The sequence below is a fragment of the Micromonospora yangpuensis genome (genome assembly GCF_900091615.1).
Taxonomy (GTDB): Bacteria; Actinomycetota; Actinomycetes; order Mycobacteriales; family Micromonosporaceae; genus Micromonospora; species Micromonospora yangpuensis.
Map to the genome: position 1 here is coordinate 2,399,172 of NZ_FMIA01000002.1, position 56,422 is coordinate 2,455,593.

General features: G+C 72.8%; 53 protein-coding genes and 1 riboswitch (2 of these 54 only partly in view). Of the genes, 27 read left to right on the forward strand and 26 right to left on the reverse strand.

The window, feature by feature from the left end; genetic code table 11:
- A protein-coding gene (locus tag GA0070617_RS10970) for a type II toxin-antitoxin system Phd/YefM family antitoxin (protein ID WP_091436117.1) crosses the window boundary here: on the forward strand, window positions 1-195 show its 3' portion. 90 nt of this gene lie to the left of the window's left edge; 195 of the gene's 285 nt are visible here — the last part of the coding sequence; the start codon falls outside the window, past its left edge; the stop codon is at window positions 193-195.
- Window positions 195-500: a type II toxin-antitoxin system RelE family toxin gene (locus GA0070617_RS10975; protein WP_091436119.1), complete on the forward strand. Its 306-nt coding sequence runs from the start codon at window positions 195-197 to the stop codon at window positions 498-500. Before GA0070617_RS10970 ends, GA0070617_RS10975 begins: the two co-directional genes overlap by 1 nt.
- Here the strand turns inward: GA0070617_RS10975 and GA0070617_RS10980 are convergent.
- Window positions 488-808: a hypothetical protein gene (locus tag GA0070617_RS10980; RefSeq protein WP_175440495.1), complete on the reverse strand. Its 321-nt coding sequence runs from the start codon at window positions 806-808 to the stop codon at window positions 488-490. The two genes, GA0070617_RS10975 and GA0070617_RS10980, sit on opposite strands and share 13 nt — an antisense overlap.
- 593 nt (window positions 809-1,401) lie before the next feature.
- On the opposite strand from GA0070617_RS10980, the gene GA0070617_RS10990 reads away from it, so the two are divergent.
- Window positions 1,402-1,629 carry a GntR family transcriptional regulator gene (locus GA0070617_RS10990; RefSeq protein ID WP_091436124.1) on the forward strand — a complete coding sequence of 76 codons (228 nt, stop codon included), beginning with the start codon at window positions 1,402-1,404 and terminating at the stop codon, window positions 1,627-1,629.
- A gap of 139 nt (window positions 1,630-1,768) precedes the next feature.
- Window positions 1,769-1,972 (forward strand): winged helix-turn-helix domain-containing protein, encoded by a 204-nt coding sequence (locus GA0070617_RS10995; RefSeq protein WP_091446230.1) that lies wholly within the window; start codon window positions 1,769-1,771, stop codon window positions 1,970-1,972.
- A 7-nt stretch (window positions 1,973-1,979) separates the two neighbouring features.
- Here the strand turns inward: GA0070617_RS10995 and GA0070617_RS11000 are convergent, their stop codons facing one another.
- Window positions 1,980-2,615 carry an alpha-ketoglutarate-dependent dioxygenase AlkB gene (locus GA0070617_RS11000; protein WP_091436127.1) on the reverse strand — a complete coding sequence of 212 codons (636 nt, stop codon included), beginning with the start codon at window positions 2,613-2,615 and terminating at the stop codon, window positions 1,980-1,982.
- Window positions 2,616-2,632: 17 nt separating this feature from the next.
- A complete protein-coding gene (locus tag GA0070617_RS11005) occupies window positions 2,633-3,331 on the reverse strand; it encodes an HAD family hydrolase (protein WP_091436129.1) in 699 nt (232 codons plus the stop codon).
- An 88-nt stretch (window positions 3,332-3,419) separates the two neighbouring features.
- Between GA0070617_RS11005 and GA0070617_RS11010 the strand changes: the two genes are divergently transcribed.
- The gene (locus GA0070617_RS11010) at window positions 3,420-4,118 is read left to right on the forward strand and encodes an alpha/beta fold hydrolase (RefSeq protein ID WP_217628785.1); all 699 of its coding nucleotides are present in this window, start codon (window positions 3,420-3,422) and stop codon (window positions 4,116-4,118) included.
- Here the strand turns inward: GA0070617_RS11010 and GA0070617_RS11015 are convergent.
- The 10 genes from GA0070617_RS11015 to GA0070617_RS11060 all read right to left on the reverse strand — a co-directional run bounded on the left by GA0070617_RS11015 (window position 4,102) and on the right by GA0070617_RS11060 (window position 15,141).
- Window positions 4,102-5,166 (reverse strand): PseG/SpsG family protein, encoded by a 1,065-nt coding sequence (locus GA0070617_RS11015; protein ID WP_091446233.1) that lies wholly within the window; start codon window positions 5,164-5,166, stop codon window positions 4,102-4,104. The two genes, GA0070617_RS11010 and GA0070617_RS11015, sit on opposite strands and share 17 nt — an antisense overlap.
- Before the next feature lie 59 nt (window positions 5,167-5,225).
- Window positions 5,226-5,957 carry a cytidylyltransferase domain-containing protein gene (locus tag GA0070617_RS11020; RefSeq protein ID WP_091436133.1) on the reverse strand — a complete coding sequence of 244 codons (732 nt, stop codon included), beginning with the start codon at window positions 5,955-5,957 and terminating at the stop codon, window positions 5,226-5,228.
- A complete protein-coding gene (locus tag GA0070617_RS11025; RefSeq protein ID WP_175440758.1) occupies window positions 5,954-7,738 on the reverse strand; it encodes a class I SAM-dependent methyltransferase in 1,785 nt (594 codons plus the stop codon). Before GA0070617_RS11025 ends, GA0070617_RS11020 begins: the two co-directional genes overlap by 4 nt.
- A gap of 34 nt (window positions 7,739-7,772) precedes the next feature.
- The gene (locus GA0070617_RS11030; RefSeq protein ID WP_091436138.1) at window positions 7,773-8,615 is read right to left on the reverse strand and encodes a hypothetical protein; all 843 of its coding nucleotides are present in this window, start codon (window positions 8,613-8,615) and stop codon (window positions 7,773-7,775) included.
- An 11-nt stretch (window positions 8,616-8,626) separates the two neighbouring features.
- Entirely contained in the window at window positions 8,627-9,793 is a 1,167-nt protein-coding gene (locus tag GA0070617_RS11035) for a DegT/DnrJ/EryC1/StrS family aminotransferase (protein WP_091436141.1), read from the reverse strand.
- A complete protein-coding gene (pseB, locus tag GA0070617_RS11040; RefSeq protein ID WP_091436144.1) occupies window positions 9,790-10,773 on the reverse strand; it encodes a UDP-N-acetylglucosamine 4,6-dehydratase (inverting) in 984 nt (327 codons plus the stop codon). The genes GA0070617_RS11035 and pseB overlap by 4 nt, the downstream gene beginning before the upstream one ends.
- Before the next feature lie 145 nt (window positions 10,774-10,918).
- On the reverse strand, window positions 10,919-11,965 hold the full coding sequence (gene pseI / locus GA0070617_RS11045) for a pseudaminic acid synthase (RefSeq protein ID WP_091436146.1): 1,047 nt from the start codon (window positions 11,963-11,965) through the stop codon (window positions 10,919-10,921).
- Window positions 11,962-12,465 (reverse strand): GNAT family N-acetyltransferase, encoded by a 504-nt coding sequence (locus GA0070617_RS11050; protein WP_091436149.1) that lies wholly within the window; start codon window positions 12,463-12,465, stop codon window positions 11,962-11,964. The genes pseI and GA0070617_RS11050 overlap by 4 nt, the downstream gene beginning before the upstream one ends.
- Entirely contained in the window at window positions 12,462-13,721 is a 1,260-nt protein-coding gene (locus GA0070617_RS11055) for a glycosyltransferase family 2 protein (RefSeq protein WP_091446235.1), read from the reverse strand. The genes GA0070617_RS11050 and GA0070617_RS11055 overlap by 4 nt, the downstream gene beginning before the upstream one ends.
- A gap of 94 nt (window positions 13,722-13,815) precedes the next feature.
- Window positions 13,816-15,141: a polysaccharide pyruvyl transferase family protein gene (locus GA0070617_RS11060; RefSeq protein ID WP_091436152.1), complete on the reverse strand. Its 1,326-nt coding sequence runs from the start codon at window positions 15,139-15,141 to the stop codon at window positions 13,816-13,818.
- Between the two features lie 296 nt (window positions 15,142-15,437).
- Here GA0070617_RS11060 and GA0070617_RS11065 point away from each other — a divergent pair, with 296 nt between their 5' ends.
- Entirely contained in the window at window positions 15,438-16,640 is a 1,203-nt protein-coding gene (locus tag GA0070617_RS11065) for an acyltransferase family protein (RefSeq protein WP_091436154.1), read from the forward strand.
- 288 nt (window positions 16,641-16,928) lie between these two features.
- Window positions 16,929-17,073: riboswitch (cyclic di-AMP (ydaO/yuaA leader) on the forward strand.
- A 9-nt stretch (window positions 17,074-17,082) separates the two neighbouring features.
- Complete coding sequence (locus GA0070617_RS11070) at window positions 17,083-18,009, forward strand: C39 family peptidase (protein ID WP_091436156.1); 927 nt, start codon at window positions 17,083-17,085, stop codon at window positions 18,007-18,009.
- A 139-nt stretch (window positions 18,010-18,148) separates the two neighbouring features.
- Here GA0070617_RS11070 and GA0070617_RS11075 read toward each other — a convergent pair whose 3' ends face one another.
- The 4 genes from GA0070617_RS11075 to GA0070617_RS11090 form a co-directional block, all read right to left on the reverse strand.
- Window positions 18,149-19,855 (reverse strand): CDP-glycerol glycerophosphotransferase family protein, encoded by a 1,707-nt coding sequence (locus GA0070617_RS11075; RefSeq protein ID WP_091436158.1) that lies wholly within the window; start codon window positions 19,853-19,855, stop codon window positions 18,149-18,151.
- 42 nt (window positions 19,856-19,897) lie between these two features.
- Window positions 19,898-21,400, reverse strand: a complete 1,503-nt coding sequence (locus GA0070617_RS11080) for a bifunctional cytidylyltransferase/SDR family oxidoreductase (RefSeq protein ID WP_091436160.1) — start codon at window positions 21,398-21,400, stop codon at window positions 19,898-19,900.
- Between the two features lie 139 nt (window positions 21,401-21,539).
- The gene (locus GA0070617_RS11085) at window positions 21,540-22,358 is read right to left on the reverse strand and encodes an ABC transporter ATP-binding protein (RefSeq protein ID WP_091436162.1); all 819 of its coding nucleotides are present in this window, start codon (window positions 22,356-22,358) and stop codon (window positions 21,540-21,542) included.
- Window positions 22,351-23,247, reverse strand: coding sequence for an ABC transporter permease (locus GA0070617_RS11090; RefSeq protein WP_091436164.1), 897 nt, complete (start codon window positions 23,245-23,247; stop codon window positions 22,351-22,353). The genes GA0070617_RS11085 and GA0070617_RS11090 overlap by 8 nt, the downstream gene beginning before the upstream one ends.
- Window positions 23,248-23,500: 253 nt before the next feature.
- Here GA0070617_RS11090 and GA0070617_RS11095 point away from each other — a divergent pair, with 253 nt between their 5' ends.
- Window positions 23,501-24,097 (forward strand): TetR/AcrR family transcriptional regulator, encoded by a 597-nt coding sequence (locus GA0070617_RS11095; protein ID WP_091436167.1) that lies wholly within the window; start codon window positions 23,501-23,503, stop codon window positions 24,095-24,097.
- A gap of 37 nt (window positions 24,098-24,134) precedes the next feature.
- On the opposite strand, the gene lhgO is transcribed toward GA0070617_RS11095, so the two are convergent.
- Window positions 24,135-25,331, reverse strand: a complete 1,197-nt coding sequence (lhgO, locus tag GA0070617_RS11100; RefSeq protein ID WP_091436169.1) for an L-2-hydroxyglutarate oxidase — start codon at window positions 25,329-25,331, stop codon at window positions 24,135-24,137.
- A gap of 134 nt (window positions 25,332-25,465) precedes the next feature.
- On the opposite strand from lhgO, the gene GA0070617_RS11105 reads away from it, so the two are divergent.
- The 9 genes from GA0070617_RS11105 to GA0070617_RS11145 all read left to right on the forward strand — a co-directional run bounded on the left by GA0070617_RS11105 (window position 25,466) and on the right by GA0070617_RS11145 (window position 34,097).
- On the forward strand, window positions 25,466-26,605 hold the full coding sequence (locus GA0070617_RS11105) for a DegT/DnrJ/EryC1/StrS family aminotransferase (RefSeq protein ID WP_091436172.1): 1,140 nt from the start codon (window positions 25,466-25,468) through the stop codon (window positions 26,603-26,605).
- A 26-nt stretch (window positions 26,606-26,631) separates the two neighbouring features.
- Complete coding sequence (locus tag GA0070617_RS11110) at window positions 26,632-27,564, forward strand: NAD-dependent epimerase/dehydratase family protein (RefSeq protein WP_091436175.1); 933 nt, start codon at window positions 26,632-26,634, stop codon at window positions 27,562-27,564.
- Complete coding sequence (locus GA0070617_RS11115) at window positions 27,561-28,022, forward strand: acyltransferase (protein WP_229688312.1); 462 nt, start codon at window positions 27,561-27,563, stop codon at window positions 28,020-28,022. The genes GA0070617_RS11110 and GA0070617_RS11115 overlap by 4 nt, the downstream gene beginning before the upstream one ends.
- 19 nt (window positions 28,023-28,041) lie before the next feature.
- Entirely contained in the window at window positions 28,042-29,229 is a 1,188-nt protein-coding gene (locus GA0070617_RS11120; protein WP_091436177.1) for a glycosyltransferase family 4 protein, read from the forward strand.
- Window positions 29,230-29,377: 148 nt separating this feature from the next.
- A complete protein-coding gene (locus GA0070617_RS11125) occupies window positions 29,378-29,617 on the forward strand; it encodes an acyl carrier protein (RefSeq protein WP_091436180.1) in 240 nt (79 codons plus the stop codon).
- Window positions 29,610-30,365 carry an SDR family NAD(P)-dependent oxidoreductase gene (locus GA0070617_RS11130; RefSeq protein WP_091436183.1) on the forward strand — a complete coding sequence of 252 codons (756 nt, stop codon included), beginning with the start codon at window positions 29,610-29,612 and terminating at the stop codon, window positions 30,363-30,365. The genes GA0070617_RS11125 and GA0070617_RS11130 overlap by 8 nt, the downstream gene beginning before the upstream one ends.
- A complete protein-coding gene (locus tag GA0070617_RS11135) occupies window positions 30,362-31,783 on the forward strand; it encodes an AMP-binding protein (RefSeq protein WP_091436185.1) in 1,422 nt (473 codons plus the stop codon). Before GA0070617_RS11130 ends, GA0070617_RS11135 begins: the two co-directional genes overlap by 4 nt.
- Window positions 31,780-32,826 (forward strand): LuxE/PaaK family acyltransferase, encoded by a 1,047-nt coding sequence (locus GA0070617_RS11140; protein WP_091436188.1) that lies wholly within the window; start codon window positions 31,780-31,782, stop codon window positions 32,824-32,826. The genes GA0070617_RS11135 and GA0070617_RS11140 overlap by 4 nt, the downstream gene beginning before the upstream one ends.
- Window positions 32,823-34,097, forward strand: coding sequence for an acyl-CoA reductase (locus GA0070617_RS11145; protein WP_091436190.1), 1,275 nt, complete (start codon window positions 32,823-32,825; stop codon window positions 34,095-34,097). The genes GA0070617_RS11140 and GA0070617_RS11145 overlap by 4 nt, the downstream gene beginning before the upstream one ends.
- A 60-nt stretch (window positions 34,098-34,157) precedes the next feature.
- Here the strand turns inward: GA0070617_RS11145 and GA0070617_RS11150 are convergent, their stop codons facing one another.
- Window positions 34,158-35,222, reverse strand: coding sequence for a lysylphosphatidylglycerol synthase transmembrane domain-containing protein (locus tag GA0070617_RS11150; protein WP_091436192.1), 1,065 nt, complete (start codon window positions 35,220-35,222; stop codon window positions 34,158-34,160).
- 202 nt (window positions 35,223-35,424) lie between these two features.
- Between GA0070617_RS11150 and GA0070617_RS11155 the strand changes: the two genes are divergently transcribed.
- The 4 genes from GA0070617_RS11155 to GA0070617_RS11170 all read left to right on the forward strand — a co-directional run bounded on the left by GA0070617_RS11155 (window position 35,425) and on the right by GA0070617_RS11170 (window position 41,693).
- Entirely contained in the window at window positions 35,425-36,525 is a 1,101-nt protein-coding gene (locus GA0070617_RS11155; protein WP_091436194.1) for a DegT/DnrJ/EryC1/StrS family aminotransferase, read from the forward strand.
- On the forward strand, window positions 36,522-37,493 hold the full coding sequence (locus GA0070617_RS11160; RefSeq protein WP_091436196.1) for a Gfo/Idh/MocA family protein: 972 nt from the start codon (window positions 36,522-36,524) through the stop codon (window positions 37,491-37,493). The genes GA0070617_RS11155 and GA0070617_RS11160 overlap by 4 nt, the downstream gene beginning before the upstream one ends.
- 58 nt (window positions 37,494-37,551) lie before the next feature.
- Entirely contained in the window at window positions 37,552-39,714 is a 2,163-nt protein-coding gene (locus tag GA0070617_RS30505) for a DUF6077 domain-containing protein (RefSeq protein ID WP_175440496.1), read from the forward strand.
- A gap of 215 nt (window positions 39,715-39,929) precedes the next feature.
- Entirely contained in the window at window positions 39,930-41,693 is a 1,764-nt protein-coding gene (locus tag GA0070617_RS11170; RefSeq protein ID WP_091436200.1) for a CDP-glycerol glycerophosphotransferase family protein, read from the forward strand.
- A gap of 108 nt (window positions 41,694-41,801) precedes the next feature.
- On the opposite strand, the gene GA0070617_RS11175 is transcribed toward GA0070617_RS11170, so the two are convergent.
- A complete protein-coding gene (locus tag GA0070617_RS11175) occupies window positions 41,802-42,344 on the reverse strand; it encodes an acyltransferase (RefSeq protein ID WP_091436203.1) in 543 nt (180 codons plus the stop codon).
- Window positions 42,345-42,555: 211 nt separating this feature from the next.
- Here GA0070617_RS11175 and GA0070617_RS11180 point away from each other — a divergent pair, with 211 nt between their 5' ends.
- Window positions 42,556-43,212 (forward strand): response regulator transcription factor, encoded by a 657-nt coding sequence (locus GA0070617_RS11180; protein ID WP_091436205.1) that lies wholly within the window; start codon window positions 42,556-42,558, stop codon window positions 43,210-43,212.
- A 9-nt stretch (window positions 43,213-43,221) separates the two neighbouring features.
- Window positions 43,222-44,592, forward strand: coding sequence for a sensor histidine kinase (locus GA0070617_RS11185; RefSeq protein ID WP_091436208.1), 1,371 nt, complete (start codon window positions 43,222-43,224; stop codon window positions 44,590-44,592).
- 29 nt (window positions 44,593-44,621) lie between these two features.
- On the opposite strand, the gene GA0070617_RS11190 is transcribed toward GA0070617_RS11185, so the two are convergent.
- The 4 genes from GA0070617_RS11190 to yaaA all read right to left on the reverse strand — a co-directional run bounded on the left by GA0070617_RS11190 (window position 44,622) and on the right by yaaA (window position 47,925).
- Entirely contained in the window at window positions 44,622-45,254 is a 633-nt protein-coding gene (locus GA0070617_RS11190; RefSeq protein WP_091436210.1) for an NAD(P)-dependent oxidoreductase, read from the reverse strand.
- A gap of 28 nt (window positions 45,255-45,282) precedes the next feature.
- The gene (locus tag GA0070617_RS11195) at window positions 45,283-46,233 is read right to left on the reverse strand and encodes a TAXI family TRAP transporter solute-binding subunit (protein ID WP_268239681.1); all 951 of its coding nucleotides are present in this window, start codon (window positions 46,231-46,233) and stop codon (window positions 45,283-45,285) included.
- Between the two features lie 60 nt (window positions 46,234-46,293).
- Window positions 46,294-47,010, reverse strand: a complete 717-nt coding sequence (locus GA0070617_RS11200) for a hypothetical protein (protein WP_229688311.1) — start codon at window positions 47,008-47,010, stop codon at window positions 46,294-46,296.
- A gap of 117 nt (window positions 47,011-47,127) precedes the next feature.
- The gene (yaaA, locus tag GA0070617_RS11205) at window positions 47,128-47,925 is read right to left on the reverse strand and encodes a peroxide stress protein YaaA (protein ID WP_091436213.1); all 798 of its coding nucleotides are present in this window, start codon (window positions 47,923-47,925) and stop codon (window positions 47,128-47,130) included.
- Window positions 47,926-47,988: 63 nt separating this feature from the next.
- Here yaaA and GA0070617_RS11210 point away from each other — a divergent pair, with 63 nt between their 5' ends.
- The 3 genes from GA0070617_RS11210 (at window position 47,989) to GA0070617_RS11220 (ending at window position 51,796) form a co-directional block, all read left to right on the forward strand.
- Window positions 47,989-49,035, forward strand: coding sequence for an App1 family protein phosphatidate phosphatase (locus GA0070617_RS11210; protein WP_091436215.1), 1,047 nt, complete (start codon window positions 47,989-47,991; stop codon window positions 49,033-49,035).
- 119 nt (window positions 49,036-49,154) lie between these two features.
- A complete protein-coding gene (locus GA0070617_RS11215) occupies window positions 49,155-50,981 on the forward strand; it encodes an asparagine synthetase B family protein (RefSeq protein WP_091436218.1) in 1,827 nt (608 codons plus the stop codon).
- A 161-nt stretch (window positions 50,982-51,142) separates the two neighbouring features.
- The gene (locus GA0070617_RS11220) at window positions 51,143-51,796 is read left to right on the forward strand and encodes a hypothetical protein (RefSeq protein WP_091436220.1); all 654 of its coding nucleotides are present in this window, start codon (window positions 51,143-51,145) and stop codon (window positions 51,794-51,796) included.
- A 30-nt stretch (window positions 51,797-51,826) separates the two neighbouring features.
- On the opposite strand, the gene glgB is transcribed toward GA0070617_RS11220, so the two are convergent.
- Together glgB and GA0070617_RS11230 are read right to left on the reverse strand one after the other, a co-directional pair.
- On the reverse strand, window positions 51,827-53,929 hold the full coding sequence (glgB, locus tag GA0070617_RS11225) for a 1,4-alpha-glucan branching protein GlgB (RefSeq protein ID WP_091436223.1): 2,103 nt from the start codon (window positions 53,927-53,929) through the stop codon (window positions 51,827-51,829).
- Window positions 53,917-56,100, reverse strand: coding sequence for an alpha-1,4-glucan--maltose-1-phosphate maltosyltransferase (locus GA0070617_RS11230; RefSeq protein ID WP_229688310.1), 2,184 nt, complete (start codon window positions 56,098-56,100; stop codon window positions 53,917-53,919). The genes glgB and GA0070617_RS11230 overlap by 13 nt, the downstream gene beginning before the upstream one ends.
- An 85-nt stretch (window positions 56,101-56,185) precedes the next feature.
- Between GA0070617_RS11230 and GA0070617_RS11235 the strand changes: the two genes are divergently transcribed.
- A protein-coding gene (locus GA0070617_RS11235; protein WP_091436225.1) for a type II toxin-antitoxin system VapC family toxin crosses the window boundary here: on the forward strand, window positions 56,186-56,422 show its 5' portion. It continues 219 nt past the right edge of the window; 237 of the gene's 456 nt are visible here — the first part of the coding sequence; the start codon lies at window positions 56,186-56,188; its stop codon lies off the right edge, out of view.

A 56,422-nucleotide genomic window follows, 5' to 3' on the forward strand; every position in this document is an offset into this window, starting at 1 on the left:
CGGAACGGTCGCGCCGACGTCATGCTGATCTCGGTGGCCGAGTACGAGTCGATGCGGGAAACGCTGGATCTCCTCTCCGATAGTCAGGCCCTCGCGGACCTGCGGCAGTCGCAGGAGGATTTCGCGGCCGGCGACACGTTCTCGGCCGACGAGGTCCGCGCCGAACTGGAGCGGCGTCGCAGCCGGGCGGCCTGATGTCGGCGGAGGGCAGGTGGCCCGACGAAGGCGCCAACGAGCCCTACGTGGTGCTCTTTTCCCGGCAGGCGCGCCGCAACCTGCACGAAGATCTGCCATTGGAGGTGGCACTGGCCGCGACGGAGACGATCCAGCACGCGATCGCAGTCAACCCACACCGGGTTGGCAGGCCGCTCGACGAGCCCTTCGATGGTTTCCATTCCGCGCGTCGCGGCACGTACCGGATCATCTACCGGATCAACCAGGCCAAGCGGGTCGTGGAGATCCACTCCATCCGTCATCGGCGGGACGCCTACCGCCCGTAGACGGCGTCTCGATATGACCTGCTGGTGCTGGTGCTGGTGCTGGTGCTGGTGCTGGTGCTGGTGCTGGTGCTGGTGCTGGCGCTGGTACTCATGAGCCGTAGCCCTGCCCATTGCACGAAGATCTCCCGTTTCCGGGTGGCGTCGCCATCCTGGTCCAACTCGTACCCTTCGAGCCAGACCCAGCCGTGGTAGGTGACGAGGTCTTCCCGCACGCGGATCAGCCGGAGCATGATCGGCGCGGCGACGAACTGGACGCTTGCCGCCCTGTTGAGGTGCAGGACGTCCCCGGCCCTGATCGTCAGGGTCACGACCCGAACCGCCGCCAGGCCGCGATGCGGGCGCGGGCTGCCGCGACCCTCGGGCACCAGCCGCCGAGACGGCAGGCGGCGCACCGGTGGTGCCGGTGCTCATCGAGTACGCCCCAGGCGGCCCGGATGAGTGTCGGTAGCCGGCGGTTGACCATCACGCCGGCCAGTTCTCGCGGCTGATCGGGATGGGGCGACGCCCTTCGCAGGGCAGATCCCGCCCGCAGCGGCAGGTGACCCGCTTCAGGATGTGGTTCCACCCGGGAGTGTGTGTCCGCGCCAGACTCAGCGCCACCGCGGCCAGATACTCGTCGTAACTGATCCGTCGAGACACGTACGGCCCCCACTTCGGATGGTCGATCGTTTCGCGCGCCTGCCTCCGGCGGGCATCCATCGGCACCCGCGCGAAGCGGGGTTGAGGTCCGGGCGAGGCGATTCGGGGGATCTCGGATCGCCTCGCCCGGTAGGGCGCACCGTCGCCGAACGGAGAGCGCCACTGCCATCACGCTAAGTCTCATTGAGACCAAAGTCAACGAAGAGGTTGAAGCGGGTGAGGAGGCGTGGTCGAATCGGCTAGCCGAACGGAGACACCACCCATGACCATCCCGATGGGCTATCGAAAGATCGCCGCCGACCTGCACGCCCGAATCCAGCAGGGGGAGTACCCGCCGGAGACCCGACTGCCGACGTACGCGGAGTTGGCCCAGCTCTATTCCGCCAGCGTCTCCACGGTGCAACGCGCGGTGATGCTGCTCCAGGCCCAGGGCGTCATCGTCGGTGTGCAGGGTGCCGGCCTCTATGTCGCGCCGACTCCGCCCGCCTGAACCGTGCGGCGGACACCCCTCTGCCGTCGGCTTCGTGCTGACCGGACGGTGCCGGGGGTGATCAGCTTGATCTGCTCTGCTCGGTCCATCACGCATCGTGGTAGTGGAGGTGAACTCGTCTGTGCCTATCTACTCGTCGATGTACGAACGTATCGCCGATGAGCTGACGGAGCAGATCAGGTCCGGAGAGTTCCCGCCTGGCGGCAAGCTGCCCAGCAGGGCCGAACTCTGTGCGGAGTACGAGGTCTCCGACTTCGTCGCCGATCGGGTGTTCCTGACGTTGCGAATGCGCGGCCTGACCGAGACGGTCCCCGGTCGAGGCGTGTACGTCCGACAGGCTTGAGCCGTGCTCAGGCGACCCCGGTCGGGCGGAACTGGACGCTGACCCGGGGGCCGACCGGGCGGGTGGTCTTCGGGACGGCGTGCTCCCAGGTGCGTTGGCAGGAGCCGCCCATCACCACCAGGTCACCGTGGCCGAGGGGGAAGCGCAGGGTGTCCCCGCCGCCTGCGCGGGGCCGCAGCAGCAGGGGTCGGGGTGAGCCGAAGGAGACGATGGCGACCATGGTGTCGACGTGCGCGGAGCGGCCCAGGGTGTCGCCGTGCCAGGCGACGCTGTCCCGCCCGTCCCGGTAGAGGCACAACCCGGCGGTGACGAACGGCTCGCCCAGCTCCGGCGCGTAGTGCGCGCTCAGCGCCTGCCGGGCGGCGGTCAGCGTCGGGTGCGGCAGCGGCCGGCCGGCGGCGTACCAGCAGAGCAGGCGCGGCACGTCGACCTCGGTGTCGTACATGGTGCGGCGTTCGGCCCGCCAGGGCACCCGGTCGAGCAGGGTGCCGAACACCTCGTCGGAGCCGTGCACCCAGCCGGGCAGGTGGTCGACCCAGGCGCCCCGGCTCAGCGGGTGTCGACGCAGCCCGGTCAGCGGGCCCAGCGACGGCCCGTCGGTGGCGAGGTCGAGCATCGACGGCTGGTACGCGGCCCCGGACATGCACCCACCCTACCTGCCTATTCGTACGCCTGTGCTATCTCCCGGTGTGGTCGGCGAGCGGGCCGGGCAGCCGCGTTGTGTCCCGCCACCAGGGCCGGGAGTTCGTCCAGCGAGTCGATGCGGAACAGGCACTCCCCGGACACCGCCGGGAGGTCGAGGATGTGACCCCACGGACCACGCCTGATCAGGCACGTCTTCATGCCGGCGGCGCTGGCCGGGCGGGCATCGTTGTCGGGCCGGTCGCCGACGTACAGGATCGAGGACGCCTCGCCGCCGCCGGCCCGGACGACCCGTTCGAAGAAGGCCGGTGCCGGCTTCGCCACGCCCCAACCGTGCGACGTGCCGATGACGTCCACGGGCAGGTCGAGGGCGCGGAGGCTCGCCTCGGCATGGGCTGGCTGGTTGCCGGCCAGACCCACCCGCAGGCCCTGGTCCCGCAGGGCGGTCAGGCACGCCCGCGCGTCCGGGTACAGATCCTCCTCGCCGAACGTCTCCGGCTTGCCGGCGGCTGCTCGGCGCTCGTTCTCGACCGCGAGATCGAAGCCGGGCCGGAAGACCCGGAACACCTCCTGGTAGTCCAACCCCCGGGCGATCACCGCACCGAAGACCGCGGAGAAGGTGTGCCGGGGCACGCCGAGCCAGTCCGCCCAGTCCGCGAACTCGCGGGACTCGTCGAGGATGGTGCCGCCCACATCAAAGAAGACCGCGTCGATCACGTGTCTGCCTCCGTCCCGTTCGTACCCGGGGACGACGCTAGACCGTTGGCGGTCAGCCGTGGGGGCGGTGACCTGACACGATCGGCCGGTGACCGATCCCGTGCTCGTCCTCCTGCACAGCCCGCTCGTCGGACCACTCACCTGGCAGCCCGTCGCCGCCTGCCTGCGGCGCGCCGGGCACACCGTGCTGACCCCGGACCTGACCCCGGCGGCGACCGGTACGCCCCCGCACCAGCCGGCCGTCGCCGAGGCGGTGGCCGGGAGTCTGGTCGACCTGGGTGGTGACGCCCCGGTCGTACTCGTGGGGCACAGCGGGGCCGGACCGCTGCTGCCCGGCGTGGCCCGGGCCGTGCCGCGAGAGGCGCATGCCCTGCTCTACGTGGATTCGGCGTTGCCCTGTCCGGGTCAGAGCTGGTGGGAGAACGCGCCACCGCCGCTCGTCGAGCAGCTCCGGGGGCTGGTCACCGACGGTAAGCTGCCGCCCTGGCACGAGTGGTTCCCGCCGGAGGCCGTCACCGAGCTGCTGCCCGACCCGCGACTACGGGCGGACTTCGTCCGGGAGCTTCCGCGCCTGCCCTACACCTACCTCACCGAACGGACCGTGCCCCAGGAGTGGACCGGGCGGGCCGGCTACCTGCTGCTCAGCGAGGGCTACCGGCCGGACGCCCGGGTGGCGCTGCGTGCGGGCCTGCCGGTGGTGGAACGCAGCGCGCACCACCTGGCCATGCTCACCGCGCCGCAGCTGGTCAGCGACGCCCTGGCAGACCTGCTCACCGAGACGCGCTGAGGCCGGGACGTACGGTGTCCGGCCCGGTGGTGACCAGGGCGAGCACCGCGTCGGCGACCCGGGCCCGGCCCTGTCCGTCCACGGTCGACCAGGCGCGGGCGGCCAGCTCGGCGCGCCGCTGCGGGGAGGTGAGCAGGGCGCGCAGGGTGCCGACCGCGTCCGCCCGCGCGGCCTCGCCGGCCGGACCGGCGGCGGCCAACGCCGGTAGCTCACCCAGGCCGGCCACGATGCCCTCGGCGACCACCCGGTGGTACGACTCGCGCTGGTTGTCCACCACGCAGACCAGTCCGGCGGGCGTACCCAGGCAGCACAGCTCCCAGGTGGCGGTGCCGGCGGCGCTGACCACCAGGTCAGCGACGGTGATCATGGTCGGTAGCTCGTCGGTGGGGCCGACCGCTCGCAGCGTCTGGCCCGGACCGGGGGCCAGTGCGGCCAGTTCCCCGGCGACGTCGGGCCGGCCGACGACCACGGTCAGCTCCATCGGGCACCCGGTGGCCAGCAGCAGCCGGGTCAGCACCGGCGCGGCCCCGAAGGCGTCGGTGCCACCGAAGAAGGCGAGCACCCGCGGCCGGTCGGCGGGCACCGCCGCTCGCGGTGCCGCCGGGCGGGCGGCCCGCACCGTGTCACGCAGCAGCGGGTACGCCGTGCCGGCGAGCAGCCGGCCGGGCAGCGGCGGGTCGTACGCCGCGCCGAGGTTCTGGTCCAGGTAGAGGTCGGCGTCCTGGCCCCGGGTGTCCCCGTCCACGATGGCCAGGGTCACCACGCCGGCCGCCCGTAGCGCCCCCGAGGAGGCCGGGTCCAGCTCGTACGAGTCGAGCACCATGACGTCCAGCCGGTGCCGGGCGGCCACCGCCACCAGTTCGGCGGGGTGCTGCGGGCCGGGATGCCGCGCGATGCCCCGGTCGGCGAGCTGGCGGGCCGCCCAGTCGAGGCCCTCGACGGTGCCGAAGAACTCCACCGTGTGGCCTCGGGCCAGGAACTCCTCGGCCAGGGCGAGACACCGGACCAGGTGCCCGACCCCGCGTACCGGGCCGGCGTCGCAGCGCATGCCGACCCGGACGGGCCGGACCACCGGCGGATCGGCGGGGAACTGCCCGCGTACCGTGTTCAGGACTCCTCCAACCGCTTCTGCCGGACATCCGCGTTGAGCGATCGTAGCGCCGGTTGCCCGGTGAGCCAGTCGGCGAGCTTGGCCAACGGGACGCTGACGTCGCCGAAGTGGTCGACCACCGCCCGGACCAGCGCCCAGTCCTGCTCGGTGTCGAGGGTCAGCCGCAGGTCGGAGCGGTCCGGGGTGAGCGTCAGGCCGAGCACCCGGAACAGCTCCGGATGGGTGTACGCGTACGAGGTGACGTGCACCCGGTGGTGGTCGGTGGCGAGCCGGTCCAGGGTGCGCAGCACGTCCGCACGGATGATCTCCACGTCCAGCCCCCGGGGCAGGGTACGGGCGATCGAGGTGCTGACGTAGTCCAGGCCCGGCACCGCCTGGTAGACCCGGGCGACCAGGGTGACGATCTCCGGGTCGAGCAGCGGGCAGTCGGCGGTGAAGCGCATCACCGCGTCACCGGGGTACCGGTCCACCGCGCCCACGAACCGACCGAGCACGTCGTCGACGGACCCCCGGTGACACGGTACGGCCAGCCGCCGGCACTCCTCGACGACCGCGTCGTCGACCCCGTCGGTGCTGGTGGCGACGACCAGTTCGGCAAGCACGCCGCTGTCCCGGGCGGCCCGGACCACCCGGCCCAGCACGCTGCGGCCGGCCAGCGGACGCAGCACCTTGCCCGGCAACCGGGACGAACCCATCCGGGCCTGCACCACGCCGACGATCCGGTTCACTGTTGCTCCCCACCGTGCTGTTGGCGGCGTACCGCCGTGCGGACCTGTCGTTTCGCCGCCCCGGCCCCCCGGCGGGCCAGCCGCAGCGGGGTGATCGCGAGCTTGCCCATCCGGTAGCCGAGGGTGCCGCTGAGCAGGTCGAGCTTGGTCTCGGCCCGGCGCAGCGCCCGTTCCCGGTGGGTGAGCAGCTGCTCGGTCCACGCCAGCCGGGCGGTCAGCCGGGTCAACTCGGCACGCTGACGCAGCCACGCCTCGCGCAGCTGCTGGACGCTCTCCCGGCCGGTCGGCGGGGCCGTCGGTGTCACCGCCCGCAGGGCCGCCGCGAGGTCGGCGCGGGCGGTGTCGTCGAGCCCACGGCGGGCCGCGACGACTGCCGCCTCCACCTCGACGGCGATGGCCACGATGGCCCGGTCCAGGTCCCGGCCGGTCAGCCCACCGAGGACCACGGTCAACCCGACGACGTCCAGGGTGGACGGCCACGGGTGGGCGTACCCGCCGGTGAGCAGGTCGGCGGCGAACCGCCACAGGGCCCGGGCCAGCACCACCTCGGTCGCCAGCGGGTCGATCGCCTGCCAGCCCGGGTCGAGTACCGCGTGGTCGCCGGCGGCACCGACCACCACGTTGTCCAGGCCGGACACCGCCACCGCCCCGGTCAACCGGTCGTCGACGCCCTGCCCGGCCAGCCACCGCGCATAGGCCGTGAGCAGTCGCCGCAGGGCGCCCAGGTCCCGGCGCAGTACGGCGTCGAGCAGCACGGTGCGCAGCAACCGCCCCTCGGGGACCCGGCCGGTCGACGTACCCGGGTCCCGGTACGCCACCTCCCGGCTGGCGAACGGCGGTGCCGGTTCGGCGGCCGGGTTCGGCGTCGGTGCGGCGAGCGCCCGCCAGCGCCAGCCGTCTGCGCCGTCGTACACCTCGGTCACCCCGCTACCTGGCGGCCCGGCGCACAACAGGGCGACCGGCAGGGTGATCCGGTCCGGCGCGGCGGCGACCACCGCTCCGGCCGCACCGGTGACGGGCCGGTGGGCGAGGACCAGCCAGCCGGGGGCGAGTGCGGCGGCGAGGCCGGTGTGCAGCGCGTCCACCGCCAACCGTGCCGGATCCTGCAACACCGGCCGCTCCCCAACCGCGCAGGCGTCGTGCAGGACCGCGTCGAACAGGCCGGAGCCGCGCTGCTCGGCCAGCGGGCCGGTGGCCAGCAACGCCGTCGCCGACCGCCACCGGGGGTAGGCGGCGAAGCTGCCCCACGGGTGCAGCCCGGCGGCGGTGAGCCGGTCGGTCAGCTGGTCCAGGTCGGCCGGCCGGTCGGGGGCCAGGATGCCCTCCACCGCCCAGTCGGCGTCGTCCCGGCCGGCGTACCAGGGGACCGGGTCGACCAGCCGGCCCAGGCCGAACGGGTTCTCCGCGCCCAGCAGCAGGAGACCACCGGGGCGCAGCGCCGTCACCAGGCGCTCCAGCAGCGCGGTCCAGCCCAGCGGTCGGTCCTGGGCCGACTCGATCGCGGCCAGCCCGGCGGCGGCCACCACCACGTCGTACGCGCCGTCGATCCCGGTCGCGCCACCGACGAGCGTGCGGGCCGCGCGGGCGGCGACCGCGGTCCCGTCGGGTTCGCCGCGCAGCAGGCAGGTGACCTCGGCGTGGGCCAGCCGGTCCAGCAGCGCCGGATCGTGCGGGCCGGCCAGCAGCACCCGGGCCCCGACCGGCACCAGCCGGGCGAGCAGCGCGAGCAGCGGCTCACCCCCGGCGGCCCGGCCGGTGGCCAGGTCCGACCAGGCAGGCATCTCACCCCCGGGCAGCTCGACCGCGGGTACGGTCTCAGCGCTCACCGGTCACCTCCCGGCCACGCGACCAGCCGAGCAGTTCGCGCAGTTCGGCGGGGGAGCACCGGTGGTCGGTGCCCAGTTCCTCGCGGGCGATCCCGGCGGCCAGCCCCGGATCGATCCTGGCGCCGTGCAGCTGCGGCCACTGCCGGCGGATCCGTGCGGTGCCACCGAAGGTGGGATCGTCGTCGGCCAGGGTCATCGGGTCGCCGTAGACCGCCGGCTCGCAGCCGGCCGCGATGCCGTAGAAGATCGCGCTGGTCAGCCGGTTGGAGGCGACCCGCCGGTGCCGCCGCAGCTCGGTGAGCTGCCGGTCCAGGAAGTCCGGGTCGGTGTCGCGCCACCAGTGCCCCCGGTAGCCGTGGCAGACCACCCGGAAACCGGCCTCCTCGTAGTGCCGCCGGATGCGGGTCGTGCGGTACTCCTGCCAGTACAGGCAGACGGTCACCGGGCCCGGTTCAGTGGCCCGGATCTCGGCGATCAGCCGCCGGTGGTCGCCGTGCACCCGCTGGCCCTCCCAACCGTGGAACGGGTACCAGATGGTGCCCTCGCGCCGCTCGGCCGGCGGGTCGTCGGGGCGCATCGCCAACAGGTAGGCGAAGGGCGCGCCGATCACCACCACGTTGCGTCGCCCCAGCGACCAGGCCCGCCGCCGGGTCGGCTCGGACCAGAGCAGGCTCGGCGTGCCGGCGACGTACGGGTGGCCGGGGGCGAGCCCGTCGCCGACGTTCCAGCCGTGCTGGACGTACCCGTCGATCCTGGGCGGGTGGCCCGCGCCCAGCCCGCAGTAGCGGGCCAGCACGTGGGCGTGGCCGTAGAAGTGGTTGGCGTGGTGCATCGCTCTCCGTCTCAGGCGAGGACGGTCCGGGCCCGGGGCCGGCCGACGTCCAGCGCCGCGCCGAGGGCGTCGACGACGCGGTCCTGGTCGGCGTCGGTCAGACCGGGGTACAGCGGCAGGGAGAGCTGCTCGGTGTAGAACGACTCGGCCACCGGGCAGGATCCGCGCCGGTACCCGAGGTCGGCGAAGACCGGGTGCCAGTGCGCCGGCAGGTAGTTCACCTGCACCCCGATTCCGGCGGCGCGCATCCGGTCGTACACCTGGCGACGGCGACCGTCGAGGACCCGGATCGGGTAGAGGTGCCAGGCCGGTTCCGCCCAGGCCCGGCGACCGGGGGTCCGGACCCCGGGCAGGTCGGCCAGGGCCTCGTCGTAGCGGGCGACCAGCCGGGCCCGGGCGGCGAGGAAGTCGCCGAGGCGGCGCAGCTGGCTGCGGCCCAGCGCGCAGAGCACGTCCGGCAGCCGGTAGTTCAGCCCGAACTCGGGCACCTCCTGGTGCCAGCCGCCCTCGTCGGGCCAGCGCAGCTCGTCGGGGTCGCGGACCAGGCCGTGGCTGCGGAACCGGCGGGCCCGCTCCAGCAACGCCGGGTCGGTCGCGGCGACCGCGCCGCCCTCGGCGGTGGTCAGGTTCTTGGTCGGGAAGAACGAGAAGGTGGTCAGGTCGGCGAGCGACCCGACCGGCCGGCCCCGGTAGGTCGCGCCGATCGAGTGCGCCGCGTCGGCCAGCAGCAGGGTGCCGGTGCCGGCCAGGGTGGCGCGCAGCGCGTCGTAGTCGGCCGGGTGACCGGCGTAGTCCACCGCCGACACCACTCGGGTCCGGCCGGTCACCGCCGCCGACACCGCCGCCGGGTCCAGGGTGTACGTCTCGGGTTCGACGTCGGCGAAGACGACAGTCGCGCCGAGGGCGACCGCGGTGCTGGCGGTGGCCACGAAGGTCATCGGCGCGACGACCACCTCGTCACCGGGGCCGATGCCGGCCGCCGCGTAGGCGGTGTGCAGGGCGGCGGTGCCGTTGGAGACCACCGCGCAGCCGGCCCCGCCGGTCCAGCCGGCCAGGTCGGTCTCGAAGGCGACCACCTGCGGGCCGGTGGTCAGCCAGTCGCTGCGCACGGCCGCGGCCACCGCCGCCACGTCGTCCTCGGTCACCGACTGCCGGCCGTACGGCAGCAGCCCGGTCATCCGGTCACGCCGAGCATGTCGCGCAGCTGCTCGACGCTGAGCCACTGGTCGTTGCTGTCGGACTGGTACGCGAAGCCGTCGCCCACCTGCTGGCAGTCCTGCGGCGGCTGGTAGCCCCAGGTGGCGATGGTGGGCTGGACGATGAACCGGTCGGAAGCGCGCAGTGTCCGACGGCTGTCGTCCGGGGCGATCATCTCCTCGTGCAGCTTCTCGCCGGGCCGGATGCCGATCTCGTGGGTGGTGGCGTCCGGGGCGACCGCCTCGACCAGGTCCAGGATCCGCATGCTGGGGATGCGGGGCACGAACAGCTCGCCGCCCTGCATCTGGTCGAAGGAGTCGAACACGAACCGCACCGCCTGGTCGAGGGTGATCCAGAAGCGGGTCATCCGCTTGTCGGTGATCGGCAGCGGTTTGCCCTCGGCGGCGAGCCGGCGGAACAGCGGCACCACCGAGCCCCGGCTGCCGACCACGTTGCCGTAGCGGACCACGGCGAACCGGGTCGGGTGCTGGGCGGCGTAGTGGTTGGCCGAGACGAAGAGCTTGTCGCCGACCAGCTTGGTCGCGCCGTACAGGTTGATCGGGCTGGACGCCTTGTCGGTGGAGAGCGCGATGACCTTCCGCACGCCGGCCTCGATCGCCGCGTCGACCACGTGCTGCGAGCCGGTGATGTTGGTGGCGATGAACTCCGAGGGGTTGTACTCGGCGGTGTCCACCTGCTTGAGCGCGGCGGCGTGCACCACGTGGTCCACTCCGTGCATCGCCCGGGCCAGCCGGTACCGGTCCCGGACGTCGCCGATGAACCAGCGCAGCCGGGGGTCGTCGCCGAGCTGCTGACGCAGCTCGTACTGCTTGAGTTCGTCCCGGGAGAAGACCACCACCCGGGCCGGGTCGCACTCGGCCAGCAGATGCCGCAGGAAGGTCTTCCCGAACGACCCCGTACCCCCGGTGACCAGGATCGACGACCCATTCAACTCACTCAACTCCGCTCCCCAAGGTCGTTACTGTCGGCGGGCCGTGCGGCCCGCGCAAGGACTCGGCGGGCCGCCAGGCCCGCGCAGGTAATCGGGCGGGCCGCCAGGCCCGCGCAGGTGGTCGGGCGGGCGGCGCGGCCCGCGCGGTGACGGCTCAGATCAGGTCCCAGCTCAGCGGGGTGCCGCGGGCGGCGTCCCGGGTGAAGACGCGGCCCAGCACCCGGTCCAGCTCGACCGGGGGCAGGCCGCCGGCCGGCCGGATCGACCGGACGTTGTCCCGGGTCACCGGCGTACCGGTGGCGACGTCGGCCACGACGTAGAGCGAGCGGCGGAACCGCAGCCCCTCCCGCTCGGTGGGGGTGGGGCCGACGACGGTGTCACCGAGCGCCGCCCAGGCCCGCTCGGACTCCACCCGCAGTGCGGCCAGCTCGGCCGGCTCCAGCGAGAAGTCGGCGTCCACCCCGCCGTCGCCGCGGCGCAGCGTCACGTGCTTCTCGATCAGGCAGGCGCCCAACGCCACCGCCGCCACCGGCACGCCGATGCCGGGCGTGTGGTCGGACAACCCGACAGGTACGCCGAACGCGTCGGCCAGCACCGGCAGCCGCCGCAGGTTGCTGTCGCGCGGCGGGGCCGGGTACGCGGCGGTGCAGGCCAGCAGCACGATGCCGGCGGCCCCGCCGTCCCGGGCGGTACGCACCGCGGCGTCGATCTCGGCCAGGGTGGCCATCCCGGTGGAGATGACCATCGGCTTGCCGGTGCTGGCGACCAGCCGGATCAGCGGCAGGTCGACCAGCTCCGACGAAGCGATCTTGTATGCCGGGGTGTCCAGTCGCTCCAGCAGCGCCACCGCCGTCGCGTCGAACGGCGAGGAGAAGACCGTCAGGCCGTGCCGGCGGGCCCGTTCGAAGATCGGCTCGTGCCACTCGTACGGGGTGTGGGCCCGCTCGAAGAGCCGGTAGAGGTGCTCACCACCCCACAGGTCGTGGCCGCGGGAGATCCGGAACCCGGGCGCGTCGACGTCGATGGTGAGGGTGTCCGGCCGGTACGTCTGGAGTTTCAACGCGTGCGCCCCGGTGGCGGCCACCGCGTCCACGATCTCCAGGGCCCGGTCCAGGCTGCCGTTGTGGTTGCCGGACATCTCCGCGACCACCAACGGGCGCTCCCCGGCACCGACCACGTGCGGACCGATCTTGACTGTCATGGCTCTCTGCTCAATTCCGTCCACACCACCTGGTGCGGCACTCCGTCGACGTCCCGCTGGTAGCGGCGGACACTGTGGAACCCGAAGCGCCGGTGCAGGGCCAGCACCGGCTTGTTGTCGGCGAGCGTCTCGCCGCCCAGGCTCCGGGCGCCGAGTTCTCCGAAGGCGTACGCGATCGCCGCCTCCTGCATCGACATCCAGGCCCGTAGCAGCTCCCGCCGCGCGTCCAGGCCGTCGATGTCCAGGTAGAAGCCCCAGACCAGGGCGCGGTGCGCCGAGGTCAGCCCGCTGAAGGTCACCACCGCGCTGTCGGCCTCCCGGTGCCGGTGGACCAGCACCCGCCGGTCCGGGTCGGTGCGGGTCCGCGCCCACCAGGCGGCGTGTTCGGCGGGGGTGATCTCGTGCCGGGTCAGGCTGACCGCGCGGACCTGCGGATGGTTGCGCCAGCGCAGGATCCGCGCCAGGTCGTCGTCGGTGGCCGGGCGCAGCGAACCGGTCATCGCCGCCTCGCCAGCACCTTCGACCCGTCGGCCGCCACCGCACCCTGGCTCGCCGCACCCTGGGCCGTGCCGCCCGGGGCCGTGCCGCCCTGGGCCGTGCCGTCCTGGGTGGTGCCGTCCGGGGCCGTGCCGCCCTGGGTGGTGCCGTCGGCGGTCGGCCCGTCCGGGTCCGTGTCACCCGGGGTCGTGCCGCTCGGGGTGGGCCCGTCGGCGGTGGCCTCGGCGGGGCGGGTGGCGCGCAGCCGGCCGGCCATCCGGTGGGCCCGCCGCAGCGCCACGTACGCCAGGTAGCTGTCCCGGCCGACCAGGCGGTGCTTGAGCCCTGGCACCCCCTCCGGCTGCGGGTAGCCCTCGGCGGGCAGGTACCGGCGGTAGTGCTCGGCGACCCGGCGGAAGAAGTCCCGGCGCAGGTGCGGGTGGAGCCGGTCGTCGTTGCCCACCACCACCAGGTAGTGGCTGATCATCAGGGCGAACAGGTCGGCGCGCAGCCGGGGGTCGACGCCGTGCCGGTCCACCCAGTCGAAGAGCCGTTCGTACTGCGCGAAGGCGTCGAAGTGCCGGTCGCTGCGGGTGGAGGTGATCGCACCGAGGCGGCCCTGCCGGTACCGGTAGCAGACCTGGTCCAGCACCGAGATCCGGCGTGCGCCGATCAGCAGCGGGTGACTGAACGGGATGTCCTCGTACCAGCCGGGGTGGAAGCGCAGCCCCAGCTCGTCCAGGAAACCCCGCCGGACGACCTTGTTCCACGCGGTGTGCTGCAACCGCAGCAGCTCGGGACGCTCGGTCAGGGTCACCGGGCCGGGCACCCCACGCAGCAGGTGACTGCTGGCGTCGACCTCCAGCCGGCCGTTGTCGTGCACCCGCAGGTGGTCCAGGAGCAGCACGTCGGGCCGGTCGCGGCGCAGCCGCCGCAGCACCGTGGCGACGGTGCCGGGTGGCAGCCAGTCGTCGCTGTCGACGAACCAGACGTACTCGCCGGTGGCCTGGTCCAGGCCGGCGTTGCGGGCCGGGCCGAGCCCGACGTTGCGGGCCAGCCGGACCACCCGCACCTGCGGGCGGCCGGCGGCGTACGAGTGGAGCATCTCGCCGCACCGGTCCGGGGAGGCGTCGTCGACGGCGACCACCTCGACCGCCGCGGACTCCTCGGCGGTCAGCCCGCCGAGGATCGACTCCAGGCACTGGTACAGGTACGCCTCGACGCCGTACACGGGCACGACGAAGCTCAACAGGGGGGTTCGCGTCGGATCGGTGACCACGCCCGCCACCTTCGACGGCGTGGGTGGCCGGCCCCGGAACCCCGCGTGTACGGGTGACGGGCGGTTACTTAACAGCCCGTCACCCTCCGGTGAACTATCGGTTGAGGATCTGCTTCACCCGGCCGCCGACGGCCTGCCGGACCCGGGTCCGCAGCCGCTGCCCCTGCAACTCCTCCAGGCTCGCGCGCAGCTCGGCGTTCTGCTCCCGCAGCCAGTCCACCCGGGTGATCCACTGCTCGGCCGGGGTGGACACCTGCGGCTGCACCGGCGGCGGGAAGACGGTCTGGCGGACCTGCTCGTCGAAGCGGGCCGCGCTGTCGCCGTCGGCGAAGGAGTTGCCCAGGTCGTGCTTGTTGAGGAAGGACAGCATCGTGGCGTACCGGGCCTTGTGCCCGTTGTTCAGCGCCGTGTAGTCCGCCTCGTCGTAGAGCTGCGCGGCGTCGACGTCACCGGAGACGTCGGTCATCTCCCGGTACGGGATGTCGAAGTAGCGGGCCAGCTCCAGGGTGCGCGAGTCGTGCGCGAAGAGGTAGCCGGGGGTGCCGGCGATCAGCGCGGTGATGGTGCCGTGGATCCGGGTGCCGAAGTTGAAGTCGAAGTCGGACAGGTGGTCCATCCACGTCCACGGGTCGACGAACATCCGGATCTTGTCCTCGGTGAACAGCGGGTGCGAGGTGTGGATCGGGATGTTGCTCTTCTTGCCCCGGTCCTCCGGCGCGTCGCCGAAGAGCAGCACGCCGAGGGTCTTGACGTCCTGCGGGATGTAGCAGAGGTTCGGGTACTTCTTGTGGTGCGCGCTGATCACCTTGGCCATCGACTTGACGTACGGCGAGACGGTCAGCGCGATCTTGTCGTTCGGGCCCAGGTACGGCTTCTTCTTCTCCACCCGCAGGTTGTCGCCGTGCAGGAACATCGACGGGCAGCCGATCACCTCGACCGCCGAGAAGCCAAGCGTCCGCAGGTAGCTCTCGGTGATCTCACCGCGTACCCCGATGGTGTGCGACCGGTCGAGCACGGCGGAGACGAAGTCCTTGACCGTGTCGTCGATCGGGCGCAGGTACTCCCGGTCGCCCTTGAGGTTGGTCTGCGCGCCGACCCCGAGCACCACCACCGGGATCTTCAGCTTGCGGATCAACCGGGTCATCCCGGCCAGCCGGTGGGCGAAGCTGCGGCGGAAGGCGTTGGCCAGCGGCACCACGAAGACGTCGTACGACTCGTTGATGATGTCGGCCTCGCGGGCGTCGGCCCGGAAACCGGTGGAGGTGATCTCCGCCGTCGCGGTCCGCAGCAGCTTGTGTGCCGAGTGGCTGAAGACCAGGTTGCCGGTGTTGTCGCCGATCCAGTTCCGTTCGAAGGTCTCCTCCGGGGAGTAGATGTCGAACGGCCCCTTCTTGGCTCGGAGCAGAATCCGCTGGTGCATCGCTGGTCCCTCTCGTCGTTCCCGCGCCTGCGGTCATCCGGTAGACGCCGCAGGCGAAGCGGTGCGGCCCCGTCGTACTTCCGCCCCTTCGGCGAACCGAATCGTCAACTCTCTGGAGACCGGAATTTTAGGGCATCGGTCCGCTGCGGACCCAGGTGCCCACCGTGATCATGATCGTCGGATGTGCCGGAACCGGGCATCCCGGGCCCGGGTAAGGTGCCCCGCGGCGGTCGATGCCCGGCCGCCGGAAGAGGAGACGTGGTGCTGGTGGTCCCGAGCATGCCCGGCGTAGCGGCATGACCAGCGTCGCGGCGACCGGTACGCCGTCGGCCCTGTCCCGCCTGCCCTCGCTGACCGGCCTGCGCTGGATCGCGGCCCTGCTGGTCTTCGGATTCCACGCGGCCACCATGCGGGTCGTCGCCGAGCCGGGACACCAGGCCGTGCTGGAGCGGATCTTCACGCTCGGCCTCTCCGGCGTGCAGTTCTTCTTCATCCTCAGCGGTTTCGTGCTGGTCTGGTCGGCCCGGCCGGAGGACACCCGGCGGGCGTTCTGGCGTCGCCGGGCGGCGAAGATCTATCCCAACCACATCCTGATGTGGGCGGTGGCCCTGCTGGTCGGCCTCTGGTTCGCCGACCCGGTCAGCCTCCGGGCCGCGCTGAGCAACCTGGTGCTGATCCAGGCCTGGGACCCGACCCCCGGCATCTTCTACAGCATCAACACGGTCAGCTGGTCGCTCGCCTGCGAGATGTTCTTCTACCTCTGCCTGCCCTTCGCGCTGCCGTGGATCCGGCGGGCCCGCCCCGGGGCGCTCTGGGCAGTGGTGGTCGCCGTGCCGCTGCTGATCGTGGCGCTCTGGCCGGCCCAGCTGCTGGTCGCCGAGGAGAACCGCTGGTGGTTCACCCAGGTCTTCCCGATCACCCGGTCGCTGGAGTTCTGGATGGGCGTCGCCGCGGCCGAGCTGATGCGGCGGGGCAGCTGGCGTGGTCCCCGGCTCACCGTGGCCACGATCGTCTTCGTCGCGACCTGGGTGGTCGCCGGCCAGTGGATCCGGGCCGAGCTCTGGGCCGGGCTGCTGTCGGTGGCGTACATCCTGGTGATCACCGCCGCCGCAGACGCCGACGTGCACCGGCGGCCCTCGCCGTGGCGGTCCCGGCCGCTGGTCTGGCTCGGCGAGGTCTCGTTCGCCTTCTACCTGGTGCACGTCCTGGTGATGGTCACCGTGCTGCGGCTCACCGGCCACTACGGTGTCGGGCTGCCCGGCTGGTGGGGGCCGTTCGCGGTGGTCGCCTTCCTGCTGGTCAACCTGGGGCTGGCCGCGATGCTGCACCGCTGGGTGGAGAACCCGATGATGCGGCTGTTCGGCCCACCCCGCCGGGCCGCGTCCGCCGGTGACCGCGGGCTGGGGCCGGTGCCCGCCGGTGCCCGCCGGTCGGAGTCGGTGCCCGCCGGTGACGGTCGGCCCGGATCGGCACCCGCCGGCACCGGTCGGACCGACTGACGCCAAAATTCCCGTGACCCCGGTCACAGGGGTCTCGGATTCGGGCACCCGACACATCCGGGCCGAATGCTGCCGGGTTTTTCCCGACGATGCTCACCGGTCGTCCGGTTGTCGACCACCGGTGCCGTCACAAACGCTCGTCCCATTGAGTCACGTCAGCGGGTTAATGGGTTGTCGGGTACTTCGCTGATCAAGGTTTCCGCAGGTGAAGTGGGGTTGGCAGGAGAAATGTCGGCCAGTAGTGTCGCTGCGGTCCGGCGCGGTTCCCGTTCGCACAAGCGCGACCGCCGCGTCGACCCGCTCAATCGTCGTACGACGAACCGGGGACCCACAGCACCACTGGGGTGAATCCGCGCAGCCACGGCTCGCGGTAGGGCGAATTCTTCCCGCCCGAATCCGTCAGCTAACCCGGTAGGCGGCACCGGAAGGAGTTCCATTCCCCGTGCCTCACCCCCTCAAACGGCAGTTCCGTCGACTCGCTGTGGACCGTTCGTACCAGGTCGTCGCCGCCTCGGCCGCGACCCTCGTGGTGGCCTCGGGCACCGGTCTGCTGATCGCCACCGGTGACCGGCCGGAGCCCGACCGGCAGCAGCCCAGCGCGGTGGCCGAGGTGGCGCCGCAGGCCGGCGAGATCGCCGCCCGCAGTGAACTGCGGGTGCCGGCGAGCGTGGCCCCCTCGCTGACCACCGCCGCCCCGTCGCCGACCGCCACCGCGTCCCCGTCGGCCGCGTCACCCTCGGCCGCATCGCCCTCGGCCGCATCGCCCTCGGCCGCGCCGTCGCGGGCCGCCAAGCCGGTCGCCGCCGCCAGCTCCGCCGCGCCGGACCCCGACCTGACCCGCCCGGCCGCGCCCAAGCCGCCGGCGTCGAAGGTCCTCGACCACGTCTACCAGGCGCAGACCACGTACTTCTACTGCGGCCCGGCCGCGGTGCGCAACGCGCTCAACGCCGCCGGGATCGAGCGCAGCCAGGACACCCTGGCCGGGATGCTCGGCACCACCGAGTTCGGCACCAACTCCGCCGCCGACACCACCCGGGTGCTCAACCAACTGGTCGACGGGGCGCCCTACCGGACCCGGATGATCCCCGGCGGGGCCGCCACCGCGGCCCAGACCGACCGGCTCGTCGACGACGTGGTCACCGCGATCGCCGCCGGCCGCAGCCCGGTGGTGAACATCGCCGGCACCGCCACCGACGTCGCCGGTGGCTGGCACTCCTTCCCCGGCGGGCACTACGTCGCGGTGGTCGGCTACCGCGACAACGGCCGGACCGTCCGGATCTCCGACTCGGCGGACCCGGGCAACGCGCTCTACTGGATGTCCACCTCCGCGCTTGCCGACTGGATCGCCACCCGCGGCTACTCCGCCTGACCGGGCTGCCCGCTCCTCGCCCGGCCCAGCCCCGCACACCGGGGCCGGCCCGGAGACCAACGACGCCGGTCCCCCCGTCACGGGGGGACCGGCGTCGGTCGTCGTACCGGGCGGGGTGGGTCTCCGCCGGTAGGGGGCCTCAGCCGGTGGGGGAGAGGCGTACGCCCCCGCCGGCCTGCGACGGCGTGGCCCGGGGCTCCGGCGGGCTCCAGCCCGGCTCCAGGTGCCGCCGGGCGGCGGCCAGGAACACCTCGGCGTACGTCTCGGCCGGGAAGTCACCGAGGTAGTGCGCCCGGGTGGCCCACCGGGCCGACGCCGCCGGATCGGTCTCCAGCAACCGGGTGAGCACCTCCTCGACGTCGGCCAGGTCCCGCCGCAGCAGGTAGCCGGAGGCGGCCAGCGGGAACCGCTCGACGAACCGGTCGTCGCCCAGCATGTCGGTGACCGCGTACGGCTTGCCCGAGTAGAGGTAGTCGGAGATGACCCCGGAGACGTCGGAGATCAACGCGTCGGAACGGTTGACGCACTCGGTCAGGGTCAGCTCCCGGCTGGCCGCGCCGAAGACGTGCTGCCGGCCGGTGCGGGACCGGTCCGCGGCGAGCAGCTCGGTCACCCGGGCCAACTGCCGGGCCGAGGTCGGGTTCTGCGTGGTGTACGGGTGCGCCCGCAGGATCACGGTGGCACCCCGGGCCAGCAGGGCCCGGATCAGCCCCTCGGCCACCGGCAGCGAGCAGTAGTTGGCGTCGGCGTGGTGCCCCGTCCAGGTGGGGGTGTAGAGGACGGTCGGGTTGGCCGATGCGGTGACCGGCTCCCGCCGGACCTGGATCGCCTCCACCTGCGGGCGGCCGACCACCTCGAACTTTTCGGCCGGGATGGCCACCCCGGCGCGGGCGTACCGCTCGATGGCCGCCGGCCCGGCGACGAAGATCCGGTCGAAGATCCCCGACACCGGGTTGGCACTCGGCGCCTTGTCGCTGTCGCCGTGGTGCAGCTGGATGTGGGTCAGCTGGGTGAACCGTACGCAGTGGCTGTTCTTCGCGCCGTGGTTGACGTAGAAGGCCGCCCGCAGGCTCGGCACCAGCACCTCGTCCAGCGCCTTGAGCGTCGGGCAGAACACCACCGGGGCGCTGGTGGCCGCCGACACCGAGCCGAGGAACTCCGGCTCCCGCAGCACCACCAGGAACGGGCGGCCGAGTCGTTCCAGGTACGGCAGCCACATGGTGACCTGGTACTCCGAGCCGGGCGGGGCGGAGAAGTAGAGCAGGAACTCCGGCTGGTGCCGGCGCAGCGCCCGCCCCACCGGGGTGCCCGCCTGTGGACGCAGCCGGCCCCGGGCCAGGCCCAGGGCCACCGTACCGGCGGCGGCACCGACGGCGAGGGTGGCCAGCAGGGCCACCACCGCCGGCAGCACCAGCAGGGCGGCCAGGGCCACCACCGCGAGCAGCGCCAGCACGGCGTTGCCCAGCTGGGCGGCGATGGTCGCCGACCACTGCCGGACCGGTAGGTTGGCCGCCCGCAGCTCCAGCAGGCCGGCCTCGCGCAGCGGCCCGGCGAACAGGATCAGCCCCAGCACTGCCAGCGCGGTGACCGCCAGCACCGGATCGAAGCCGGCGTCGAGCCGGCGGGCGTAGCCGACCAGGACGCCCGCCGCCACCAGGGTCGTCTCGGGCAGCACGTCGGCGGCGGGCCGGACCCGGCGCTCCCACGCGGCGGCGGCCAGCGCCGCCACGGCCAGCGCCAGCCCCCAGCCGGTGGCCCCGGTGAGGGCGACGACGCCGAAGGCGAGCAGGGCCAGGCCGGTGGTCAGGCACCTGGCGATCAGCTTCCTGACCAGGTCACCACGCATGTCACTCCGCTTTCCGGTCGCGCTCGGGGGGTGGGCGCCGGTTCAGCCGGTCACCACGGCGGAGGGCCGGGTGGCCTGACTCGGCACGGTCGCCGCCGCCGGGGCCTCGCCGGGTGCCCGCCGGACGTCGATGACCTGCCCGGTCAGCTCGGAGATCAGCACGTCCAGCGAGGCCTGGGCGACGGTCTCGGCGGCCAGCAGGGTGTGCTCCGGCTCCTCGCCGAAGGCCCGGGTCCGCATCGGGGTGGCGGTGCGCTCCGGGTTGATGCAGTTGACCCGGACGCCCAGCTCGGCCCACTCGTCGGCGAGCGCCTGGGTCAGGTTGACCAGGGCGGCCTTGGTGGAGGAGTAGAGCGCGTACTGGGAGCGGCCCCGGGTGTAGGAGCTGGACGTGTAGAGCAGCAGCTGACCCTTGGTCTGCTGCAGGTAGGGCAGCGACTGCCGGGCGATGGTGACCGGCCCGACGAAGTTGACCTGCAGGACCCGGTCCATGGTCGCCTCGTCCATGTCGACCAGGGCGCCCTTCTCCAGGATGCCCGCGGTGACCACGACGTGGTCGATGCGCCCGGTGGCCTCGAACGCGGTCTTCAACGCCGCCTCGACGTCGGTGGCCTGCTCCACGTGGGTGCCGGTGCCGGAGCGGCTGAACGGGAACACCTGGGCGCCGTAGCGGCGGGCCAGCTCGGTCAGCTCGTGGCCGATGCCGTAGCTGCCGCCGAAGACCACGATCGTCCGCCCGGCCAGCTCCTCGGAGTAGCTGCGCGGGTCGGTCAGCCGGGGCACCTGGGCGGCGGCGAGCTGGAACAGCTTGTCCGCCAGGTGCACGTCCACCGGGTGGGTGACCTTGATGTTCTCGTCCGAGCCGTCGATCACCTTGATCGGGGTGCCGGGCAGGTAGCGCAGCACCACGCCGCAGTCGTCGGTGGCGGCGAAGTGCGGGTCGTCGGCGGCCAGCCGGTACGCCTCGCGGATGGTCTGCGAGCGGAACGCCTGCGGGGTCTGCCCCCGGCGCAGCCGGGAGCGCACCGGGATGTCGGTGATGCACTCGTTCTCGTCGACCTGGATGATCGTGTCGGCCGAGGGGATCGCCACGTCGACCGCGGCGTAGGTCCAGAGCGCGTTGACGCACTCCCGGACGATCCGGCCGCTGACCAGGGGGCGTACCGCGTCGTGGAAGAGGATGTTGACGTCACCCTCGCCGACCGCGTCCAGCGCGATGCGGGTGGTGTCGTTGCGGGTCTCGCCACCCTCGATCACCTTGCTGACCTTGCGCAGGCCGGCCTTGTCGACGATCGCCTGGGCCTGCGGGACGTGCCCGCTGGCCATCAGCACGATCACCTCGTCGATCTCCGGCGCGCCCTCGAAGACGGCCAGGGTGTGCTCGATGATCGGCTTGCCGGCGATCTTCAGCAGCTGCTTGGGGATGCCCAGGCCGAGCCGGGTCCCGGTGCCACCGGCCAGGACCACCGCCACTGTCCGCGTGGGGCGCCATCCGGTGGCGGCCTCCGGTGCGGCGTCCGGGCCAGTGGTGTGGTCCTGCGTCATTGCAAATCCTCACTTCCAGGGGAGAACAGTGGGGGCACCGCAGGCGGCGACCCGATGAACCTTAACGCGGCCACCGCGTCGCCGGCTCCGGCGACGCGGTGGGACGACATCGCCCGAACACCGCACGGACGACGGAACTCTACTTGCCGTTCACGTACGCCTCATAGGCCTTGATGACCTCGTCGGTCGGGCCGTCCATCTGCAGCACGCCCGATTCCAGCCAGATGGTGCGCTCGCAGGTGTCGCGGACCGAGGAGAGCTGGTGGCTGACCAGGAAGACCGTGCCGGCCCCCTCGCGCAGCTCCCGGACCCGCTGCTCGCTGCGCTTGCGGAACCCCTTGTCCCCGGTGGCCAGTGCCTCGTCGATCAGCAGCACGTCGTGCTTCTTGGCCGCCGCGATGGAGAACTTCAGCCGGGCGGCCATGCCCGAGGAGTACGTCCGCATCGGCAGCGAGGCGAAGTCGCCGCGCTGGTTGATCCCGGAGAACTCGATGATCTCCGGGGTGAGGCGCTCGACGTCGGCCGGGGACATCCCCATCGCCAGGCAGCCCAGCACCACGTTGCGCTCGCCGGGCAGGTCGTTCATCAGGGCCGCGTTGACCCCGAGCAGCGAGGGCTGCCCCTGGGTGTAGATCGCACCCCGGTCGACCGGCAGCAGCCCGGCGATCGCCCGCAGCAGCGTCGACTTGCCGGAGCCGTTGCTGCCGATCAGGCCGATCGCCTCGCCCTGGTACGCGGTGAAGGTGACCCCCTTGACCGCGTGCACCTCGCGGACCTGCGGCGCGGAGGTGCGCGACACGATCCGCTTCAGCGCGGCGACCGGGCTGGTGCCCCCACCGGCGCCCTTGTGGATGCGGTAGATGACGTGCGCCTCGTCCACCACCACGGTCGGAACCCGGTCCTGGATCCGGGGCAGGGTGACGGTCACGTCGTTGGACGTCTCGATCTGATCAACCACGGCCGTACTCCTGTTCGCCGCGCCAGAAGTAGATGAAGCCACCGATGCCCATCAGCACCGCCCAGCCCACCGCGACCAACCAGAGCTGGGTCGGCGAGGAGTTGAGCAGGGGCGCCGACTCCAGCAGGGACATCCGGGCCAACTCGATGTAGACAAGCGCCGGGTTCAGCTCGACCAGCCGGGCCGCCCAGCCGGGCAGGCTCTGCTCGAAGAGGGTGACGCTGTAGAGCACCCCGGAGCCGTACATCCAGGTGCGCAGCACGAAGGGCATGACCTGCTTGAGGTCGGCGACCTTCGCCCCGGCGCGGGCCACCGCCATGGTCAGGCCGGCGTTGAAGACCGCCTGCAACAGCACGGTGGGGATCAGCAGCAGCCACTGCCAGGTCAACGGCTCGCCGGTGACCAGGACGATCCCGGCCAGCACCACCAGCGCGCCCATCAACTGCTGGAACTGGGTGAGCATGGCGGCCAGCGGCAGGCAGGCCCGGGGGAAGTGCAGGGCCCGGATCAGCCCGAGGTTGCTGGTGATCGACTGGGTGCCGTTCTGCACCGTGGTCTGGGTGAAGTTGAAGATGAACAACCCGGTGGTCAGGTACGCGATGAAGTTCGGCACCCGGTTCTGTTCGAGCACGATGCCGAAGATCAGGTAGTAGACCGCCGCGTTGGTGAGCGGGGTGAGCACCTGCCAGAGCTGCCCCAGCTTGGCGTTGCTGAACGAGGACACCAGCTTGGCGTTGGCGTACGCGGTGATGAAGTGCCGGTAGGACCAGAGCCGGCGGCTGTACACGGCCAGCGGCGGCCGTTCGCCGGCGACCCGCAGCCCGTGCCGGGCGGCCAGTTGCGCCTGGGTCAGGCCGGCGTCTGGGTCGGCCAGCGCGGTGTTGGCCATTGGTGGGGCGCTCCGATCTTTTGTGCCGACGGGGTGCGCGTGACGACGGGGTGCGCGTGACGGAGTCGGCGTGACCGGTACGTGCGGCGTCGCCCCTTCGCTGCGTGGACGGTAGTCGAATTTACGTCGGGACGCAACCGTACCGTCGTTGCGCTACATTGGGTGGCGTGACAGGTGAGAAGAGCAGACGGTGACCAGGCCGGAGGAGGCGCAGGTGACGACCGGTAAGCGCCGCACGCCGGCGGGCGCGGCGGTGCTGCGCGACGACATCACCGCGGCCATCCGGCGCGCGTTGACGCAGGAGTTGGCCGCGGTCGGCTACGGCCGGCTCTCGATCGAGGCGGTGGCCCGCCGGGCCGGGGTCAGCAAGACCGCCATCTACCGCCGGTGGAGTTCCAAGCTGGAGCTGGTCCTGGAGATCGTCTCGGCGTCGGCCGGGCGCAAACTGCCGACCCTGGACACCGGCAGCCTCCGGGGCGACCTCCAGCTGCTCTTCGCCGCCGTGGTGCACGCCCTGCGGCATCCGCTGGCCGCCCAGATCATCCCGGACCTGCTCGCCGAGGCCGCCCGCAACCCGCAGATCGACCAGACCCTGCAGCAGGTCCTGCGGGCCCGGCAGCAGGAGATCGGCGGACGCCTGGTCGAGCGGGCGGTACGCCGCGGCGAGCTGCCCCCGCAGACCGATCCGGACGCGGCGGTGGACCTGATCGCCGGCCCGCTCTACTGGCGGCTGGCCATCGCCCGCACCCCGCTGACCGAGGCGTACCTGGAGACCCTGGTCGAGACGGTGGCCACCGGCCTCGGCGCGCGGCGGGCGCTGCCCCGCCAGGGCGGCACCGGCACCGACTGACCGCCCACGTCCGATCCGCACCGGTGCCGCCGCCGGCCTAGCGGGCCGGGGCAACTGGCAGCCGGGAGACGATGTGCCGGGCGATCTCCAGCGAGCTGGTCGCCGCGGGCGAGGGCGCGTTGAGCACGTGCACCTGCCGCCCGGTCTCGACGATCAGGAAGTCGTCCACCAGCGTGCCGTCCGGGCGGATCGCCTGGGCGCGTACCCCGGCGCCGGCCCGGACGATGTCCGCCCCGGTCAACTCGGGTACCAGCCGGGCCAGACTCGCCGCGAAGCGCCGACGCGACAGCGACCGGGCCACCTCGGTCAGGCCGTACCGGTAGTGCTTGCGGCCCAGCGCCCACAACCCCCGGTAGGACACCTCGTCGAGGACGTCACGCGGACTGATCCGTCCCCAGGAGTACCCCTCCCGGGAGGTGGCCAGCACCGCGTTCGGTCCGGCGTGCACGCTGCCGTCGATCATCTTCGTCAGGTGCACGCCGAGGAACGGGAACTGCGGGTCCGGCACCGGGTAGATCAGCCCCCGGACCAGCTCCCGCCGACCCGGGGTCAGCTCGTAGTACTCGCCCCGGAACGGCACGATCCGCACCGGGGTGGGCACCCCGGCCAGCCGGGAGATCCGGTCGGCGTGCAGGCCGGCGCAGTTGATCAGCACGTCGGCGGGCACCTCGCCCCGGGTGGTCTGCACCACCACCCGGTCGCCCCGGTCGACCACCCCGGTCACCTCGGTGCCGGTGCGCAGGTCCGCCCCGCCGGCGGCGAGCAGCTCGGCGAGCTTGCGGCAGACCGCGCCGAAGTCGACGATGCCGGTCGAGGTCACGTGCAGCGCGGCGACGGCGGCCACGTGCGGCTCGTACTCCCTCGCCTCGGCCGCGTCGATCAGGCGGACCGGCAGGCCGTTGGCCAGCGCCCGCTGGTGCAGCGCGTGCAGGCGGGGCAGCTCGGCCTCGGCGGTGGCCACGATCAACTTGCCGCAGATGTCGTACGACAGGTCGTGCGCGGCGCAGAACTCCACCATCGAGGCGCTGCCCGCCCGGCACAGGGTGGCCTTCAGGCTGCCCGGCGGGTAGTAGACCCCGGCGTGGATCACCCCGGAGTTGTGCCCGGTCTGGTGGGCGGCCCAGCCGGGCTCCTTCTCCAGCACGGTGACCTGGTCGCCGGGCCGGTCGGTGAGCAGCCGGTGCGCCACGGCGAGGCCGACGATCCCGCCGCCGACGACCACGTACCTCGTCATCACTGAACCCCCTGCGCGCCGGCGCCGTCGTCGGCGCCGCGAGCGATGGTAGCCAATCGACCCGGCGTGCCCGATTCGCGCCCGAGCCCCGGGATTGGCCTACACTGCTGCGGGTCCATCTTCACGGGAGTCACATGTCTGACGTCATCGCCCTCGGTCAGCCCACGGTCGGCGAGGCCGAACTCGCCGCCATCGCCGAGGTCTTCGCCTCCGGTTGGCTGGCGGGCGCCGGGCCGACCTGCCGCCGGTTCGAGGAGCGCTTCGCCACCGTGGCCGGCACCGGGCACGCCCTGGCCACCGCCAACTGCGGCTCCGCCCTGCACCTGGCGTTGCTGACCCTCGGGGTGGAGGCCGGCGAAGAGGTCATCGTCGGCGACTACACCTTCCCGGCCACCGGACACTCGGTGCTCTGGGCCGGTGGCAAGCCGGTCTTCGCCGACGTGCGGCCGGACACCTGGACGGTCGACCCGGCGGCGGTCGAGGCGGCGGTGACCCCCCGGACCGTCGGCATCATCGCGGTCGACGCGTTCGGCCAGCCGGCCGACTACGACGAGTTGCGGGCCATCGCCGACCGGCACGGGCTTTTCCTGGTCGAGGACGCCGCCTGCGCCGCCGGGGCCAGCTACCGGGGCCGGCCGGCCGGCAGCCTGGCCGACGTGGCCACGTTCAGCTTCCACGGCCGCAAGGGCATCACCGCCGGTGAGGGCGGGGCGTACGTCACCGACCGGGACGACCTGGCCGCGCACGCCCGCAAGCTGCACACCTACGGGGTCGAGGGGGCGCTCACCCGGGCCGAGCTGTCCCACCTGCCGATCCCGAGCTTCACCGAGCTGGGCTACAACTACCGGCTCTCCGACATCTCCGCCGCGATCATGCTGGCCCAGCTCGACCGGCTGCCGGACCTGCTGGCCGCCAAGCGGCGCACTGCGGCCCGCTACGGTGAGCTGCTCAAGGACCATGAGCTGATCACCACGCCGTACCAGGCGCCCGACCGCGAGCACCCCTGGCAGTCGTACGTGGTCACCCTGGACCCGGCGGTGGACCGGGGCGCGGTGGCGCTGGCGCTGCGTCAACGGGGCGTACAGTGCACCTTCGGCACCTACGCCTCCCACCTGCAGCCGCTGTACGGCCAGAGCGCGCCCTGCCCGGTCTCGGCGGACCTGTTCGCCCGGCACCTGGCCATCCCGATGCACGCCAACCTCACCGACGCACAGGTCGAGACCGTCGCGGCGACCCTGGTGGACGTCGTCGACGCCACCGCCGCCGGTCGTTGATCCCCCCAGGAAGGACACTGTCCGACATGTCGAAGCAGACCGTCTTCATCACCGGCGGCGCGGGCTTCATCGGCCTGCACGTGGTGCCGATGCTGTTGGAGAAGGGCTACCGGGTCCGGATCTTCGACAACATGTTCCGCGGCGACCGGGACAAGGTCGCCGAGCTGGTGGCCACCGGTGACGTGGAGCTGATCGACCAGGACGTCCGCTACGGCGGCGCGGTGCACGCGGCGATGAAGGGCTGCGAGTACGTGATCCACCTCGCCGCGGTGTCGATCAACAAGAGCCAGGCCGACCCGTACGAGTCGGTCGACATCAACATCGTCGGCAACCACAACGTCTTCGCCGCCGCCGCCGACCACGGCGTCAAGCGGGTGGTCTACGCCTCGTCCGCCTCGGTCTACGGCGACCCGCAGAAGCTGCCGATGCACGAGGACGACCGGCTCGACCCGCTCACCCCGTACTGCATCGCCAAGCGGGCCGGCGAGGACCTGCTCGGCTTCTACCAGCGCAGCAAGGGGCTGAACTGGATCGCGCTGCGGTTCTTCAACGTCTACGGCCCCGGCCAGAAGCCGACCGCCTACTACACCTCGGTGATCAACCACTTCGTCAAGCGGTTGAAGACCGGCCAGCCGCCGGTGATCGACGGCAAGGGCGAGCAGTCGATGGACTTCATCCACGTGCACGACATCGCCCGCTCGGTGGTGGCCGCGCTGGAGGCCGAGCAGGGCAACGTGCCGGTCAACATCGGCACCGGGTTGGACACCTCGGTCGCCAGCCTCGCCGAGATCCTGATCAAGGCGGTCGGGGTGGACGTCGAGCCGCAGTTCAACCCGCGTGAGGTGCTGGTCAGCCGGCGGGCGGCGGACATCACCCGGGCCCGCGAGGTGCTCGGCTGGGAGCCGACCATCGCCGTCGAGGACGGCATGACCGACCTGATCAAGACCGAGGTCGTGTGACCCGGGAATCCACCGTCGGCGGTCCGCCAACCGGCGGGCTGCCGGCGAACCCGTACAATCCCCTGGCCTGGATCATCGGGGAGCCGGTGATCGGCGCCGGGACGTGGATCGGCGCGTTCACCGTCATCGACGGCTCCGGTGGGCTCACCATCGGCGCCGGCTGTGACATCAGTTGCGGCGCGCAGATCTACACCCACTCCACGGCCCGGCGGTGTGTCTCCGGCCGGGCGTACCCCTCGGTCGACCGGGCGCCGGTGTCGATCGGCGACCGCGTCTTCATCGGCGCGAACGCCACCGTGATGATGGGCGTCACCGTGGGTGACGGTGCGGTCGTCGGCGCCGGGGCCGTGGTCACCCGGGACGTGCCGGCGGGCGCGGTCGTGGCCGGGGTGCCGGCCCGGGTCGTCTCCACCGTCGAGACCGACGGCGGCGACGTCCGGTTCGTACCCGTGTCGTAGAGCTAGGAGTACCCCTCCCGTGCGTATCGCAGTGGTCAACAACTTCTTCCCGCCACGCGCGGGGGGAAGCTCACACCTGTCCGAGTCGTTGGCCCGGGGCTACGCCGCCGCCGGGCACGAGGTGCTGGTGCTCACCGCCGCCTACCAGGACGCACCGGCGGTCGAGGAACGCGACGGCCTGCGGATCGTCCGGTTGCCGGCGTTCATGTTGCCGCAGACCCGGCTGGCGGTGAGTTTCGACATCTCGTTCACCACCCGGCCGAGTGTGCTGCGTCGGGTCCGTCGGCTGCTCGACGACTTCCGGCCCGACGTCATCCACCAGCACGGTCAGTTCTTCGACCTGACCTGGGTGACCTCGCTCTACGCCCGCAAGCGCGGGGTGCCGGTCCTGCTGTCGGTGCACACCCGGTTGGAGAATCCGGCGGCCCGCTACGCGAAGGTGTTCCGGGGGCTGGACGCCACCATGGTCAAGCCGTTCATGTGGCGCTCCCGGCCCCGGGTGGTGGTGATGGACGTGCTCATGCAGGAGTACATCGAGTCCCGTTACCGGGGCGCGTACGCCGGGCTGGCGCCGATCCCGGTCGGGGTCGACCCGGACTGGGTGCTCGGTGGCAACGGTCAGCGGGTCCGGGACCGGCACGACCTGGGTGCCTCGCCGGTGATCCTCTCGGTGGGGCACGTGATCCCGCTGCGCGACCGGGTCGCCCTGGTGGAGGCCCTACCCGAGGTGCTCGCCGCCGTCCCCGACGCCAAGCTGTTGATCTGCGGACAGGTCTACTACGACGTGTTCGCGCAGCGGGCCCGCGCCCTCGGGGTGGAGCACGCCGTCATCGCCGCCGGCAAGGTAGCCAAGAGCGAGATTCCCGACTACCTGGCCGCGGCCACCGTCGAGTCCCACGAGCAGGGCATCGGCCTGGGCACGGCCACCCTGGAGGCGATGGCCGCCGGGGTACCGGTGGTGGCACCGGCCCGGCCGGACAACTTCCCCGGTGTCGAGCTGGTCGACGGCGAGAACGTGCTGCTCTGCCCACCCGGTGACGGCCACGGGCTGGCGGCCCGGCTGGTCCGCGCGCTCACCGATCCCGCCCTGGCCAAGCAGGTGGGCGTCAACGGTCAGGCGCTCATCCGGGCCCACTTCAGCCTGGAGCGGGTGCTCCAGCGGCACCTCGCGGTGCTCACCGAGATGGCGGCGGCCCGAGTGCGCTGACCCTCCGACGACTCCCGATGGCCCCGGTTCCCACCGGGGCCATCGTCGTCTCCGGCTGCTCGTTCGCCGTTCACCCCCCGGACAGTCGCGCGCCGTAGCGTGGCCCGGCGATCCAGCTGAGCCGACGAGCAACGGAGAAGCCCTCACCATGACCCGCACCGACCGGCTGCGTGCCGTCTTCGTCGACGCCCTCGAACTGCCGGAGGGCACCGACGTCGAGAACCTCAAGTACCGCGACATCGAGCAGTGGGACTCCCTCGGGCACATGACCCTGGTCGCCGCGATCGAGGACGAGTTCGGTGTCCAGTTGGAGACCGACCAGGTCATCGACCTGAGCAGCTTCAAGGTCGCGCTGGACCTGCTGCGGGGTCTCGGCGTCGATGAGTGAGCTGGCCGGCCGGGTCGCGTTGGTGACCGGCGGCACCCGGGGGATCGGGCTGGCCACCGCCCGGGCGTTGGCCGAGGCGGGCGCGACGGTGGTGCTCACCGGCCGCGACGCCGCCCGCGCCGAGGCGGTCGCCAAGGAGTTCGGCGGCCACGGTCTCGGCCTCGACGTCGGCGACTTCGACGCCGTCGGCGCGGTGGTCCGGCAGGTCACCGCCGACCACGGTGGCCTGGACGTGCTGGTCGCCAACGCCGGGATCATGGAGAACGGGCTGCTCGGCATGCTGCGCGCCGACGCGGTCCGGCGCACCCTGGAGGTCAACGTCGCCGGTACGGTCGCCGCCGTCCAGGCCGCCGGCCGCGCGATGGCCCGAAAACGGCAGGCGGCCGACGGTACGCCCCGCCGGGGCGGTGCCATCGTGGTGCTGGCCTCGGTGGTCGGCACCCACGGCGCGGCCGGCCAGTCGGTCTACGCCGCGTCCAAGGCGGCCCTGGTCGCGTTGGCCCGCTCGGCGGCCAAGGAGCTGGGACCCCGGGGCATCCGGGTCAACGCGGTGGCCCCCGGCGTGATCCGTACCGACCTCACCGCGTCCCTGCCGGCCGAGGTGCTCGACGGGCAGGCCGCCGCCGCGGCGCTGGGCCGGCTGGGCGAGCCCGCCGAGGTCGCCGAGGTGATCCGCTTCCTGGTCGGCGACGGGGCCCGGTACGTCACCGGCCAGGTGCTCGGGGTCGACGGCGGGCTGGTGCCATGAGGCTGGTCGCCGCGTCGGCCCGGCTGATCGACGCCGCCTCCGGCGCCACCCTCGGCGGCGACGAGCTGGCCGACCGGTTGGCCGGGGTGGCCGCCGCCTACGCCGCGTTGCCGCCCGGGGTGGTCTTCGCCCGCAGCGGCCTCACCGTCGACTCGGTGCTGCGCTACGCCGGCGCGGTCGACGCCGCCCGCCCGGTCGCCCTGCTCGACCCGGCGCTGGACCCGGCCGTGTTTGCCGACTTCGTCGTCCGCTTCGAGCCGGTCGCGGTGGTCGGGCTGGCCGAGGGGGGCGCCGGTGCCGGGACCGGGGAGCGCCCCAAGGGGTACCGGGAGGTCACCGACGCGGTGCTCGGCCCGATCTGGGTACGCGAGAGCGCCCCGGTCACCGGCTGCCATCCCGATCTCGCCGTCCTGCTGGCCACCTCCGGCTCGACCGGGGACCCGAAGTTCGTCCGGCTCTCCCGGACCGCCGTGCTGGCCAACGCCGCCGCCATCGGCACGGCGCTCGACCTGGGCCCGGACGAGATCGCACCGACCAACCTGCCGCTGTACTACAGCTTCGGCCTGTCGGTGCTCAACAGTCACCTGGCCGCCGGCGCGGCCGTGCTGGTGGTCGACGGCGGGGTGCTGGCCCGGGAGTTCTGGCAGGCCGTGGCGACGCACGGGGCGACCTCGCTGGCCGGGGTGCCCTACCACTACGAGATGCTGCACCGGATCCGGTGGAGTCCGGTGACGTACCCGTCGGTGCGGACCCTGACCCAGGCCGGCGGCCGGCTGCGCGACGAGCTGGTCCTGGCCTTCCACGAGCGGATCACCGCCACCGGCGGGCGGTTCCACGTGATGTGGGGCTGCACCGAGGCGGCACCCCGGATGAGCACCCTGCCGGCCGACGCGCTGCCCGCCCGGGTCGGCTCGGTCGGCCCCGCCCTGGCCGGCGGCTCGTTCACCGTGCGCACCGCCGACGGCACCGAGACGACCACTCCCGGCGTGGACGGCGAGCTGGTCTACCGTGGACCGAACGTCATGCTGGGCTACGCCGAACACGCCGCCGACCTGGCTCGGGGCGACGAGAACGGCGGGGTGCTGCGCACCGGTGACCTCGGGCACCTCGACGCCGACGGCTTCGTCTGGCTGCGGGGCCGGCTGGCCCGGTTCGGCAAGGTCTTCGGCGTCCGGGTCAACCTGCACGACATCGAGGAGCTGGTCGCCGACCGCGGGCCGCTGGTCGCGGTCTCCGGCCCGGACCGGGTGGTGCTCTTCGTCGAGGGCATCGACGCCGACGGGGCCCGGAGCATCGCCGGACGGCTGGCCGAGCGGCTGCGGACGCACCGCAGCGGGTTCGACGTCCGTGCCGTCGACCACCTGCCCCAGCTGCCCAACGGCAAGATCGACTATCGAGCGCTGGAGGCGCGGGTATGACGCTGTTCACCCTGCCGCAGGCCGACCGGGAGGCGCGGCTGCTCCCGGAGCTGGTCGAGCTCACCGAGCACCACCGCGCCCACAGCCCGGAGTACGCCCGGCTGCTGGCCGCCCTGGGACACCCGCCGGGCCGACGCTACGACCGGGTCGCCGACCTACCCTGGCTGCCGGTCCGGCTGTTCAAGCACCACCTGCTCAAGAGCATTCCCGACGACGAGGTGTTCAAGGTGCTCACCTCCTCGGGCACCAGTGGCGAGGTCAGCCGGATCCACCTCGACAAGGACGCCGCGTCGGTGCAGCAGCGGATGCTCAGCGCCACCATGCGGACCGTGATCGGGGCGCAGCGACTGCCGATGCTGCTGGTCGACACCCGGGCGCTCTTCGCCAACCGGCGCTCCTTCTCCGCCCGGGGCGCGGGAGTGCTGGGCATGATGAACTTCGGCCGTCAGCACACCTTCGTCCTCGACGAGCAGGACCAGCCGGACCTGGCCGCGGTCCGGGCCTTCCTCGACAGGCACGGCGACCAACCGTTCCTGATCTTCGGTTTCACCTTCATGACCTGGCTCTACCTCTACGAACTGGCCAAGGAACACCGGCTCGACCTGAGCAACGGCATCCTGATCCACAGTGGTGGCTGGAAGAAGCTGGCCGACCGGGCGGTCGACAACGCCGAGTTCCGCCGTCGGTTCACCGCCGACACCGGGCTGAGCCGGATCCACAACTTCTACGGCATGGTCGAGCAGATCGGGTTGACCTTCCTGGAGGGCCCGGACGGCGGCGGACTCTACTGCCCGGACTTCTCCGACGTCATCGTCCGGGACCCGCAGACCTGGCAGGAGGTGCCGGTCGGCACCCCCGGCGTGGTGCAGGTGATCAGCACCCTGCCCCGGTCGTACCCGGGTCACCTGCTGCTCACCGAGGACCGGGCGGTGGTGCACGGCGTCGACGACGGGGTGTGGCCGGGCAAGCGGTTCGAGATCCTGGGCCGGCTGCCGCGCGCCGAGGCCCGCGGTTGCAGCGACACCTTCGCGGCGGCGGCATGAGCACGGTGACCGGCGGCAGCCGGGAGGCCGTGGTCGAGCCGGCGGTGACCGGACGATTCCCGGCCGGCGGCCGGACCACCGTCGCCGACCTGCTGACCGGGCTACGGGCGACGCCTGTCGACGGGCCGCTGACCGTCGGCGACGAGCGGGTGGTCGAGTTCCTGGTGGCCTTCGCCCGCCGGCTGCTGCGGCCGGCGGTGGCCCGCCGGCACCCGGAACTGGCCTCCCTCGGCTTCTTCCTGCGCCGGGGCGAGATCGGCCGGGCGCTCACCGCCGTCGGCGACGAGCCCGGTCGACTGCGGTTCCCGCGCGGACTGGTCTTCCACGTGCCGCCGGCCAACGTCGACACCATCTTCGTCTACTCGTGGGCGCTGGCGGCGCTGGCCGGCAACGCCAACGTGGTACGGATCTCCTCCCGGTCGGCCGGCGCGGCAGACGCCGTCCTGGACGCGCTGAACGACACCCTGACCGAGGCGCACCCGGCGCTGCGGCAGACCCAGCGGATGGTGACCTACGGGCGGGACGACGCCGTGACCGCCGCCCTGTCGGCCGCCGCGGACCTGCGGGTGATCTGGGGTGGCGACCGCTCGGTCACCGAGATCCGCCGGCACCCGCTCGCCCCGCACGCCCGGGACGTCACCTTCCCGGACCGGTCGTCGTTCAGCGTGATCAGCGTCGCCGGCTGGCTGGCCGCCACCGAGGCCGACCGCGACGGCGCGGCGTTGGGCCTGTACAACGACGCGTACTGGTTCGACCAGGCCGCCTGTGCCTCGCCCCGGGCGGTCTACTGGGTAGGCGACCCGGCCGACAGCGACACCGCCCGGGCCGACCTGCTCACCCGGCTGCGCAGGGTGCTGGACGCCCGACGCCCGGAGATCGACGCCGCGATGGCGGTGGAGAAACGGGTGGCCACCTACGGGTTGGCGATCACCGGCGCCGCGACCGGTGTCCGGTTCCACGGCAACGACCTGGCCACGGTGGAGCTCGCCGACCCCGGTGACCTGCCGCGCCGCTGGCTCGGCGTCGGCACCTTCCCGCAGGCCCGGGTCGACGCGCTGGCCGACCTCGCCCCGGTGGTGGTCCGGCGGGACCAGACCGTCACCCACTTCGGCTTCGACGCGGCGGAGTTGACCGCCTTCGCCCGTACCGTCGCCGGCCGGGGGATCGACCGGCTGGTGCCCATCGGTGCCGCGTTGACCTTCGCCGCGACCTGGGACGGCTACGACCTGATGCGGGAGTTCACCAGGCTCACCACGCTCACCACCGGCTGAGCGGTCGCCCGGTACCGGCGTCGCCGCCGGGTGGGTCTGCGGTGCCGGCGGGCGGCCGGGTCAGGCGTTCGTGGTCGGCGAGGTGGCGACCACGTCGGGCGTGCTGCCGCGCAGTTGCCGCAGCCCGGAGAGGGCGGCGATGCCGGCGGCGAGCACGTCGGCGATGGTGAAGATCAGCCGGGAGGCCAGGGCGATGCCCATCGCCGCGCCCACCCCGCCGTGGTCGAGCAGGAACGGGGCCAGGGCGGCGACCAGCACCGCTTCCCGGACGCCGAGCCCGGAGGGGGAGAGGAAGGCGAACATGCCGACCGTCATCGCGATCGCGAACGCGCCCACCGACCGCAGCAGCCCCTCGAAGCCCGGCGCGGCCTGCGCGTTGGCCAGCAGCCAGAGGTGCACCCCGAACAGGCTGTAGCCCAGCGCGCTCCAGCCGATCACCCGGAGCACCCCCGGCCAGGTCAACCGGTGGGTCAGCGGTGGCCGGCGGAGCAGTCGCAGGGCGAGCTGCACCAGCGCGGTCAGCACCCGGGGCACCGCACAGAGCAGGGCGATCGGGAAGAGCACCGCCACGATCCAGAGCGCCACCCGCACCGAGTCGGCGTACGTCGAGTCGGAGCCGACCGCCTCCCGCAGCGACGGCAGCCCCACCACGCCGAGGCCGAGCGCGGCGGTCACCCCGAGCCCGAGCGCGATCAGCGAGGCCAGGAACGCCCGGGGCCGGGGCAGCCCGGCGCGTCGGCTCAGCTCGATCTGCAACACGTACGCCCAGACGCTGCCCGGGATGTACTTGCCGAGCTGACCCACCAGGCAGATCCGCAGGGCCGCGCCGACGGAGACCCGGTGCTCCAGATCGGCCACCGCGGCCCGCCAGGCCATCGTGTTGGCCACCATGCCGAGCAGCGCGGCGAGCACCGACAGCGTCACCGACGACCAGGCCAGGCCGAGCCAGGTGGCCCGGACCTGGGGCCACTGGTCGACGACGCTCCAGGTCATCCCCGCCACGATGGCGACGATCACCACCACCCGTACGGCCACGTTGAGCCAGCGCCGCCGCCCACCGGCCGCCGCGGACGGATCCGTCTCCGGTGCCTCGTCGACCGTACGGCGGGCTGCGGTTTCTACCACGGGTTAGTGCCTCCGTGTCGCATTTCACCCGCTGTGTGGGGGTGGGAAGGACCAAGCAAGGGATCACCCTAGCCCAGCCATCGACCGCGCGCGTACCCACCGCACCCCGAGGTGTCCTGCGCGCGACGGCCCTGTTTCGTTCTGGATTCCGCCGCTGTTAACGTCCGTGGGTGCTGCCACCGGACCCCGAGGAGAGTCATCCGTGATCCCGATATCCGTCGTCAAGCTCGACGAGGCGGCCGAAGAGCTGGCGGTCGAGGTGATCCGTTCCGGTCGGCTGGCCCAGGGCCCGATGGTGGCCCGGCTGGAGCAGGAGTTCGCCGCGCTGGTCGGTGCCGAGCACGCGGTGGCGGTCAACAACGGCACGACCGCGTTGGTCGCCGCCCTCGAGGTCTGTGACCTGCGCCCCGGTGACGAGGTGGTGACCAGCCCCTTCACCTTCGTCGCCACCCTCAACGCGATCCTCGAAGCGGGTGCCACCGCCCGCTTCGCCGACATCCGCGACGACGACTTCTGCCTGGACCCCGAGGCGCTCGCCGCCGCCGTCGGCCCGCGTACCCGGGTCGTCCTGCCGGTGCACCTGTACGGCCAGCCGGCCGACATGGCGGCGATCGTGCCGGTCGTCCAGCGGCACGGGCTCGGCCTGGTCGAGGACACCGCCCAGTCGCTGGGTGCCACCGTCGACGGGCGCGGCGCGGGCAGTTTCGGTCTCGGCACGTTCTCCCTCTACGCCACCAAGAACCTCACCACGGGTGAGGGTGGGATGATCACCACCAACGACGCGACGCTCGCCGACCGGCTGCGGGTGCTGCGCAACCAGGGCATGCGCCAGCGCTACCAGTACGAGGTCGCCGGGCACAACTACCGGTTGACCGACCTGCAGGCGGCGCTCGGCATCCCCCAGCTGGCCGGTTACGGCGCGAACGTCAAGCGGCGCAAGGACAACGCCGCCCAGCTCTCCGCCGGCCTGGCCGACCTGCCCGGCCTGCGGCTGCCGACCGAGCGGCCGGGTCGCTCCCACGTCTGGCACCAGTACACCGTGCTGGTCACCGCCGACGCCGCGGTCTCCCGGGACGAGCTGGTCGCCAAGCTGACCGAGCAGGGGGTCGGCTGTGGCGTCTACTACCCCCGGACCGTCTACGACTACGACTGCTACCGGGAACACCCCCGGGTGGTCGCCGACCCGGCGCCGGTGGCCGAGCGGGTGGCCCGGCAGTGCCTGTCGCTGCCGGTGCACCACCACCTCACCGACGACGAGGTGCAGCGGGTGGTCGAGGCGGTCCGGACGGCGGTGGGCGGGTGAGCGCCCCGGTCCGGTTCGCGCTGGTGGGCACGGGCACGATGGGGTCGCTGCACGCCCGGGTGATCTCCCAGTCACTCCGGGCCCGGCTGGTCCGGGTCGTCGAGCCCCGGGAGGAGACCGGTCGCCAGATCGCCGACCGGTACGGCGCGCAGTGGGCGCCGGAGCTGGGTGACCTGGCCGACGTGGACGCCGTCGTGGTCGCCGCCCCCACCGAGTACCACCACGGACTGGCCGAGCGGGTCCTCGCCGCCGACAAGCCGCTGCTGATCGAGAAGCCGGTCTGCGGCAGCCTCGCCGAGACCGAGGAGGTCGTGGCGCAGGCCGAGAAGCGCGGCGTGCCGCTGCTCTGCGGCCTGCTGGAGCGCTTCAACCCGGCGGTGCTGACCGCGCTGGCGTTGGCCCACCGGCCGGTGCACCTGAGCGTGGCCCGGCACTCGCCGTACGCGCCCCGGATCCGTACCGGGGTCGCCTGGGACCTGCTCGTGCACGACGTCGACCTGGCGATCCAGGTCTTCGGCGGGGCCGCCCCCACGGTGGTCCGGGGGTCGCTCGGCTACTTCCATCCCGACTCGGTGGCCGGTGCCGAGGACGTCGCCGAGGCGGTGCTGACCTTCGACGGCGGCGCGCTGGCCAACGTCTCCGCCAGTCGGATCGGTCAGCGCAAGGTCCGTACACTGGTGGTCAGCGAGGTGGACCGGCTGATCGAGGCTGACCTGATCCGCAAGGACGTCACGATCTACCGGCACGTCTCGCTGGACGCGGCCACGCCGGACGGCCGGGGTTACCGGCAGCAGAGCATCATCGAGGTGCCGGAGCTGGTGTCGAACCGGGAGCCGTTGGCCGCCCAGCTCGACCACTTCCTCGACATCCTCGCCGGACGGCTGGACGCCGACGCCGAACGGCAACGGATCCTGCCGGCGCACCGTACGGTCGCCAGCGTGATCGAGGACAACCCGCCGCAGCGCTGAGGCGTTCTCCCGGCAGGGCCACCACCAACTCTCATCAGGGCCACCCCAAGGACGTTCTGTGTCGAAGGTCGGAAGTTCCGTCGTGATCGAGGTCGAGCCGACCCCGGTGGTCGTGCCGGCCGCGCCGGTGCCACCGCGTACCGGGGTGCTCGAACGGATCCGCCGGTTCGTCGCGGCGGTGCCGCGCCGGCTGACCGACGCCGCGGTGGTGGCCTTCGCCCTCTACACCGTGCTGTACCACGCGGCGTTCCTGTTCCGGTGGGCTCCCTCGGTGACCTTCCTGGTCTGGCTCGGTGGCTGCGGGGTGCTCGCCGTCCTGCGGCTGGGCGTGGCCGTCCAGCGGGCCCGGACCGCCCGCCACCGACCGGTCGCCGCCCCGACCCCGACCACCACCACCACCACCGACGCCGCCGGGGCGACACCGGCCACCGCCGCCGACGCCGGGGCGGTCCCGGCGGACTCTCCGGTACCCGGCAGCGCCCGGTCCGGCCCGAGGTGGTGGTGGATGCTGGCCGCGGCGGCGGTCGGGGTGGCGGCGGCGGTCACCGCGAGCCAGGGCGGGGCCATGCCGTGGTGGGTGCCCGCGTCGCTCGGCGTGCTCGCCTCGGTCGCGGTGGCGCTGCTGGCCCGGCGTACCTGGTTCACCGCCGACGCCGACACCCCGACCGCGACCGCTTGGCAGACCTGGTACGTCCTGCTGGTCTCCGCCGGGGTGGCCGTCTCCTCGCTGTACGGGGCGCGCAACACCCCCGACGACGTCTTCTACCTCGGCAAGTCGGTGTGGGTGGCCGAGCGGGACAGCGTCCCGCTGCGGGACTTCCTCTTCACCGAGGAGATCATGCCGCCGCTGAGCACCCAGCCGCCGATCGCCTCCATCGAGGTCTTCGCCGGCTCGCTCGGCCGCTTCTTCGGCCTGCACGCGGCCACCGCCACCTGGTACGTCCTGCTGCCGGCACTGGCCGTGCTGGCGATCATCGCGCTGTGGCGCCTGGTGCACCGGTGGGCCCCCCGGCGGCCGGTGCTGGCCTTCACCGTCGCGGTCGCCTACCTCTACCTGGTGGCCGGCGGCGACGCCGCGCTGGGCACCTTCCACCTGCCCCGGCTCTACGAGGGCAAGGGGATGTTCGTCTCCGCCGCCGTACCGCTGATGTGGGTCTACCTGACCGACTGGTTCGAGTCGCGGTCGAAGTGGCGGCTCTTCCTGATCTTCGCGCTGTCGGTGGTCTCGATCGGGCTCACCTCCACCTCGGCGATCATCCTGCCGATCCTGGTCGGTGCGGCGGCGCTGGCGATGGCCCTGGTCGGGAGGTGGTGGCAGGCGGTGGCCACGTTCGCCGTGGCGCTGGTCTACCCGATCGGGGCGGTGGTGGTCACCCGGCTGGTGCTCGGCCCGGTCACCGAGGTCGGCGGGACCACCCAGTTCTTCGACGGTGAGGGCACCTACCGCCGGACCCTGCTGATCGGGACGCTGGGCGTGATCGGCGGGCTGGCCCTGTGGTGCGCGCCGCTGCTGCTGCGCCGGCGGGCGCCCCGGCTGCTCGCCGCGGGCGCGGCGGTGACCATGAGCGTGCTCTTCGTGCCGGGGGTGCTGGAGTTCCTCGGCTCGGTCACCGGGGTCTCGGCGGTGCTCTGGCGGGTGCCCTGGATCCTCGCCCTACCGGGTCTGGTCGGCATCCTCTGCACCCTGCACCCACCCCGGTTCGACTGGCTCGGTCGGCTGCTCGGCGCGCTGGTGGCCGCCGCGCTGGTCGCGTCGTTCAGCCTCTACGGCACGCCGATGTGGGACCGGGACAGCTACGTCGAGACCCATCCCCGGCCGGTCTGGAAGATGCCGCAGGACCGGCAGGGCCGGATCGAGTGGATCCACGGGCTGGACCGCCCGCCGGGCCTGCTGCTGGCACCCAGCACGCTGATGCGGATCGCGCCGATCATCAGCAGCCGGATGCGGGTCGTGCTGCCCCGCGACGGTTACCTGATCGAGTACGACTGGTCGTCGGAGTTCGCGCAGGACCGGCTGCGGCTCGCCGCGCTCGCCGACGGCACGGAGGTCGCGCCCCTGCCCGACATCGAGGCGGCGATCGACCGGCTGGAGGTGGGCACGATCTGCCTCTACTTCGGCAACCGGGCCGGCCGTCGGGCCGTCGAGCGACTCGGCTTCGAGGTGTTCGCCGAGCGGGAGAACCCGACCGGCTCGATGCGGTGTCTGCGCCGTACCGGCTGACCCGGCGCGGGGGTGGACGGCCGGGTCCGACGGGTCCGGCCGTGGGTGCCACGACCCTCGATACCCGAACGGCGACCCGCGTCGGCTTCGCGTTAAGGTCGTGTGCAGTCAGGCCGATAACGCCCAAACGTCGCCGGTTCTCACCGGCCGCGCGCAGCGGTCCCTTCCCACTCGTCCGGCCCGGCTCGTCGTCGATCTCGTAGGGAGAACCATCCTTGTTCGGCACGTTACTCCAGCGACTCGGGGTCCCCGCCCGCGGTGCGCTGCTGCTGCTGTGCTATCTGACCATGCTCGTCGCGGCCGTGTTCGGTGGGACCTGGGTCTTCGCCGTCGCCGGGCTGGCCGCGGTCGCCGGTGAGTTCGCCATCGAGCGCTGGTCCGCCCCGGCGCGGGTGTTGCTGGACAAGGTCGGCCTCGGCCGGCTCTACCGGCAACTCGCCCGGGACCTGGCGGTGGTCCTGCTGGTGGTGACCACGGTGCGCCCGGGTCTGGGGCAGCTCACCGCGGTCCTGCTGCTGCTGGCGGGGGTCTGGGGGACCGGGGTCTTCGCCGGGGCCTTCTCCCGCATGATCAACCGGCGTAACCCGGTCTCCGCGTTGGTCCGCAACATCGATCTCGGTCACATCACCGAGGCCCCACGTCCGCCGGCCTGGACCACGGCGCTGATGGGCAGCCAGATGGCCCAGCTGAACATCCTGCTCATCCCGGCCGTGGCCGTCGCCGCGTACCTCGGTGACGTGCTGCCGGTGCTGGTGGCCGGGGTGCTGGCCGCCGCGGTGGCCGCCGTGGTGGGGCTGCTCGTCGTGGTCACCTGGCTGCGCGGGCGGGGTCAGGGCACCGGCAAGAGCTCCGTGCTCGCCGCGGTGCAGGGCTGGCTGGACAGCTACCAGCCACAGGTGGCGCTCTACTTCGCCGGTCCGGCCAAGGACGTCTACCAGGCCAACATGTGGCTGGCCCCGACCGAGGCGCTCGACCAGCGCGGGGTCGTGCTGATGCGCAGCAAGGAGGCCTTCACCGAGCTGGCCGACACCCGGCTCCCGGTGATCTGCGTACCGGCCAGTGTGGACTTCATGAACCTCGAACTGGGCAGCGTGCGGGCGGCGATGTACGCGGCCAACGTGGGCGCGAACATCCACATGCTGCGCGAGCCGGGCATGAAGCACGTCTTCGTCGGCCACGGCGACAGCGACAAGCAGGCGAGCGTCAACCCGTACAGCAAGGTGTACGACGAGGTGTGGGTCGCCGGTCTGGCCGGACGGGAGCGGTACGCCCGCGCCGGGGTCGGGGTGCTGGACGCCGACATCGTCGAGATCGGCCGGCCGCAGCTCGCCGGGGTGCACACCTTCGGTGCCCAGTCGGTCGACCGGCCGTTCACCGTGCTGTACGCGCCGACCTGGGAGGGGTGGCTGGACGACGACCCCTACCACACCTCGGTGGTGCTGATGGGTGAGCGGATCGTGAAGAGCCTGCTGAAGGCGCAGCCGGGCGTCCGGTTGATCTACAAGCCGCACCCGCTGACCGGGGCCCGCTCCAAGGAGGCCAAGGCGGTGCACGAGCGGATCGTGGCCCGCATCGGCGCGGCCGGCGGGGACGTCAACTCGACCAGTCTGGACGGACCCGGCCACCGGGTGGTGACCGGTCGGGTGCCGGGGCTGTTCGATTGTTTCAACCAGACCGACCTGATGATCAGCGACATCTCCAGCGTGGTCTCCGACTTCGTGCAGAGTCAGCGGCCGTACGTGGTGGCCAACCCGAGCGGGTTGCCGGAGGACGAGTTCCGGCGGCAGTTCCCCACCTCGCGCGGGGCGTACCTGCTCTCGGTGGACTGCGGCGAGCTGGCGAAGATCCTCACCCTCACCCGGGCCGGCGACGACCCGATGACCGAGGCCCGTCGGGAGCTGAAGACCTACCTGCTCGGCCCGGACGAGCCGAACTCGATGGAGCGCTTCCGGCAGGAGATCACCCGGCTCTGCTACTGACCGGCGTCGGTTCGACGGACGGGGGACGGCGACACGCCGTCCCCCGTGCCACGTCCGGCCACCGGAGACCGGCACCGGCCGCCGGGGCCGGGCCCGACAGCGGCCGGGTCAGCCGCGCCGGGGTGGGGTGTCGACGTCCCGGGAGACCACCTCGCCGCGCTCGTCCACCCAGCCCTTCGGCCGCGCCGGATTGCCGGCGACCAACTGGTACGGCGCGACGTCGCGGGTCACCACCGAACCGGCCGCGATCATGGCGTACTCGCCCACCTCGATGCCGCAGACCAGGGTGGCGTTGGCGCCGATCGAGGCGCCCCGACGGACCACCGTCGGGGTGATCTTCCAGTCCGGGTTCTGCGCGCGGGGGCGGAAGTCGTTGGTGAAGACCGCGCAGGGGCCGACGAAGACCTCGTCCTCCAGGGTCACCCCCTGGTAGACGGAGACATTGTTCTGGATCTTGACGAGGTCGCCGACGCGCACCCCGGCGTCGACGTACACGTTGCGGCCGATCACGCAGCCGGCACCGATCCGGGCGGTGGACCGGACGTGGGCCAGGTGCCAGACCTTGCTGCCCTCGCCGACCTGGGCGCCGGCTTCGACGTCGGCGCTGGGGTGCACGAAGACCGCGGGCGGCCGGGATTCAGTGTCAGTCACTCTCAACTCACCAGGATTCGCAGGTCGCGGGGGTACGCCGGACCGGCCGCCACCCGCACGGGACAGGCTGCGCCACGCGCACCCGGTACCGCGGGAGGTCACCGGCTGGGCGCGGGCTCGGCGTAGCATAGCGACCCCGTCGCCCCGGCCGCCGCGTCCCGTCGGACCGGTGCCATCATGCCGGGGCGACCGGTGCGACGAAGGGGGCGGGGTGCGGATCCTGCTGGTGGAGGACGACCGCCGGGTGGCGGCGGCCCTGTCGTCGGCGCTTACCCGCCGGGGGTACGAGGTCGAGCGGGCCGCCACCGTCGCCGCCGCCCTCTCGGCCGCCCCGTGCGACCTGGTGCTGCTGGACCTGAACCTGCCCGACGGCGACGGCGTGGACCTCTGCCGTGAGCTGCGTCGGCGCAGCAACCAGTTGGGCATCATCGCGGTCACCGCCCGGGGCGAGGAACGGGACCGGGTGCTCGGGCTGCGGTTGGGCGCCGACGACTACGTGGTCAAGCCGTTCTCGATGGTGGAGCTGCAGGCCCGCATCGAGGCGCTGCTGCGCCGGACCGCGCACACCCGGCCACAGCGGGACCGGATCGAGGCCGGGCCGCTGCGCCTGGACGTGGCGGGCCGGACGGTCACCGTCGACGACCGGGAGGTCGCCCTGACCCGCAAGGAGTTCGACATCCTGCTCTCCATCGCCCGGCAGCCGGGCGTGGCGGTGTCGCGCGACCGGATCCTGCTCGACGTCTGGGGCACCACCTTCGCCGACCGGCACACCGTCGAGGTGCACGTGGCGTCGTTGCGCGGCAAGCTCGGCGAGCCGGGGCTGGTGGAGACGGTGCGTGGGGTCGGCTACCGGCTCCGCGCCGGGTGAGGTGCCCCGGTGCGTCGTCGGCTGGTGATCAGCTATCTGCTGCTGATGGTGCTGGTGCTGCTGGCCCTGGAGACCCCGCTCGCGCTCACCCTGGCCAGCCGGGAGACCGACCGGGTACGCGCCGACCGGCTCGCCGACGCGACCCGGTTCGCCTCGCTGGCCGGCCCGGCACTGCGCGACGGGGCCACCGGACCGCTCGGCGGTGAACTCGCCAGCTACGACGAGCTGTATGGCATCGGCGCGGCCGTGGTCGACCGGGACCGCCGTACCGTGGTGGCCTCGGCGAGTTGGCGCGCCGGGGCGGGCACGGCACCGGCCCTGGACACCGCCCTGTCCGGGTTACAGGTGAGCGAACCGGACTCGGTCTGGCCCTGGACGGACACCCCGGTGGTGGTGGCGGTGCCGATCAACGACGGCGGTGAGGTGCTCGGCGCGGTGGTCATCACCACCCCGTCGGACCGGATCGGCCGCAGCGTCGCCGCCTGGTGGGCGTTGCTGGCCGGGATCGGGGTGCTCGTCGTGGTGGCCTGCGTGCTGCTGGCCTTCGGGCTGGCCGGCTGGGTGTTGCGGCCGGTCACCGAGCTGGACGCGGTGACCCACGAGATCGCCGAGGGGGACCGGGGCGCCCGGGTGCAGCACCGGCTCGGCCCGCCCGAGCTGCGCCGCCTCGCGGTCAGCTTCAACGACATGGCCGACGTGGTCTCCGACGTGATGGACCGGCAGCGGGCCTTCGTGGCCCACGCCAGCCACCAGCTGCGTAACCCGTTGACCGCGCTGCGGTTACGGGTGGAGGAACTCGGCCCGAGCCTGCCCGACGAGGACGGGCGGGCCGAGCACCAACTGGCCCTGGAGGAGACCGACCGGCTGGCCCAGGTGCTCGACGCGCTGCTCACCCTGGCCCGCGCGGAGCGTACCGAGAACGAACGGGTCACCGTCGAGGCCGCCGCCGTCGCCGCGTCCCGGGTCACCGCCTGGGAGCCGCTGGCCCGGCACCGGTCGGTCACCCTGCGCCTGGTGACCGCCGACGCGCCGGCGTACGCCCGGACCGTGCCGACCGCCGTCGACCAGACCCTGGACGCGTTGATCGACAACGCGGTGAAGTTCAGCGGCGCCGGCGCCGAGGTGACGGTGACCGTCCGGCGCACCGCCGGTGGGGTGGCGGTGGCGGTCCGCGACACCGGCCCGGGGATGACGGCCAGCCAGCTCGGCCAGGCCACCGAGCGGTTCTGGCGGGCCCCGCAGGTGCAGAACGTCGACGGGGCCGGCCTCGGGCTGACCATCGTCGCGGTCCTGGTCGACGCCTCCGACGGCCGGCTGACCATGCGCCCCGCCGAGCCCCGCGGGCTGCTCGCCGAGGTCTGGTTCCCGGCGGGTGACTGACCGGGGCAGGACGGTTCAGTAGCCCAGGTTCAGTAGCCCACCGCGAGGGTGTGGCCGACGGTGGCGGGGTCGTCCAGGGTGGCGAGCAGGGCGTGGGCCAGGTCGGCGCGGGAGAGCGCGGTGCCGCCGCGCACGTTGCGGTCCAGCGCGGTGCGGTAGCGCCGGTGCCCGCCCCGGGTCAGCCGGGGCGGGCGCACGATGGTCCAGTCCAGGCCGCTGCCGGAGACGACCTGCTCGGCCCGGGTGAAGTCGGCGAAGGTGTCGCGCAGGAACAGCCGCAGCAGCGGCTTGTAGACACCCCGGGTCAGCGGGCCGTCGCCCTCGTCGACCACCGGCCCGGCGGCGGTGACCACGACCAGCCGGCGGGTGCCGGCGGCGCGCATCGCGGTGCTGATCGCCCGGGCCCCGTCGGCGCAGACGGTGGTGTCGGTGCGGGCCCGGGCCCCGAGGGTGGAGACCACCGCGTCGGCACCGGTCACGCTGGCGGAGATGGCGTCCGGATCCATGCTGTCGGCGATCACCGTGGTCAGTCCGGGCCGGTCGGCGTCGGGCAGTCGGGCCGGGTCGCGGACCACGGCGGTGACCCGGTGGCCGGCGTCGAGGGCGAGACGTACCAGGTGCCGGCCGGTGCCGCCGGTCGCGCCGAAGACGGTGATGCGCAAGACGCCCTCCTGAGGTCGGTCGGGGTGGTCAGGGCTTGTTCTCCCGGTACCAGGTGGCCGCGCCGGGGTGCAGCGGCAGCGGCGTGGTGGCGATCGCCGAGCGGGGGTTCATCCGACCGGCGGCCGGGTGCGCGGCGGCGAGTTCGGCCCGCCGCTGCATCAGCAGCCGGGTCACCTCGCGGACCAGTGGCTGCGGCAGGCTGCCCCGCACGATCAGGTAGTTCGGGTTGGCCACCGTGGTCACCGGCTCCATGCCGTACACCGAGCTGGGGATGTCCCGCAGCACGTAGACCTGGGGGTAGTTGCGGCGCAGCGGCTCGACCCACTCGCCGAGGTCGACCACGCGGGTGGCGGTGCCGGCGGCCAGTTGCTCGACGGCGCGTACCGGCAGGCCGCCGGAGAAGAAGAACGCGTCGATCTGGCCCGTCCGCAGGGCGTCGACCGACTCGTCCAGGCTCAGCGGTCGCCGGTCGACCGCGTCGTCGCTGAGGCCGGCGACGGTCAGTAGGCGGGTCGCGGTGATCTCCGTACCGGAGCCGGGCGCGCCCACCGAGACCCGTCGGCCGCGCAGGTCGGCCAGGGTGCGTACCGGGCCGGCGGCGGTGGTGACCAGGTGCAGCAGGTCGTCGTAGACCCGGGCCACGGCGACCACCTCGGGATCGGCGGCCGGGCCGGTCTCCAGCACGTCGGCCTGGGTGAAGCCCAGCTCCGCCTCGCCCCGGCCGACCAGCCGGACGTTCGCGGCCGAGGCGGCGGTGACCACCACGCTGGCCCGTACCTCGGGCAGTTCACGGTTGAGGATGGTGGCCAGGGACTGGCCGAAGGCGTGGTAGACGGCGGTCGGGCTGCCGGTGGCGATCCGGATCGGCACCGGTTCGCCGGGTTTCTCCCGGCAGCCGACCAGGCCGGCGGGCAGCATCAGCAGCACCACCAGCCCGGCGGTGTACCGCCGCCCGCGCGCAGACCAGCGACCGTTCACGGGCTGCACTGTGCGCCGTGGACGGCACGTACCGCAACCCGAGAACCAGTCGGGATGTGGTCAGCCGGTCGGCCGACCGGCGGGGTGAGCTGGGCCGGTCGGTCGACCGGTGGGGTCGAGCGAACCGGCGGGCAGTGTGGTGTGGGCCAGGATGCGGTCCCGGTCGGGGCCGTCGGCGACGCTGACCACGAAACAGCCGGCACCCGGGCGCAGCAGGGCCGGCACGTCCAGCAGCGCGGCGCTGCGGATCAGCACCGCGGCCAGGTCCCGGTCGGCCAGCCGGACCCCGAGGATGTGCCGGCGGACGTGCCGGCCACCGGCCAGCAGGGCCGAGCGCCACGCCGCCCCGGCCAGCCGGGACCGCCCGGTCCGGCGGGTGTTCGACGCGCCGGGTGCCGGCCCGCCCAGCAACTCCCGGCGGCCCTGGTGCCAGCCGGCCGCCAGCAGCGTCAGGTACCGGTGGCGGTGCCCGTCGGGCACCCACAACCGGTGCAGCTCGTAGCGGCGGCGCAGGCCACCGACGGCGACCTCGTGGCGTACCGGCACGTCGAGCCGGTCGAGCAGCTGCCACATCCGGTGCGCCGCCTCCTGCCGGTTGAACTCCGCCGGCCCGGTCGGGCGCGGCTCGGCGCAGCGGCGGCGGCCGGGGTCCACCGGCGCGGGCGCACAGCGCAGCAGGCAGGCTGCCTCGAACGCGTCGACCAGGGTCGGCCAGGCCAGCGGCGGAGGCGGCACCGGCGGGCGGAACCGGTCGAGCAGGATGGATTCGCGGGCCACGCGGGCACTCCTTGTCGACAAGGGGAGTTCCCTCACGGTGGCAAACCGGCGGCCCGGAGGGTACCGGTCCGGGCCAGCCTTGAGGAAAACTTGCGGTGGCCGGCTTGCGGTGGCCGGTCAGAGTTCGGCCACCACCACGTCGACCTGCCGGGGGCGGCCGGCGGTCACCGGTGCCTCCTGCACGGTGTACTTCAGCTCCCGCAGCGCGCCGACCAGCTCGGCGGCGGTGCGTGGCCGGGCGCCGGCGGTCAGCAGGTCCCGGACCAGCCGGCCCTTGGTGGCCTTGTTGAAGTGGCTCACCACCGACCGGACCACGCTGCCGTCGACTACCCGTTCGTGCAGCACCCGGACGGTCACCGTGCGCTCGGCCAGCTCACCACGGGGGGTCCAGGTCGAGGCGTACGCCCCGGAGCGCAGGTCGAGCAGGGGTCCGTCGGCGGCCGCGGCGGCCATCGCCGACGGCAGCTCCCGTCGCCAGTACGCCGGCAGGGGCCCCGGACCGGGCAGCCGGGCCGAGATCGGGCAGCGGTACGGCGGGATCCGGTCGGTCAGCCGCAGCGCCCCCCAGAGGCCGGAGGAGATCAGCACCGACCGGGCCGCCGAGCGGCGGGCGGCCGGGGCGAGCGTGTCGAGGTCGAGGGCGGCGTAGAGCACCCCGGTGTAGACCTGTCCGGCCGGGGCGGTCGCCGCCCGGTCGAGCCGGGTGTTGCGGCGTACTTCGGCGCGCTGCCCCGGGCCGAGCCCGAGCGCGTCGAGCGCGGCCGTGTCGTCCGGTGCGGCGCAGAGTGCGCCCAGCGCGTCCAGCACCCGTTGCCGGGCCGGATTCAACTCGGGCAGGCTGAGTCGGGACAGGTCGAGCCGCCGGCCGGTGCCGGTGTCGATCTTGCCTTCCGAGGGCGGCAGCAGGATGAGCATGCGGGTCGGGGCTCCTCTCGCCTCGCGTGGCCGGGGTCGGCCGGGTGTGGCAGGGTGGCAGGCGTGTCACCGAAAAGCGTCGGCGAACTGGCCGTACCCACCCTGCACCGCGCCGCGCGGATCGAGGACGCCGTGCACCAGTTGGTCGAGCGTCGGCTGCGGCGTACCGGGTGGCGGATCAACATCATCGCGTACACCGGCTACGGCGCGCCCGGCTGGGTGCGGGTGATGTGCCGGGTGCTGCTCGGTCGACCGGATCCGGACGACCGCCGGCGGGGCCGGCTGGAGAAGGTACGGGGCTGGCGCAGCTTCGCCACCCTGCCGGCCAAGCACGTCACGGTCACCATCGACGCGGGGGGCGTACGGCAGCAGGCGAAGGCCGACCGCAGCGGTTTCGTGGAGACCGTGGTCAAGGCCGACCTGCCGCCCGGCTGGGGGACGGTACGGATCAGCCTGCCCGACGCCGAGCCGGTGGACGCGCCGGTGCGCATCCTCGACCCGGAGGTCCGCTTCGGCATCCTCTCCGACATCGACGACACGGTGATGGTCACCGCGCTGCCCCGGCCGCTGCTGGCCGCGTGGAACACCTTCGTTCTCGACGAGCACGCCCGTAACGCGGTGCCCGGCATGGCGGTGCTCTACGAGCGCCTGGTCACCGCGCATCCCGGCGCCCCGGTGTTCTACCTCTCCACCGGCGCGTGGAACGTCGCGCCGACGTTGACCCGCTTCCTCTCCCGGCACCTCTACCCGGCCGGGCCGCTGCTGCTGACCGACTGGGGCCCGACCCACGACCGGTGGTTCCGCAGCGGCCGGGAGCACAAGCGGGCCACCCTGGAGCGGCTGTCCCGGGAGTTCCCCGACGTGCGGTGGCTGCTGGTCGGCGACGACGGCCAGCATGACCAGGAGATCTACCGCGAGTTCGCCGCCGGCCACCCGGGCAACGTGGCCGGGGTGGCGATCCGGCGGCTCTCGCCCACCCAGGCGGTCCTCGCCGGCAGCCTCCCCGCGCCGCTGGACCGCCGGAGCGAGGGTACGGCGCGGCAGAAGTGGCTCTCCGCGCCGGACGGGGCGGGGCTGTGGCAGTTGCTGCGCGAGGCCGGCATGGTCTGACCGGGCTCGATTTCGCGGTTTGGCCGCCGGGTCGTCCTCTGCTCCGATTAGGGTAATGAAATGTCTGGTTTAATCCCGCGTGGGGTTATCCGGGGTCTCATCACCGTGGGGAGAGCACGATGTGCGGCGTCTGTGGGGTGGTCGGCGACTCCGGCCGACGCGCCGGTGGCCTGAACCTGGTCGTCGGGATGAACGCCGCCCAGCGGCACCGGGGCCCGGACGGTGACGCCACCTGGGCGGGGCCCGGGGCGGTGCTGGGGCACACCCGGTTGGCCGTGGTCGACCTCTCCGACGGCGGCCGACAGCCCTTCGTCAGCACCGACGGCACCGTCGCCGTGGTCTTCAACGGCGAGATCTACAACCACGGGGAGCTGCGTCGCCGGTACGCCCTGACCACCGCCGAGGAGTGTGACGGGGCCATCCTGCCGGAACTCTGGGCCCGCCTGGGCACCGAGATGTTCGGCCACCTGCGGGGCATGTACGCCATCGCCGTGCACGACGCCCGGCAGGCCACCACGACGCTGGCCCGCGACCCGTTCGGGATCAAACCGCTCTACTGGTCGTCGACCGGGCACGGGCTGGCCTTCGCCTCCGAGTGCCGGTCGCTGCTGCCGCTGCACCCCGACGCGGCGCTGCGGGCCGACGCGTTGCACCGGTTCGTGGCCTTCGGCGCGATCGGCGCGGACGCCTCGCCGTTCACCGGCATCTCGGCGGTACCGGCCAACGGCTGGATCCAGTGGGGTGCCGACCGCACGGTACGCCGGGGTGTGGCGCGACCGGATCTGCTCACCGACCTGCCACCGACCACGCCGGCCGAGCTGCGGGCGGCCTTCCTCGACTCGGTCGCCCACCATCTGGGCAGCGACGTGCCGGTGGCGCTGCTGCTCTCGGCCGGCTTGGACTCGGCCGCCCTGGCCTGGGCCGGCCGGGAACTCGGCACCGAGCTGGTCTGCGTCACCGTCGATCAGGACGGGGTGATGGGCGAGTCGTCCCGGGCGGCGCGCTGGGCGGACGAGCTCAGCCACCCGCACGTGTGTGTCACCACCCGGCCCGACCTGGCCGACGTGCGGCACTACCTTGCCGCGATGCAACGGCCGTCTATCGACGGGCTCAACACCTTCGTGGTCAGCCGGGCCGTGGCCGGGATCGGCCTGAAGGTCGCCCTTTCCGGCCTCGGCGGGGACGAGATCCTGGCCGGCTATCCCGTCTTCCGGATGCTGCGGGCGTTGCCCCTGCTGCGGGCCGCCGACCGGCTGCGGCTGTCCCGGCTGCTGGCCGGGCTCGCCCCCGCCGACCGGCGGAAACTGGCCCTGCTGGCCGGCCCCGGGGGTCCCCGGGACGCCGCCGGCCTGGGTACGCTGGCCCGCCGGTTGACCGCCGAGCCCGAGCTGCGGCGCCTGCTGCCCTGGGCCGGGCCCACGGTGCCGGCGGAGTCCACCGGTGACCGGTCGGCCCTCGCCCTGTCCCGGTACGAGATCCGGAATTACCTGGGCGCGGTGCTGCTACCCGACGGCGACGCCTTCTCGATGGCCTGCTCGGTGGAGCTGCGGGTGCCCTTCGTGGACGTGCCGTTCGCCCGGCGGGCCCTGGCCCTCGACCCCAGACGTGGCGTCGGCAAGCGCGGCTTCGCCGCCTGCCTCGACGATCGTGGGCTCCGCCGGGTCGCGGCCCGCCGCAAGCAGGGCTTCACCCTGCCGATGGACCGGTGGATGCGCAGCGGACCGCTGGCGCCCGTGGTGCGCGCCGCCGCCGCGCCGGACGCGCCGGTACGCGAGGTCCTCGACCGCGCCGGGGTGGACGCGGTGCTCGCCGGTTGGCGGACCGGTGCCCTGCCCTGGACCAGGGCCTGGCAGGTGGCGGTCCTGGACGGCTGGCTGCGTACCCTGGATACGTCCGTGGTCCGGCTGCGGCACGACCCGGCGGACTCGCCCCTCGTCGTGGCCTGACGCCCGCGCCCCGCTCCCGTCGTCACCCCTTTCCCCGTGCGGAGCCATGATCGCCTCGCGTGGCCGCTCCGGATCGGGTGTGGCAGGGTGGCGAAGTGCCACCGACACCCGACCAGCGTGTTGGCAGGTGTCGGCTGCCCGGGCGGTGACAGGAGCTGTTGATGGAGATCGAAGCGGAGATCCGGGACCTCACCGGCCAGTTGACCGAAGAGGCAGGCGAGGCCGTCCGGACACTCACCGACGACCAGAAGCGTCGGCTGCTCGACGACCAGGCGGTCCGAGACGGGCGGGCCGACCTGTCACAGGAGCGGTCCGCCCTCGCCAGTCACACCTGGGTTCGGGATCGGATCTTCCAGCTGCAGACAGAGCAGTGGCGACCCGAACAACCGTACCTCCACCACCACCACAACCTCGGAGCCGACGGTGTCTGGGTGCCCAACCCCGGTCATATCGCCGTCCGAGAGCAGGACGAGGGTCAGTGGCTCAAGTATCGCTACCTGACGAAACAGGCAGAGGCGAGGACGCAGCCGGAGGAGTGGGAGGAGTTCGACTACCTCCGTAAGCTGGGGCGCGGCACCTCCGAACGGCTCATCGAAGAGCAGCAGGAGCAGGTGACGACAGCGAAGACCAGACTCCGCGACGCTGTCGACACCGTGGTCGGCAGGCTGAGATCCACGGCGGGTGGCGTCGATCCGCGCGTGTCCCAACAGGCCAACGTACGGATCCAGGCACCTGTCGTTCCGACCGGCGGCAAGCACGGCCGGCCCCGCCCGGACGACACGCCGAGCCCAGCTCGGAAGCGTTCCCGAAACTGAGCTCCGGCCCCGACGGTGGCTGCCCCGGCGTCAGACCGGCCGTAGCCAGAGCGCGCCCAGCGGCGGGACCCGCAGCGTCACCGAGGCGGGCTGGCCGTGCCAGGCGATGTCCTGGGCGTGCACCTCGCCCAGGTTCCCCACCCCCGAGCCGCCGTAGTGGTGGGCGTCGGTGTTCAGCACCTCGGCCCAACGTCCGCCCCGGGGCACCCCCACCCGGTACTCCTCCAGCGGCAGCGCCGAGAAGTTGACCACGCAGACCAGGGTCTGGCCGTCCGGTGCGATCCGGACGAAGGAGATGGTGTTGTTGGCCAGGTCGTCCCCGGCCAGCCAGCGGAAACCGGCCGGCGAGGTGTCCTGCGCGTACAGCGCCGGGGCGTCCCGGTAGACCCGGTTCAGGTCGGCCACCAGCCGCTGGACGCCGGCGCGCGCCGGGTCGTGCAGCAGGTACCAGTCCAGGCCGCGTTCCTCGCTCCACTCCCGCTCGTCACCCAGCTCACAGCCCATGAAGAGCAACTGCTTGCCCGGATGCGCCCACATGTACGCCAGCAGTGCCCGCACGTTGGCCAGTCGCTGCCAGGTGTCGCCGGGCATCTTCGCCACCAGGCTGCCCTTGCCGTGCACCACCTCGTCGTGGCTGATCGGCAGCACGTAGTTCTCGCTCCAGGCGTACGCCAGGGAGAAGGTGAGCTGGTGGTGGTGGTGCTGGCGGTAGATCGGGTCCTTCGAGGTGTAGAGCAGGGTGTCGTGCATCCAGCCCATGTTCCACTTGAACCCGAAGCCGAGCCCGCCCTCGGAGGTCGGTCTGGTCACCCCCGGCCAGGCGGTGGACTCCTCGGCGATCATCACCACCCCGGCGTGCCGCTTGTAGACGGTGGCGTTGACCTCCTGCAGGAAGGCGATCGCCTCCAGGTTCTCCCGGCCGCCGTACTGGTTGGCGGCCCACTGGCCCTCCGGCCGGGAGTAGTCCAGGTAGAGCATCGAGGCGACCGCGTCCACCCGCAGCCCGTCGACGTGGAACTCGTCGCACCAGTAGAGCGCGTTGGCGACCAGGAAGTTGCGGACCTCCCGGCGGCCGAAGTCGAAGACGTACGTGCCCCAGTCGGGGTGCTCGCCCCGGCGCGGGTCCGGGTGCTCGTAGAGCGGGGTGCCGTCGAACCGCGCAAGCGCCCACTCGTCCTTGGGGAAGTGCGCGGGCACCCAGTCCAGCAGCACGCCGATGCCGGCGCCGTGCAGGGTGTCGACCAGGTGCCGGAAGTCGTCCGGGTCACCGAAACGGGAGGTTGGCGCGAAGTAGCCGGTGACCTGGTAACCCCAGGAGCCGCCGAACGGGTGCTCCATCACCGGCAGGAACTCCACGTGGGTGAAGCCCAGCTCCACCACGTACGCGGTCAGCTGCTCGGCCAGCTCCCGGTAGCCCAGGCCGGGTCGCCAGGAGCCCAGGTGCACCTCGTACACGCTCATCGGCTCCTGGTGCGGCTGGCGCTGCGCCCGCGCGGCCAGCCAGTCCCCGTCGGACCACTGGTACGTCGAGTGGTGCACCACCGACGCGGTGGCCGGCGGCACCTCCGCGTACGCCGCCATCGGGTCGGCCTTGTCCCGCCACTGCCCGTCGGCGCCGAGGATCCGGTACTTGTAGCGCTGCCCGGCGTGTGCCCCCGGCACGAAGATCTCCCACACGCCGCTGGATCCCAGCGACCGCATCGACCAGCCCTCGTACGCGCCCCAGCCGGTGAAGTCCCCGACCACCCGGACCCCCCGGGCGTTCGGCGCCCAGACCGCGAACGCCACCCCGTCGTCGCGTACCCGCGCGCCCAGGGCCTCCCAGAGCCGCTCGTGCCGGCCCTCGCCGATCAGGTGCAGGTCCAGCTCGCCCAGGCTCGGCGGGTGCCGGTACGGGTCGTCGACGACGGTGCCGTCCACGTCGAGCCGGTAGTCGAGCACCGTGCCGGGCAGGGTGACCTCGAAGATCCCCACGTCGTGCACCCTTCGGGCGGGGTGCCGCTCGCCGCCGACCAGCACGGTCACCGTCCGCGCCCCCCGGCGCAGGGTACGCAGGGTGGTCCGGCCGTCGGCGGGATGCGCGCCGAGGACCCCGTGCGGGTCGTGCGTCTCGCCGGCGATCAACTGGTCCATCGGGCGTCGTCCTTCGTCGCGGAGTCGGTCGGTGCGGGCGCGGTGGCTGTGGTGCCGGTCGGTGTGGTGCCCGTCTGGTCGCCGTCGGCGGGGGCCGGGGTGGTCGGTGCGGTGCCGCCGGAGAGGTCGTCCGGCACGTCCGCCGTGGTCAGCTCGGGCGGGGCGTCGGCTGCTTCGGCCGGCGTGGGCGACACGGCCGCGACGGTCCCCGGGCGGCGCAGCGTCAGCACGTGTGCCGGTTGAAGATACGGGTCGAGGCGGACCGCGTTGCGCTGGCCCCAGTCGTAGCTCGCCCCGGTCAGCTCGTCGTGGACGGTGAACCGGTCGTGCCAGTCCAGGCCGAGCGCCGGCATGTCCAGGGTGGTGTTGCCCCACTGCACGGCGCGCGAGTCGAACGAGCAGACCACCAGCACGGTGTTGCCGGTGGCCGGGTCGTGTTTGGACCAGCAGAGCAGCGCCGGGTTGTCGATGTCGTGGAAGACCAGGTTGCGCAGCCGGTGCAGGGCGGGGTTGTCCCGGCGTACCCGGTTGAGGGTGGCCACGAACGGCGCGAGGGACCGCCCCTGGGCCTGCGCGCCGGCCCAGTCCCGGGGGCGCAGCTCGTACTTCTCGTTGTCCAGGTACTCCTCGGCGCCGGGGCGGGCGACGTGTTCGAACAGCTCGAAGCCGGCGTACATGCCCCAGGAGGGGCTGAGCAACGCGGCCAGCACCGCCCGGATCTTGAACATCGGCGGGCCGCCGTGCTGCAGGGAGGAGTGCAGGATGTCCGGGGTGTTCGGCCAGAAGTTCGGCCGCATGTGGTCGGCCGCGGCGACCAGCTCCTCGCAGTACTCCCGCATCTGCGCCGCCGTCGTGCGCCAGGTGAAATAGGTGTACGACTGGGTGAAGCCGATCTTGCCCAGCCCGTGCATGATCGCCGGGCGGGTGAACGCCTCGGCCAGGAAGAGCACGTCCGGGTCGGTCCGCTTGACCTCGGCGATCAGCCAGTGCCAGAAGTCGAACGGCTTGGTGTGCGGGTTGTCGACCCGGAAGATCTTGACGCCCTCGCCTACCCAGTGCCGCACCACCCGCAGCACCTCGGCCCGGATCCCCTCGGGATCGTTGTCGAAGTTCACCGGGTAGATGTCCTGGTACTTCTTCGGCGGGTTCTCCGCGTAGGCGATCGTGCCGTCGGCCCGGGTGGTGAACCACTCCGGATGCTCGGTCACCCACGGGTGGTCCGGGGCGCACTGCAACGCCAGGTCCATCGCCACCTCCAGGCCCTGCCCGGCGGCGGCGGCGACGAAGTCGCGGAAGTCCTGCGGCGTACCCAGGTCGGGGTGGATGGCGTCGTGCCCGCCCTCGGCCGCGCCGATCGCCCACGGCGAGCCGACGTCGTCCGGGCCGGCGGTCAGCGCGTTGTTGCGCCCCTTGCGGTTGATCCGGCCGATCGGGTGGATCGGCGGCAGGTAGAGCACGTCGAAGCCCATCGCCGCGACCCCGGCCAGCCGGGCCGTGGCGGTGCGGAAGGTGCCCGAGCGGGCCGGGGCGTCCGCGGTGGCCAACACCGCCCCCTCGGAGCGCGGGAAGAACTCGTACCAGGCGGAGAAGAGCGCCCGGGGCCGGTCCACCCAGATCCGGTACGGCTCGCCGGTGGTCACCAGCTCCCGCACCGGGTACGCCCAGAGCAGGTCGGCCAGCTCCAGCGCCGGGGCGACCCGTCGGGACAGCGCCAGCCCGTCGTCGCCCAGCGCGGTGACCGCCGCCTCGACCCGGCCCCGGTCGGCGGCCTCGACCAGCTCGCGGGCGGCGGTCAGCACCCGCGCCCCCTCGGCCAGGTCGTTTGCCAGCTCGGCCGCGACCTGCCCGGCGGCGACCTTCTTCGTCACCGCGTTCTGCCAGGTCAGGTACGGATCCTGGAACGCCTCGACGGTGAAGATCCATTCGCCGACCGCGTCCGGCACGATGGTGGCGTGCCAGCGGTCCTGCCCCGGCTCGCCGGGCCGCATCCGGGTGAACGGCCGGGCCCGCCCGTCCGGGCCGAGCCAGACCACGTTGCAGCCCAACGCGTCGTGGCCCTCGCGGTAGGCCCGCGCGGCCACCGGCACCACCTCACCGACCACCGCCTTGGCCGGGTAGCGACCGCAGGAGACGGCGGGGGACACGTCTTCGATCGGGAACCGTCCACTCACCCGATCAACCTACCTGTGCGAGATCCCTTCGCGCGCGGTCACGCACGTCGGTGGCCGCTTCCCGCGCCCCCGATGGAGCTGCTGCGTGGCGAGTGAACGGCTTTGGGTGCTGCCCTCGCGCGCGCCGGAGACGGTGACGACCCTGGTCGACACCAACGTGTTGCTGGACGTGTTGACCGAGGACCCGAAATGGGCACCGTGGTCGGAGGCGGCGCTGGCCGAGGCCCGCGACGCCGGCAACCTGGTGATCAACCCGATCGTCTACGCCGAGGTCTCGATCCGGTTCGAGCGCATCGAGATGTTGGACGAGGCGCTGCCCGCC

Bases quoted from the DNA above. Each gene is read 5' to 3' on its own strand.
- GA0070617_RS10975 (WP_091436119.1), top strand. From the start codon at position 195: ATGTCGGCGGAGGGCAGGTGGCCCGACGAAGGCGCCAACGAGCCCTAC.
- GA0070617_RS10990 (WP_091436124.1), top strand. From the start codon at position 1,402: ATGACCATCCCGATGGGCTATCGAAAGATCGCCGCCGACCTGCACGCC.
- GA0070617_RS10995 (WP_091446230.1), top strand. From the start codon at position 1,769: ATGTACGAACGTATCGCCGATGAGCTGACGGAGCAGATCAGGTCCGGA.
- GA0070617_RS11000 (WP_091436127.1), bottom strand. From the start codon at position 2,615: ATGTCCGGGGCCGCGTACCAGCCGTCGATGCTCGACCTCGCCACCGAC.
- GA0070617_RS11015 (WP_091446233.1), bottom strand. From the start codon at position 5,166: ATGCGCTGCGACGCCGGCCCGGTACGCGGGGTCGGGCACCTGGTCCGG.
- GA0070617_RS11025 (WP_175440758.1), bottom strand. From the start codon at position 7,738: ATGCCTGCCTGGTCGGACCTGGCCACCGGCCGGGCCGCCGGGGGTGAG.
- GA0070617_RS11030 (WP_091436138.1), bottom strand. From the start codon at position 8,615: ATGCACCACGCCAACCACTTCTACGGCCACGCCCACGTGCTGGCCCGC.
- GA0070617_RS11035 (WP_091436141.1), bottom strand. From the start codon at position 9,793: ATGACCGGGCTGCTGCCGTACGGCCGGCAGTCGGTGACCGAGGACGAC.
- pseI (WP_091436146.1), bottom strand. From the start codon at position 11,965: ATGACAGTCAAGATCGGTCCGCACGTGGTCGGTGCCGGGGAGCGCCCG.
- GA0070617_RS11050 (WP_091436149.1), bottom strand. From the start codon at position 12,465: ATGACCGGTTCGCTGCGCCCGGCCACCGACGACGACCTGGCGCGGATC.
- GA0070617_RS11060 (WP_091436152.1), bottom strand. From the start codon at position 15,141: ATGCACCAGCGGATTCTGCTCCGAGCCAAGAAGGGGCCGTTCGACATC.
- GA0070617_RS11065 (WP_091436154.1), top strand. From the start codon at position 15,438: ATGACCAGCGTCGCGGCGACCGGTACGCCGTCGGCCCTGTCCCGCCTG.
- GA0070617_RS11075 (WP_091436158.1), bottom strand. From the start codon at position 19,855: ATGCGTGGTGACCTGGTCAGGAAGCTGATCGCCAGGTGCCTGACCACC.
- GA0070617_RS11080 (WP_091436160.1), bottom strand. From the start codon at position 21,400: ATGACGCAGGACCACACCACTGGCCCGGACGCCGCACCGGAGGCCGCC.
- GA0070617_RS11090 (WP_091436164.1), bottom strand. From the start codon at position 23,247: ATGGCCAACACCGCGCTGGCCGACCCAGACGCCGGCCTGACCCAGGCG.
- lhgO (WP_091436169.1), bottom strand. From the start codon at position 25,331: ATGACGAGGTACGTGGTCGTCGGCGGCGGGATCGTCGGCCTCGCCGTG.
- GA0070617_RS11105 (WP_091436172.1), top strand. From the start codon at position 25,466: ATGTCTGACGTCATCGCCCTCGGTCAGCCCACGGTCGGCGAGGCCGAA.
- GA0070617_RS11110 (WP_091436175.1), top strand. From the start codon at position 26,632: ATGTCGAAGCAGACCGTCTTCATCACCGGCGGCGCGGGCTTCATCGGC.
- GA0070617_RS11125 (WP_091436180.1), top strand. From the start codon at position 29,378: ATGACCCGCACCGACCGGCTGCGTGCCGTCTTCGTCGACGCCCTCGAA.
- GA0070617_RS11130 (WP_091436183.1), top strand. From the start codon at position 29,610: ATGAGTGAGCTGGCCGGCCGGGTCGCGTTGGTGACCGGCGGCACCCGG.
- GA0070617_RS11135 (WP_091436185.1), top strand. From the start codon at position 30,362: ATGAGGCTGGTCGCCGCGTCGGCCCGGCTGATCGACGCCGCCTCCGGC.
- GA0070617_RS11140 (WP_091436188.1), top strand. From the start codon at position 31,780: ATGACGCTGTTCACCCTGCCGCAGGCCGACCGGGAGGCGCGGCTGCTC.
- GA0070617_RS11145 (WP_091436190.1), top strand. From the start codon at position 32,823: ATGAGCACGGTGACCGGCGGCAGCCGGGAGGCCGTGGTCGAGCCGGCG.
- yaaA (WP_091436213.1), bottom strand. From the start codon at position 47,925: ATGCTCATCCTGCTGCCGCCCTCGGAAGGCAAGATCGACACCGGCACC.
- GA0070617_RS11215 (WP_091436218.1), top strand. From the start codon at position 49,155: ATGTGCGGCGTCTGTGGGGTGGTCGGCGACTCCGGCCGACGCGCCGGT.
- GA0070617_RS11220 (WP_091436220.1), top strand. From the start codon at position 51,143: ATGGAGATCGAAGCGGAGATCCGGGACCTCACCGGCCAGTTGACCGAA.
- glgB (WP_091436223.1), bottom strand. From the start codon at position 53,929: ATGGACCAGTTGATCGCCGGCGAGACGCACGACCCGCACGGGGTCCTC.